The sequence below is a fragment of the Sphingomonas sp. Root710 genome (assembly GCF_001429065.1).
In the GTDB taxonomy this organism is placed as follows: Bacteria; Pseudomonadota; Alphaproteobacteria; order Sphingomonadales; family Sphingomonadaceae; genus Rhizorhabdus.
In genome coordinates, this window is the sequence record NZ_LMIB01000016.1 from 70,611 (window position 1) to 128,281 (window position 57,671).

The following is a 57,671-nucleotide window of genomic DNA, read 5'->3' on the forward strand; positions in this document are numbered from 1 at the left end:
CGGACGACTGGACGGTCGCGATCGCGTTGCCCGCATAGGTCGGGCGGGTGAAGCTGTCTTCGCTCTCGACCGACAGGATCTCGGAGATCTGCATCACGTCGAGCAGGGCTGCGACGCGCGGCGCGATATTCTTGCCGTTGGCGGTCGCAGGCGCGAGGAAGGCGTCGTGATGGCCCATCAGCTCGACGACCAGCGGTGCGACATTCTCCGGCAGCGCATTGGCATAGGCCGCGTCGTCGGCGACATGGACCTTGCCCACCCCCGCGATCTTGGCGGCCGCCTCGGCGACCCCGCCGACGCCCTGGCCGGCGACGAGCAGATGGACTTCGCCCAGCTTCGCGGCAGCGGTGACGGTGGAGAGGGTCGCGTCCTTGACCGCGCCGCCCTCATGTTCGACCCAGACCAGCGTCTTCATGCCGCGACTCCCATCGCCTTGAGTTTCGCCACCAGTTCGTCGACATCGGCGACCTTGATGCCCGCCGAGCGCTTCGGCGGCTCTTCGACCTTGAGGGTCTTGAGGCGCGGCGTGACGTCGACGCCGTAATCGGCAGGGGTCTTCTGCGCGAGCGGCTTCGACTTCGCGACCTTGAGGGTCTTGAGGCGCGGCGTGACGTCGACGCCGTAATCGGCAGGGGTCTTCTGCGCGAGCGGCTTCGACTTCGCCTTCATGATGTTCGGCAGCGACGCATAGCGCGGTTCGTTCAGCCGCAGGTCGGTGGTGACGATCGCCGGGGTCTTGAGGCTCACCGTCTCGAGCCCGCCATCGACCTCGCGGGTCACCTTGACGCTGTCACCCTCGACCTCGACCTTCGAAGCGAAGGTGCCCTGCGGACGGCCGGTCAGCGCCGCGAGCATCTGGCCGGTCTGGTTGCTGTCGTCGTCGATCGCCTGCTTGCCGAGGATGACGAGGCCGGGAGCCTCCTCCTCGACGATCTTCGCCAGCAGCTTGGCGACGCCCAGCGGCTCGACCTCACTCTCGCTGACGATCAGGATCGCGCGGTCCGCACCCATCGCCAGCGCCGTGCGCAGCGTCTCCTGCGCCTTCTGCTCGCCGATCGATACCGCGACGATCNTCTCGCTGACGATCAGGATCGCGCGGTCCGCACCCATCGCCAGCGCCGTGCGCAGCGTCTCCTGCGCCTTCTGCTCGCCGATCGATACCGCGACGATCTCGGTCGCCACGCCCTTCTCCTTCAGGCGGATAGCCTCCTCGACCGCGATCTCGTCGAACGGGTTCATCGACATCTTGACGTTCGCAAGGTCAACCCCGCTCCCGTCCATCTTCACCCGCGGCTTCACATTGTAATCGATCACCCGCTTCACGGGCACCAGGACTTTCATCGGCTGGTCGAGGAGCGTGCGGATACCTCGTCCTCAACCAGGCGGCCGAAGAATGGAAACGGGCGCCGCGCGAGTGGTTCGAGGCCCATCGACATCTTGACGTTCGCAAGGTCAACCCCGCTCCCGTCCATCTTCACCCGCGGCTTCACATTGTAATCGATCACCCGCTTCACGGGCACCAGGACTTTCATCTCTCTTCCCTTTCATGGCAGCCGCAAAGCGGCGCTCGAAGCCTATCCTCGGGGTGCGGCTTCACGTCTGCCATGACTTCGGCAAGACCCGCTATTCGAAGGAAACCGCATCGCGACCCTTGAGGCCCAGCATACTGCGGGTCTCGTCCGGCGTCGCCGGCTTGAGACCGAGTTCGTCCAGGATTGCGACGATCTTGCGGACTTGGTCGGCATTGCTTTCGGCGAGCTTGCCGGCCCCGATCCAGAGCGAATCTTCCAGTCCAACGCGAACATTTCCGCCCATCGTCGCGGCCATCGTCGCGATCGGCATCTGGCTGCGGCCCGCGCCGAGCACCGACCAGTAATAATCGTCCCCGAACAGGCGGTCCGCGGTCCGTTTCATATGGTGTACGTCCTCCGGGTGCGGACCAATGCCGCCGAGCAGGCCGAACACCGACTGGATGAGCAGTGGCCCCTTCAGGATGCCGCGATCCATGAAATGCGCTGCCGTGTACAGGTGCCCGATGTCGTAGCATTCGATCTCGAACCTGGTGTTGTTGTCGCTGCACGATTCTAGGATGTACTGGATATCCTTCAGCGTGTTGCGGAACACCCGATCGTCCGACCCGGCAAGATAGGGCTGCTCCCAATCATGTTTGAACTCCTTGAACCGCGCCAGCATCGGATACAGGCCGAAATTCATCGACCCCATGTTGAGCGATGCGATTTCCGGCTTGAGCTGCAGGGCGGGCTGCAGCCGCTCTTCGGCCAGCATCGTCGGCGCGCCGCCGGTCGTGATGTTCACGACCACGTCGGATTCGCGGTGGATGCGCGGCAGGAACTTCCGGAACAGATCGACGTCCTGGGTCGGGCGTCCGGTTTCCGGGTCACGGGCATGAAGATGCACCACCGATGCGCCCGCCGCCGCCGCCGCCAGCGCCTCGTTGGCGATCTCCTCGGGAGTTATCGGCAGATAGGGCGACATCGATGGGGTGTGGATCGACCCCGTTACCGCACAGGTGACGATGATGTTCTTTTGCTTGGCGGCCATAGCCTCTGATCCCTTACTTGATCGCGAGCGGGTTGATTGGGGAACCGACCGCGCCGGTGATCGGCAGCGCCGGGGCGCAGAACATGAACTCGTAGACGCCATCGTCCGCGCAATCGGCGGAGAGCTCGCGCAGGTTGAATATCTCGCCCATGCTGATGCCGATCATCGGAATGACGATCCAATGCCACGGCTGGTTGATTTGCGTAGGGTCGGCACTCTCGTTCGGACGCACCTCGCATCCCCAGGTGTCGAGGCAGATCGCCGCGATCTCCTTGCGATGAACCCATTCGGCGGTTTCGAAGCGGAGGCCCGGCGCAGCGCCACCGGCATAGCCGCCCCAATCGCCACGGTCGACGCAACGCTCCATGTGGCCGGTGCGGACGATGACATAGTCGCCACGCCGGATTTCGATCCCCTGGGCGGCGGCGCATTCATCGAGCTCGGCCGAACTGATCCCGTACCCATCGTCGAGATAACCGCCCTTGAAGCGGGCGACGTCGAGCAGGACGCCGCGACCGATCATCCGGTCCTTGGTCTTGTCGATGCTGTTCTTCTTCGCACCGGTGGAGTCCACGAGACGGGCGTCGTACCCATTCCACATCTGCTCGTCGAAGAAGACATGGCCCAGCGCGTCCCACTGCGTCCCGCACTGGAGCGGCATGGTCACCATGTCGTCGGCATAGCGTATGCCGTTCCAATCCTGGTTGCCGGAAACGGCGTCGGTCCCGGTCTGCAACATCGTGTGGATGGGATTGAAGCGGTTGCCCCAGCCTTTCTGCGGGCCCTGGAAATTGAAATCCATGCCCATCGAGATCACACGCCCCTTGCGGACAAGTGCAGCGGCGTTGCGGACCTCCTCCTCGCCGACGAAGTTGAGGGTGCCGACCTCGTCGTCGGGGCCCCATCGTCCCCAGTTGCGGACCTTCGCCGCCATCGCATCCAGATCGGCGCGGGTCAGGTTGCGCTCCAGGACAGGCGCGGGAATAATCGGCATCTCGGAGGGCATGCTCGCCATGTCCATTCTAGTTCCTCTTCTCGATCCATTTTCAACATCGTCAGCCAGCGGCACATCGCCGCAGCCAGGGGCGGCTTCAGGCCCCCAACACTTCGCAGCAAAATCAGCTGGTTACGGCGAATGCGCTGACAGGTCCGAAGACCGGATGCCGCGGGCCAGTGCGACCTGCGCCAAACTTGTCCCGGCTTATCGCTTGCCGCCGGGATGTCCGCCAATCTCAATCCGAGATCGGCAAAATCGCGATATCGGAACCGGATAAGGGGGATCGAGGACGCGCGGCGCCCGCCGGACATCGCGCCGCAGATTGCATGTGCGGCAGCGGCGATGCCCCATATGTCGGGGGCGCATCCGGCGTCACGAGCACGGCCAGCGGCATGTTCCAGACTGGCCGCGCTCGATGCGGAGATGTTCTAAGCGAAGCGAACAGGCGTCAGGCGTTCATGAGATACCACTGTCCACCGGCCGTGCGGTATAGCTTCGACCAATCCCGTCGGTCGCGCCTGATGATATACTCGTCGGTGTCAGCATTGTGCCCGGCCCATTCCAGCGCCCAGCCCTGAACCGCGAACTTCTCATCGCATGGCACCTCGACCACGGCCTGTCCGTCCCGGCCGACAATCTCGTAGGTCATCTTCATCCCTTTGCTGTTCGTTTGGCCATGGCCGGCATGGACAGCGGAACGGGGAGAGGGCCGAGCGTTGCAGTGCAACGCCTGCCTTCATCCGTCATTCGCGCCATCCAGCCGGCCGCGCCGGCGCAAAGCGCCGACAGGAACAGATTTGAAATATCATACGGGGATTCAAGACCGCCGGCTTGGGCGGCATCGGCAACACCGGCCGGCTTCTTCCGAATATCCCAGCTATTTCAGGGGTTGCAGCGCCTCATCTCGGAAACGGATTGGGAATATCGCAATATTCCGCCAGACGAACGCCCGAAATATTCGTAGATATGTTTCTTTGGCATGAGCGGCTGAGCAGGAGGCTTGCCTATTTCTTCAGGCCATCCATGATCAGATTGAACAAATGCCTGCGCCGCTCGACTGTCAGAGCCTCGCGATCAGTAAGCCACGCGATTGCCGACACAAGCGACATGAGGTCAGCGCCCTCCATATCGGGTCGGATGCGATCGGCGGACTGCGCCGCGCCGAGCAACCTGTCACCCGCTCTCCGCAACGAGGCACAGGCCTCATATAGCGAGGACGCCGGCTCCCGAAGCTTGTCGACCATCGATGCGGCCAGGCCCTGATGGGTCGAGGTGCTCGCCACAAGTTCGTCCACCCAGATTTCGAGCGCCTCCAGGGGGTCATGCATGCCCGCCAGAATATCGGCCCGCCGCGTCAGCTCGTCGAAACTGCTTTGCAGGATTTCCTGGAGCAGCGCGTCGCGGGTGGGAAAATGGCGATAGAGCGTGCCCAGCCCGATCCCGGCATCGCGGGCGATCTTGCGCAACGACGCCTCGGTTCCGTCCTGCGCGACAGCCGTCCGGGCGACCTGGAGTATGATCTCCCGGTTCCGCCTGGCATCCGCCCGAATCGCGGGCTGCGGCGCTAGAGCTTTCGATGCCATAGCCTTCTCTTCCGTATCGTTCCGGCAAGCCGCTCGAGCCGGAACTCCGAAAACGGAGCACCGATCGACATCAGCCGGCCGGACGATACAGAGCAAAGGACGGGGTGGCCACTTGAAAAGGACCATCCCTTCGGCGCAGGAGGTCCGTCGCCATCGGCGACCGCTCGAAACAGGTACGCCGGGGACGGTACGGCAAGACCACCCACGCCGTGAATGTCGCGGTCGAACCGTATCAGGGCAGTGTTCGCAACCCGGCGGCTTCGGCGCCTGCCACGGCGCAGATTTCGTCATTGTCGGAGAGATCGCCGGTGACGCCGATGGCGCCGAGCACGCGGCCATGGCCGTCCTCGACGATCACACCACCTGCTGCTGGCACCACCCCCGCCGCGGCGATCGCCGACAATGAAGCGACGAAGGTCGGGCGTTCGGCCGCCATTTCGCCGATCTTCCGGCTGGAAACGCCAAGATCGAGCGCCCCCGAAGCCTTTGCGATGGCGATAGCGGGCCGCAGATTCGAGCTACCGTCCTGGCGGGCAAGCGCGACGAGATGGCCGCCCGCGTCCAGGATCGCTACGGTCAGCGGCTTGAGCCGTAATTCCGCCGCACGCGCCAGCGCTCCCCCGATCACGGCCTCAGCTTGGTCGAGCGATATCATAGTCATGCCGTCTCCCTGACAGGTGGCGCCGGCACGATCGCACGGCAGCCGGCCCGACGCATCACGAGCGTCGCGCGACGGCATGCATCCACGCCGTCGCTGTGCCCATCCAAGGCTTGTCGGCCCGGGTGGCCATCAGCAACGCATCGACATGGTTGGCGCCGGCTATCTCCAGCATATCCACCGGAACGCCTTTGGCGCGCGCGACCATGACGAACTTCGCCGCCTGCGTCCGCAGATGGGCGAAATCCTCCTCCCCATAGGCGACGAGAAAGGGTGGCGCGCCCGAGCCGAGCTGAAATATCGGGCTCGCGGCCACTTCGTTGAAAACACCCTCCGGACCCAGGAAGCGGGGTCGCACGGAAGAGCCCGACCCTGGCGTAAAGTCGAACGTCGCCGAAATCGGCAGGCATCCCTTGACGCTCTGGCCGGGGATACCGCGCTGTGCCTGCCAATCCGAACGCACCGCCAACAATGCGGCCAGGTGGCCGCCCGCCGAATGCCCGCCGACAAAGAGGCGATCACGATCATAGCCATGCGTCGCCGCGAGGCGCCATGTCCTCGCGACGGCATCGGCGGCATCGTCGAAATTGGCCGGGAAGACATGGTTCGGGGCAAGCCTGTAACTGCTGCTGACCAGGGTGAAGCCCGCAGCGTTGAGCGGCGGCGCGAGAAACGCCATTTGCTCCTTATAGCCGTTGGTCCACCCTCCCCCGTGCATGAACAACAGCACGGGGCCTCCCGGCTTTTCGCAGGGAAAGACGATCAGCGACTGGCTCGGATCCGCGCCATAGGAATATTCGTCGCCTTCAATCCCTTCGGCGCGCGCCATCAGGGTTTCATGGAACCGTCGCGCGACCTCCGGCAAGGGTTCCTGCGGCGGATAGGCATCAATTCGCATGGGTCGGGCATCCTTTCGGGCCAGCGCAGCCCCCGAACATAACGCTACGATCAACGCGCCGCAGAGTGACCGCCGGCTGGTGGCTCGCGCCGCGAGGGACAACGGCCCGCTCCACCCGTCCGAAGGCCGCGCCCCCCAGCCGGCAATCAGCAGGTGCGGTCGACGATCGGATCGTGGATCGTATGGATCCATTCGCCGACATCGGCGATGTCGCCGTGGAAGATCGCTTCGCCGATGCTGATATAATGGTCGAACTGCTCCCGGAACCGGGGATCCGCAGTGTAGAGCAGGTTGAGTTCGCGCGCCGCCTTGACGGTGAGGTCGATCGTCACGTCGCCCATTTCGTCGGGGGCGACCCCAGGGCGATAGGACGGTTCGCCATTCTTGATTTCGAACCGGAAACCCTTGATCAGTCCGGGCGCCAGTTCCTCGCTATCGATATAGCGCTCGACGAACGACACGGTGTGGCCGGGGGGAAGATCGGCGTTGCGGACGGCATCGCACAGGATGGTCCCCAACATGTCAAACCACTCGGCGCTGCCCTGGGTAAATTTCGTGGTCGTATTCATAGCCGTTCCTTCCAAGATCATGGTTGCTTGCGCAGCGGTCACCGGCGCGAGAAGCTGCCCGCCTCCCGCTCCGGTGCACGCCCGGTTCAGTTGGTGATGGCCATGCCATCCATAGCCCCGGACGCCCGCCAGTCGCCGAGGATCACCTGGAACGCCTTCAGGCCCGGCGCATATTGGTCATAGGGGAAGGTCGCGACGGTCTCTTTGAACTTACCCTCGTTGTTGTAATAGCCGGGGGTGCAGCTTTCGAGAAAAGCGTCGTTGAACCCGGCGAAAGACCTGATGGTGCTGACCCAGGCATCTTCGCCTTCTTGCGTCGCCTCGATCACGGCATCGTCGCCGATCCTGCGCGTCGCGGCGACGATATGCGCGACGTGCTCCGTGATCGCGGCTGCGACGGCGCAGAAGTTCCACGAAGCGCCGACCTGCGTCCATCCGGCGATGAAGAAATTGGGGAAGTTGTGGACGGAATGGCCATGGAACGTCCGCATGCCCTGTTCCCAATAATCGAACAGATCGAGGCCGTCCTTGCCAAACACGCCGAAGCCATATTTGCGCCGGAACGTGCCGCTCACCTCGTAACCGGTCGCGTAGATGATGCAGTCGACTTCATATTCCTGGCCGTTGGCGACGATCCCCTTCTTCGTGATCCGCTCGACGCCACGCGTTCCGCTGACGTCGACCAGGGTTACGTTCGGACGAGCGAAGGTCGGCAGATAGTCGTCGTTGAAGCAAGGCCGCTTGCAGAATTGCGCGTACCAGGGTTTCAGCGCTTCGGCGGTATCAGGATCGGAAACGAACTGATCGACCCGGGCGCGGATCTCGCTCATTTTTTCGAAGTCAGCATATTCGAGCCGGGCCTTGCGCTCGGCCACGGCGTCCTTGTCCGCCTGGTCGACGGCGCCGATCACATGGACGATCGGCACCTTGCGGAAGATCTCGGTCCAGCCATCGCTGACCAGGTCGACCTCGAAAGGCTCACCGCGCACCACACTGTCGAAATTGTCGCTGCGCGCCTGTTTCCAACCGGGTGCGAGCGATTTGATCCAGTCCGGGTCGGTCGGCTTGTTGCCCCGCACGTCGATCGACGACGGCGTCCGCTGGAAGACATAGAGATGCTCGGCCCACTTGCCGACATGGGGAATCGCCTGGACCGCGGTCGCGCCCGTCCCGATCACAGCAACCTTCTTGTCGGAAAGCTTGGTGAGGTTTCCGCCGTGATCGCCGCCGGTATAGGCATAATCCCACCGGCCCGTGTGGAAGCTGTGCCCTTCGAACTCGTCGAAGCCCGGAATGTCGGGGAGCCGCAGCCGCGAAAATGGCCCGATGCAGCAGATGAAGAAACGAGCCTTGATCGTGTCGCCGCGATTGGTGCTGACGATCCACCGCTTGCTCGTCTCGTCCCAGTCGATCCTCTCGACCCGGGTCTGGAACACGGCTTTCTCGTAAAGTCCGTATTTTCTGGCGATCCGCTGGGCATGCTCGTGCATTTCCGGGGCGTAGGAGTATTTTTCCTTCGGGATGTAGCCTGTTTCCTCGAGCAGCGGGATATAGACATAGCTCTCGATGTCGCACTGCGCGCCGGGATAGCGGTTCCAGTACCATGTCCCGCCGAAGTCCGCGCCGTCGTCGATGATCCGGATGTCGTCGACGCCCTGCTCCGCCAACCGGACGGAGGCCAGCAAACCGGTCCACCCGCCGCCCAGGATCAGCACCTCGACTTCGTCGGTGAGGGGAGCACGGTCCTTGACCCCGTCGGCGAAGGGGTCATGGGTGATGAATCTTTCGTGGCTGCCGACCGGGGCCATATATTGGGCTTCGCCATCCGGACGAATACGCTTGTCGCGCTCATAGTCATATTTGGCGCGGAGGGCCTTGATATCCAGGGTCTTCACCTGATTGTCAGACATATCCTAATCTCCACATTCTAACCTGGGCGGCCCGCCCTGCCGGTTGACGCGGTGGCATCAGCCGCACTTTGGCGGCCTGGCCCGGCGTCCTCGCCTCGATCGCTTTTCGGTGCTCTCCCGCTTGGGAAAACACCTCCCCTTCGGTTGGCACGACCAATACGGAGCACTGCTCCGTTTGTCAAGATATTCGTCTTCGCGGGTTCGGTTACAAATGGTTTCTGGAAGGAGCGGCCATGACCGCCCATCGTTGCAAAACCGCTCCTTCCCGCCCTCTTCCTAGAATTTGTACCCGACGGTGAAATCGATGGTGCGCGGCGCCTCGAGATAACCCGAGATCAGGCCGCCCACGAACGGCGTTCCCGCGAAACCATTGGTCAGCAAGACCTTGTTACCAAGATTCTTCGCATTGATGCTGGCGGTGAGGTGGCCATCCTTATGCTCGTAATTGAGCGACGCGTTGAAGCGCGTATGCGCCCGGACCGCACCGACCGGGTCGGTGTTGAACTGGGTGATGTACATCTTGCTCTTGTACGCCGCTTCGCCGCGCAGGGTGAACTCGCCGATATCGGACGAGAAGGTATAGGCCGCGCCCAGCCGTCCCGAAATCCGGGGTGCCTGCGGCAGGCGGTTACCCTTGAGATCGAAGCCGTTCAGAAAACCGGTGCTGCCGAGGTTGGGGACCAGCGTCACGCCGTCGCCGCCGGGCCGTAGCTGATCATATGCCTTGTAATTGTCATAGGTGGCATGAAGCCATGAGCCGCTCAGGTCGAACTGCAGCTCCGGGACGGGACGCGCCACCAGCTCGGTCTCGACACCATAGATTTTCGCGGTCGCGGCGTTTTCCAGATAGGTCTGGGTGGGCAGGCCGTTATAAGCCTGCACATCCTTGTAGTTATAATAAAAGCCGGCGACGTTGGCACGCAGACGGCCGTCCATCAGCGTGCTCTTGACGCCCAGTTCGAAGTCATCGAGCTTTTCCGGCCGGACCGCATCCTGCACGACGCCCAGGTTGAACGTGCCGCTCTTGAAGCCCCGCGTGTAGGAAGCGTAGAGCAGCGTCTGCGGGGTCACCTGATAATCGACGCCCAGTTTGGGCGTGAAGGCCTTGAACGTCTCCTTCGGCCGGCACGTGACGCCAGTGCCGGCATAACCGATCGTCGGCAGCCCCTTCCCGCACTGAATTGCGAACGTCGCCGGCTTGTCGAACAGCTTCGAATAATCAAACGGGGTGGCGAGATCGAAATTGTTCTGGTTGATCAGACCCTTGGTTTCGATGCTGTAGCGCCCTCCGACGGTCACGCTCAATTCGTCGGTGAACTTTCGCGTATATTGGCCGAATATCGCATAGGCATCGGTCGTCACCCGCGATCCGGAATATAGGCCCCGCGCATTGGTGGCCGGCACTGCTCCGGCAAACACCGTGCTGAACGCGCTGACCTCCCGGCCATCGTCCTTTTCGTGGAAATAATAGCCGCCGATGATCCAGTTGGCATGATCATCCTGGCCAACAAGCTGCAGTTCCTGGCTGAACTGATTGGCATCGTCGGAGATGCCAAAGGGCGAGACAAGCGGCGCGCTCGTCAGATCGATGTCGCCCACCGATACCGATTGGGAACGGCGGTAGCCGCTGATCGACCGCAACGTGACCGATCCGAGTTCCAGACTGACCGTAGAACCGAAACCCCAGAAGCGCGTGCGCAAGGACGGATCCACGTCCTGTGAAACATTGCGCAGCTTGCTTGCCGCCAGCCCAGGCACGAAGGGCGTCCCGAAGATCGAGGACTGCGTGCCGAAGATCGGCCCGCCGGTCACCGAACCCTGCAGATGGATCGCCGCGTTGGAGCGGGCGCGGGAATAATCACCTTCGAGGAGGACCGTCAGGTTCTCAGTGGGCAGGATCTTGATTTTGCCGCGGATCGCCCGTTCGTTATTGTCATCGATATCGCGGCCAGTCGCCTCGTTGATGCCATAGCCGTCGCGATGATCCCAGCGCCCGGCGAGGCGGACCTGCACCTTTTCGGAGAGCGGACCGCTCACGGCGGATTCGAGATTCAGGTGATTATAATTTCCGTAGGTCGCCTGAGCGAAGCCCGAAAGATTCGCGGTGGGATCGGCAGTGATGATGTTGATCGAACCGCCGCTCGCGTTCCGGCCGTACAGCGTACCCTGTGCACCGCGCAGGACCTCGACGCGCTGGACATCGAAGAAGCTGCTGAGCACTGCGGCGGGGCGACCATAATAGACGCCGTCGACATGGAATGCGACCGGGCTTTCGGTGCCCGCATTGATCGCGCTCAGCGTGACGCCGCGCAGCGTCACATTGGCGACGCCATAGAATTGGCCAAGCTGGAGGCTCGGCACGCTCTGGACGACGGCCGAAATGGTCGAGATGCCCGCGGTCCGCAGCGTCTCCCCGCCAAGGGCGGTGATCGCCAACGGGGTCTTCTGCACCGATTCCGAACGCTTCTGGGCGGTGACGATGATGTCGCCGATACCCTGCTCGTCGGCCGCCGGCTGCGGAGCCGACGCCTGCGCATGAACCTGCGGGGAGGCGATCGCCCCCAACGCAATCCCGCACATCCAGGCGGTCACCTTCCGCGCGGCGCGACCTTGCAACGGCATGTTGTTAGAATAGCTCATCTACCACTCCTCCCCTTATTCCGCGGCTTGATGCCGGTTTGTCGCCCTATGTTTATCCGGGATGGCTCCGGCGCTCTAATCTCAGTCCAGCATCACCCCCATCTTGCGCGGGCGATCGATGACGGGAGCCGGGCATCGTCGGGCGGTCACCAGCGCCCGGCCGCGCCCCACAGAGACCGCGATAGTTTCCGGCAAACAAAATGCCCGTGCGACGCGCCGGGCGGAGCGGCGCAGAACGTGCAGGGGGCCGGGGCCGCACGGTGGGCGGCGGGGCCGCGAACGGCGCGTGGCCGCCATGCCCTGCAAGCTGCGGCGGCCGGCCCGCGCGCCACGCGCGCGGGCCGGATAGGATGGGGCGTTGCTACTCGGCGGTCCATCCGCCGTCGACGACGATGCTTGTGCCGGTCACCAGCGCGCTCGCATCGGACGCCAGGAAGAGCGCCGCGCCCATGATGTCCTCGACCCTTCCGATCCGGCCGAGCTTGATTTTGGCGAGCACGCTTTCGCGGAAGGCTTCGTTCTCGAAGAAGGGCTTCGTCATCGGCGTCTCGATGAAGGTCGGGGCAATCGTGTTGGACCGGATCCCGTGCGGCGCCAGATCAAGCGCGAAGCTTTTGTTCATACCCTCGATCGCCCATTTGGAAGCACAATAGAGCGAACGGTTCGGCCCGCCCACATGCCCCATCTGACTGCCGATGTGGATCAGGCTCCCCTCTTGACCTTCAGCGATCATCCGTTTCGCGCAGCCTTGCGCAACGAAGAAGGCAGACCTGATGTTGAGGTCGAGGACCGCGTCGAAATCGGCTGGGGTAACGTCCCACATCGCCTTCGGCCGGTTGGTGCCCGCATTATTGACCAATATGTGAAAGGCGGGCCGGCCGGCGAAGAAGGCATCGACCGCCGCCAGATCCGAAACGTCGAGGCAGACGGCTTCCGCCTGGCCCCCGGCATCGCGGATCGCGACCGCCCCCGCTTCGATCTCGGCGGCGGTGCGCGCCGCAAGCGTCACGGTCGCGCCCGCCTCCGCAAGCGCAGCGGCGAGCGCAAGGCCGATGCCGCGCCCCGCCCCGGTCACCAGTGCGCGACGGCCATCGAGGCGGAAGCTGGGTGTCGTGGGCAGGATCATATCATTCGGCCGCGACCAGAGGCTCGGCCCGGCCCGCATAGGGGACGTCGCGATGGCCGTACCGGCGGACACGGATATTGGCCTGCTCGCCGTGGCCGGCGAAGCCTTCGAGCGCGCAAAGGCGGCTGCAATATTCGCCGATCATCGCCGACGCCTCATCGGTCAGGATACGCTGATAGGTGCAGGTCTTCAGGAACTTACCCACCCAGAGACCGCCCGTGTAGCGCGCCGCCTTCTTCGTCGGCAGGGTGTGGTTGGTGCCGATCACCTTGTCGCCATAGCTGACGTTCGTCCGGCTACCGAGGAACAACGCGCCATAATTCGTCATATTCTCGAGGAAATAGCCGGGATCGCGGGTCATTACCTGGACATGCTCCGACGCGATCTCATCGGCGATCCGGAGCATTTCCTCGTCATTTTCCGCAACGATCACCTCTCCATAGCTGTGCCATGCCTTGCGGGCATGCTCGGCGGTGGGAAGGATTTCGAGCAGCCGCTCGATCTCCGCCATCGTATCCCGCGCCAGCTTTTCCGAGGTCGTCAGGAGCACGGCAGGACTGTCGGGGCCATGCTCGGCCTGGCCGAGCAGGTCCGTCGCGGCGAGTTCGCCGTCGCAGCCGATCTCGTCGGCGATCACCAGCGTCTCGGTCGGCCCTGCGAACAGGTCGATGCCGACCCGGCCGAAAAGCTGGCGCTTGGCCTCGGCGACGAACGCGTTGCCGGGCCCGACGAGGATGTCGACCGGCGCGATCGACGGCGTGCCGATGCCCATCGCCGCGACCGCCTGAATGCCACCCAGGCAATATATCTCGTCAGCGCCAGCCATGGCCTGAGCCGCGACGATCGCGGGTGCCGGCTTGCCGTTGAACGGCGGCGCGCACGTCGCCACCCGCGGCACGCCCGCCACCTTCGCGGTGATCACGCTCATATGCGCCGACGCGAGCAGCGGGTATTTGCCGCCGGGCACGTAGCAACCTGCCGCGTTCAGCGGAATGTTGCGATGACCCAGCACGACGCCGGGCAGCGTCTCGACCTCGACGTCCTTCATGCTGTCACGCTGGATTTGGGCGAAATTCCGCACCTGCGTCTGCGCGAACTCGATATCCTTGAGGTCCTGCCCGCTCAGCTGATCCATGCAATCCTGGATTTCGGATGGGGTCAGGCGGTAGGATTCCCGGTCCCATTTGTCGAACCTGATCGAAAGCTCGCGCACCGCGACATCGCCGCGGGCCTCGATGTCGGCAAGGATGCCCTCGACCGTATCCCGTACCGAGCGATCACGATCGGCCTTTGCCTCAGCCGTTGCGCCACGCTTTAGATAGACTGCCATATCTGACTCCTTGCATACGTATGCAAAACATAGCCCGATCGAAAGGAAGGTCAAGCCGAGTCGCGCAGAATCAGTTTTCCCGGGACGATCACACTGGCCCGCCCGCCATCTTCGCCGGTGATGAAGGCAACGGCGTGGGCGACCATTTTCTCGACAGGCTGGGAATAGGTCGTCAGCGAAAAGCTGGGCCAGCCGGCCATCGGAATATCGTCGAACCCGGCCACCGAGCAGCTTGTTCCCGGCTCGATTCCGAACTCGCTCCGCAGGGTTTCGATCGTCGCGATGGCCATCATGTCGTTGGCGCAGAAGACGGCGTCGGGCCGGTCGGACGGCGAAGCGAACAGCTCGCGCGTCGCGGCGATTGCGCCTTCCCTGCTGTAATTGCCCGCGACTCGGCGCGGCGCGGGGAGTCCGGCCCGTACGAGCGCCGCCAGAAAGGCGGCCTCGCGCTGACGGCTGGTCGAACTGTCCTCGTAACCGGCCATGAAAGCGATCCGCCGCCGCCCGGTCGCGGCGAAATGCGTGGCGATCGCAGCCGCACCGGCCCGATTGTCGCCCGTGACCGCAAAGGCGGCGTGATCCCCCTCGGTGGTGCGATTGAACATCACCACGGGGATATTGGACCGCGCGCATTCCGCGGCCAGCTTGGAGGAAAGATTGACGGCCATTAGGATCACCGCACTGACCTGATAGCTCAGCAGCTCGGCGACCTGTTCATCGACGGTCGCATTGGTCTGCGCCGTGAACAGCAACATGCGCAGGCCTCGTCTCGCGAAGCTGTCCGAGAAGCATTCCAGCGCTTGCGCGAAAAAGGGGTTTTCGAACTGCCCGAATACGACTCCGACGACTTTGGAGCTGCCCTTGATCAGCGATCGGGCGAGAATGTTGGGGCGGTAGCCGAGCTGGTCGGCGGCGGCGATGATCCGCCGGCGCTTCTCGGCGGAGATGCTGGCGCCCTCGGTAAAGGCGCGGGACACGGCAGACTGCGAAACGCCGGCAAGACGCGCGACGTCATGCGCGGTGGGGTTCCGAAAGGAGTTGTCAGTCATATGCTGACTTCTATCGGTATCGATCGGCGCGGCAACCCGCTCTGGACCCTCCGCCGACCGCTGCCGGGTCCTTCAGACCATATAGGCGATAGGCATAGGAAATTGCCTATAGATCGTATAAATTTTAACGCCCTAGTCCTGCGGTTCCCACAGGATTAATTCTCCGCCCCGCAACAGCGGCCGAACGCTCCAGTGCCTCGAGCAGTCGCCGCGAGCACGGCGCCGGCGCAGCGAAAGCTGCGACAGCGCCAGTATGGATCAGCTAGAAAAGCAGAATGGGAGGGGAAAGATGAACAACCGCGAACCTATAGCGAGACGCCTCACCGGTGGCGCGCCGATACGCCTGGCGCTGCTGCTGTGCTCAGGCCTCACACCGCTCCCCGCCCTGGCGCAGGGCGCGGCCGGCGGCGCCCCCGCGGCGGCCGAGGCCAGCGCCCCGGCCGACGAACAGTTGCAGGACATCGTTGTGACCGCGCAGCGCCGCGAGCAGAAGCTCCAGGACGTTCCCGTGTCGATCACGGCCTATGGCGGCCCCGCGCTGCAGGCGAGTGGCGTCTCCACCGTCAAGGAACTCACGATGGTCGATCCGTCGCTGAATATTCCGCAGGTGGTCGGCGTCTATCTCCCCTTCCTGCGCGGCATCGGCAACGCGGCCGGCGGCAATCTCGGCAACGAGTCGAGCGTGCCGGTCTATATCGACGATCTCTATTATACGCGTCTCTCGACCGCCTATCTCGCGATCAACAGCGTGGAGCGGGTGGAAGTCCTCAAGGGGCCGCAGGGCACGCTGTTCGGACGCAACTCGTCAGGCGGCGCGATCCAGATGTTCACCAAGGATCCCGGCCAGCGGACCGAAGTGAATGCGACGCTCGGCTATGCGAACTATCAACGGTGGAGCGGCCAGTTCTACGCTTCCACCCCGCTCACCGACACCCTGTCCTGGAATATCTCGGCAGCCGGCACCGATCAACGTGACGGCTGGGGCAAGAGCCTGGCGACGGGCCGCGACATCTTCACGGAGAAGTTCGCGACGATCCGCTCCAAGCTGCTCTGGGAACCCGGCGACGACACCCGGGTGAAGCTCGTCGGCTTCTATGCCTATAGCAAGGGCGATATCGGCATGGTCAACGACCGGCATAGCGGGACATATGCGTCGTCCGCCGCCATCGTCGCCCCTGGCTATCCGAACCCGCCGGTGCGCCTGCCATCGCTCGCCGACGTGCCGGGTGATCACTTCTACGACACGCGCAACGACCTGCCGCAATTCGCGCGCGCGGAAGGCTATGGCGGATCGCTCCGCATCGATCAGGGGCTCGGTTTCGCCGATCTGGTCTCGATCACCGGTTTCCGCAACTCGAAGGAGCTGATCCGTCTCGACGCGGACATCACCTCGCAGAATCTGCTCAACGGCGACCTGAAGAGCGCAGATAAGCAGCTTACCCAGGAATTCCAGCTCAAGTCGACGCGCGGCAGCCGCATCGAATGGATCCTGGGCGCCTATTATCTGCACAGCATGGTGAAATATAATCCGATCACCTTATATGGCGACGCCTTCGGCGCTGCCCGGATCGAGATCCGGTCGAAGCAGATCATCGACAGCTATTCGGCCTTCGGCCAGGCGACGGCGCCGATCCTCGAGAACACCAACCTGACGCTCGGATTGCGCTACAATATCGATGATCTGAAGGGGACGTCACCCACCTATCGCGACACCAAGCAGTTCAAGAAACTGACCTGGAAAGGCGCCATCGATCATCACTTCAGCGACGACGTGATGGGTTATGCGTCGATCAGCCGGGGCTACAAGTCGGGAGCCTTCAAAACCTTCCCGCTGGATGCGCCTCCCGCGCTTCCCGAGGTCATCGACTCCTATGAAGTGGGCCTGAAGACCGAGCTGTTCGATCGCCGCGTGCGCCTCAACGGTGCCCTGTTCTGGAACGACATCAAGAATCCGCAGGTGCTCGCCGTCGACGTCCAGGGCCTGATCCCCGGCATCATCCTGACCAATGCGCAAAAGGCACGGATCAAGGGCGGCGAGATCGGGATCGAAGCGGTTCCCACGCGCGGGCTCACCCTGCGGGGCGCGGCGACCTATCTCGATGGCAAATATGTCCGCTACATCAATGCGCCCTTCTATTGTCTCAACGGCACCTCGATCACGGGGCCGTCGACTGCGCAGAGCGGCGGCCCCTGCCCCGTGCCCGCCGATGGCGCGAGCGGGAACCGCCTGCCGAACGTCGCAAAGTGGAGCTTCAATGCCGGCGCCAATTACAAGATGGACAGCAGCATTGGCGAATGGGTGGGCGACGTCAGCCTGTCCTACACCGGCCGCTTCGCCTGGAACCCGGATAATTTCGTGTTCGAGAAGGCGGTGACGCTGGTGAACGCCTCGCTCAACTTCACCCCGGCCTCGCTCGAATGGCTGACGGTGGGCGTGTGGGGCAAGAACCTGGGCAATGTGAAATATTATTCGGTCACCCAGGAATCGGTCGGACCGGCCGGCACCGCAGGCTTCCAGTCGGGTGCTGCCGCGCCGCGCACCTATGGCGCTACGGTATCGTTCAAGTTCTGATCGACGAGCGGGCGCCAGGATGTTTTTCCGGCGCCCGCAAACCTTGTGCTCATGGCGCCATGCCGCACGATGGAGTCATCGATGAGCAAGCAAATCCTCGTAAACGCCTTTTACATGGCTTCCCCTGCCCAAGCCTGGACCGGGCTCTGGGCGCATCCCAAGGCCCAGGGCGAACGCTATAACCAGCTGGACTTCTGGATCGAACTGGCGCGGACCGCCGAGCGCGGCCTTATCGACGGCATCTTCCTTGCCGATACGCTTAGCGTCAACGACGTCTATCAGGGCAAGCCCGACGCGGTGATGCGCGCAGGTGGAATGTTCCCGTCGAACGATCCGATGATGCTCATCCCGGCGATGGCCGCCGCGACCCGCCATCTTTGCTTCGGCGTAACGGCCAACACGACGTACGAACCGCCCTATCTGCTCGCGCGCCGCCTCTCGACGCTCGATCAGCTTACCGGCGGACGGCTCAGTTGGAACGTCGTGACCGGCATCCTCGCGTCAGCTGCGCGCGCGATGGGTGTCGAGCCTGTGCCGCACGACAAGCGCTACGATCTGGCCGACGACTATATGGACCTCGTCTACAAGCTCTGGGAACAGAGCTGGGACGATGACGCCGCGGTGCGCGACAAGGCTGCGCGCATCTTCACTGATCCCGCCCGCGTCCGGAAGATCGTCCACGACGGCCAGTATCGCTGCGAAGGCTATCACGCCTGCGAGCCGTCACCGCAGCGGACTCCCTTCATCTATGCGGCGGGGTCGTCGGGACGAGGCACCGTCTTTGCCGGGCGGCACGCCGAGGCGGCCTTCACAGCGGCGAATGACAAGGCGAGCGCCAGACGGATCGTCGACAGCTACCGCAGGGCAGCCCAGGAAGCCGGCCGCACCGCCGACAGCATAAAGGTCTTCAACGCGGTGACCGTGATCGTCGCGCCGACCGAGGCGGAGGCGCTCGACCTGAAGCGCCAATATGCGGACTACAGCAGCGTGGAAGGCAATCTTGCCATGATGTCCTCCTTCCTGGGCATCGATCTGTCGCGCTATGATCCCGATGATCCGATCGAATATATCGAAAGCAATGCGATGCAGTCGGCGGTCGAGGCGATGACGCGCTACAATGGCGGCCGCAAGGTCCGGGTGCGGGATATCGCCGCCTTCGAAGACGTGCCGGGGCGCGAGCCGTTCATCGTCGGATCGCCCGGGCAGGTCTGCGACGCGATGATCTCGTGGATCGACGATACCGGCCTCGACGGCTTCAATCTTGTCCGCACCGCCGAACCCGCGGGGTTGCAATCCTTCATCGATCTCGTCGTGCCCGAGTTGCAGACGCGCGGCCGCTACAAGACCGGCTATGCGCCCGGCACGATGCGCGAGAAGATGTTTCCCGAAGGCGCCGCGCGCCTTCCCGCTGATCATCCCGGTGCAGCTTTTCGCCATCGGCGGGACGCGATGCCTCACGAGACTGCTTAGGATAGGACGATGCAGGAAAGTTCGACCATATTGGAGACGTTCCGGCGCTGGGCCTTCGGCAACGTCCGCGTGACCCGGGTGCTCGAACTGCCGCCGACGCCATTCGACCCGGCCATGTTCATTCAGGCGACGCGGCGCGAGATCCTCGAGCATCGCGATTGGCTATGCCCTTCCTTCGCCACGGAGGATGGCGACATCATCCTGCATTTCCAGGCCTTCATCATCGAAGCCGGCGGCAAGCGGATCATGGTCGACCCCTGCATCGGCAACGACAAGCCGCGCGGCCATCCGCTTCTCGACCGGCTCGACAATCCCTTTCTGGCGCGGCTGGAGCGAGCGGGCTTTCCGCGCGAGAGCATCGATTTCGTGCTGTGCACGCATCTGCACGTCGATCATTGCGGGTGGAACACGATGCTCGTCGACGGCCGCTGGGTGCCGACCTTCCCGAACGCGCGATATCTGTTCGCCCGCGAAGAAGTTGCCTATGCGGCCGCCGATATGGCGGAGGAGGCGAAGGCGATCTTCGAGGATTCGGTGCAGCCGATCCTCGACGCCGGCCTCGCCGAACTGGTCGAACCCGATCATATGATCGTCGAAGGCGTCCGGCTCAAGCCCACGCCGGGGCATACGCCCGGCCATTGCTCGATCTTCATATCATCCGAGGGCGCAGAGGCGATCATCAGCGGCGACGTGATCCATCATCCCCTGCAGGCCGCACTGCCACACGTCTGCAGCAATTTCTGCTGGGACGAGGAACGCGCCATCGCCACCCGCCGGGCCATGCTGGCCCATGCCTGCGACAATGATGCGATGATGCTGGTCGCGCATTTCGCCGGGTCGTCCGGCGTATATGTGCGGCGCCACGGCGATGCCTGGAAAGTCGAGGAAAGCTGATCGTCAGCTCCCGGCCGTTTGCCGGCATCACCGCCCAGCTTCAGGAGAGGGGAGCCCCATGAGCACCAATCCCGTGTTCAACGACAACAAGCTCAAGCTCGGAACATTTTGCACCAATGGCCGCGGGGCCACCCACTCGCTCGCGCCCGAAGCCAATCAGCTGACATGGCCCCTCGCGCTCGAGGTCGCGCGCGAAGTCGACCGCGCCGGATATGAAGCGGTCGTGCCCTATGCCCGCTGGAAGGGCTATATCAAGGCCAAGCCCAATCACGTCTCGGGCGAGGTGCTCGATCCCTTCACATGGGCGGCCGCCATTGCACAGGCGACTCGCCAGGTGGGCGTGTTCGTCACGTCGCACGCGCCGACCATCCATCCGATCGTGGTCGCCAAGCAGACCGCGACGATCGACATCATTTCCAACGGCCGGCTCGCGCTCAACGTCGTCGGAGGATGGAACCGCCCCGAGCTGGAGATGTTCGGCGCGCCGCTGCGCGAGCACGACCAGCGTTACGATTATCTCGCAGAATGGCTGGATATCCTGAAGCGGCTATGGCGATCGACCGAAGAGTTCGACCATCATGGCGACTTCTTCGATGTCGTGCAGGCGATCTCGAATCCGAAGCCGGTCCAGCGGCCGCACCCGCCGATCATGAACGCCGGGCATTCGGACCGCGGCCGGCGTTTCGCCTGCGAGCATGCCGATCTGTGCTTCATCGGTATTCATTCGGAGGCGCCCGAAAGCATCCGCGCCGAGATCGAGAAGTACAAGAACATGGCGCGCGAGCAGTTCGGCCGCGATGTCCAGGTCTGGGCGCATAGCTATGTCGTCCAGCGCGACACGCAGCGCGAAGCGGACGATTTCGTCGACTATTATGCGGTCCGGCACCAGGATCGCGAGAGTATCGATGGCCTGATCGCGCTGTCGGTTCCCGAGGTGAAGGACATGCCCCGCGAAAAATGGGAGGCGGTACGCACCCGCTACGCCGCGGGTTTCGGCGGCTTCCCGCTGGTTGGCACCGCCGGGCGCATCGCCGAACGGCTGACCATGTTGTCGGATGCGGGGCTGGACGGCGTGCTGCTGACCTGGATCGATTTTGTCGATGGCGCGCAGCGGTTCAACCGCGATGTGCTGCCGCTCCTCGAACAGGCCGGTCTTCGAAAGCCTTTCGCGGCAGCGTGACGGGCCCCGCCACCGCAGCCCGGCATCACAGCCTCAACTTGGCGACGCCGTCGGCGTCCCCGGCGGCGGCCTTGTTGTCGGAACGGACCTTCATCCGGGCGGTTCGCCAGCGGCCCGACGATACGACTTCGGCTACCTGCTCGGTCAGGAACCGCTCATAGGCGGAAACCGCCGCGGTCTTGGGCCGGTTCTTCGGTGTCGCGATCGACCAGGTCATCGAGGCGTCGGTTATCGGTATCGCCTCGAAAGCCCCGTCCGCTCCGGCCGGGGGCAAGGCGCAGGCGGACAGGATCGTATAGCCCAGGCCGCGCGCCACGAGCGGGAGGATGTTGGTCGACGGCGTTTCGATCACCGTATTCAGCGTCCCCCCTGCCGATACCAGTACCCGGTCTATGCGCCGCATGACCATCGTCAGGTTGAGCGGCAGGATCATGGGATAGCTGGCCACATCCCGCAGCGTGACGGGCCCGAGTGCCTGGAGCTGCGAACCGGCAGGCCCCAAGAAGAAGAGATCGTCCTCCACCAGTGGGTGCGACCAGAAGCTGTCCTGCTCGTCGGTCTCCACGAGTACGGCCAGCTGGAGTTCGTTCGCGTTCATGGCATCGGCCAGCGCTTCGCTGGCGTTGATCGCGAGCTTGACGTGAACGTCGGGAAATTCGCGGCGAAATCGTTCGATGACCGGATTCGTCACGAGTTCGGACCAGGAAATCGGCATGCCTACCGACAATGTCCCATGCGGCCGGGACTGGCTGGTCTCGAGCTGGCTCTTCAGGCCGTCGACTTCGTCGAGAAGAATCTCCGCCTTCAGGCGAAGCGTCTTGCCCGCTTCGGTCAGGATGACACCGCGTCCGTGGCGCATGAACAGCGGCAGGCCGAAATGCTCCTCCAGATGCCGCAGATGCTGCGTCAGCGACGGTTGGGTGATGTGAAGGCCCACGGCCGCGCGGGTGATGCTGCCATATTCGGCGACCTTCAGAAAATAGCGCAGGCTGCGGAGATTCATAGGCAGGCTCCCCTTGTTGTTACGGATTAATCCATAGGCCAAGGCCTATGGATAGTATAATTTTTATCGCGCTAGTCCGACTGGTTGCGTCGACCTAATCTCGGTGCCGACAATGCGGACCAAGGGTTCGCGATCGGTGAGCAGGACGATGTGCAGGCGGCCGCGCTGGGCGCTGCGCTCCCGGAAGATCGATCAACAGGAGAAGGCATGTCACGGTTCGATGGAAAAGCGGCACTGGTCACTGGGGCCGGAAGCGGGATCGGCCGGGCGACCAGCCTCGCCCTCGCGGCGCGCGGCGCACATGTGTGGGTCACCGATTTCGATCGTGCCGGGGCCGATCGTACGGTCGAACTGATCGCGCAGGCCGGCGGCCGAGCCAGCGCGGTCACCCTCGACGTCCGGATCGAAGCCGACTGGGAAGCCGCTTTCGGCCTGTGCGACGCGCACGAAGATGCGCTGACCATCGTGGTCAACTGCGCGGGCAAGTCGATCCTGGCGGACAGCTTTTCCATGCCGCTCGACGATCTCCGCTTTGTCATGGCGATCAATGTCGAAGGCGCCTTCCTGGGCATGAAACATGGTATTCCCAGGATCGCGGCTTCGGGCGGCGGCGCCGTGATCAACATCTCCTCGATCATGGGATTGAAGGGCAAGGCCCGCATGGCCGCCTATTGCGGGGCCAAGGGCGCCGTCCGCATGATGACCAAGGCGATCGCGCTCGAATGCGCCGATCTGCGCAACCAGGTTCGCGTCAATTCGGTTCACCCGGGCGTCGTCGACACGCCGGCCTGGCACAAGCACGACGCCAAGGAGGCGAGCATGCTGGCCGGTTCGGCCGGTGCTTCGGGGACGCTCGACGTGCACGAGGTCGCCGCGGCGATGGTTCCGATCGGCGTACCGGCCTCTGCCGAGGAAATTGCCGAGACCGTGTGCTTCCTCGCGTCGGACGCCGCGCGCCACATCACCGGCGCCGAAATCGTCATCGACGGCGGCATGACGGCCGACTGATGGCCTCCCGTTTCGAGCGAGATCCCGAGATGCGCATCCACATCGATCTGGACGGCGACACGTCAGCCCCGTGTTTCGACTTCGTCATACGGCATCCCGGCGGCGCGATACCCGCCAGCTTCTGGAACGCCCGTGCCCCACGCGGTGATCGCACGCCGCTCACGCTGCTTCAGCATGGGGGCCCGTTCCACAAGCGTCATGAGCGCACCGATGAACTGGCCAGGACGATCGTCGACCGGATCGACAGCGCGGTCCTGCTCATCGACGGCCCCATCCACGGCCAGCGCCGCGACGACGAACCCGAGCTGATGGAAATGCTCGGCATCTTCGAGCGTCACTGGCGGACCGCGCCCGGTATCGATGGATATGTATCGGACTGGCGGATCGCGCTGGATGCCGTGCTGCAGCATGGCTGGGCGGACGCGGATCGCATCGCATGGTTCGGCATGTCGATGGGCACGGCCTATGGCATTCCGCTCTGCGCCGCGGACGACCGCCTCAAGGCGGCGGCGCTCGGCATGTGGGGCACCGACTGGGGCCAGGAAAGCGACCTGCTCGATGGCGCGCGCCGGATGCGCACGCCGGTCCTGTTCCAGATCAAGCTGGACGACGAGATTTTCTCGACATCGGGCCAGCGCGCCCTGTTCGATGCCATCGGCTCTGCCGACAAATGCCTGCACAGCTTTGCGGGCGGCCATTCGCTGACCGCCCCGGGACAGCTCGACCAACTTCTCGATTTCATCGCGGCCGCGCTTGGCGGCGGCGGCGACGAGCGTCTCTAGGAGATAATGATGACCGACCCGGCCTGGCGCTCCAGAGCCACCGTCGAGGGCCCGATGCGTGTCGCAAATCGCATGCATCTGCGGGCGACCGGCCTTGATGACGAGGCTATCGCCAAACCCTTTGTCGGCGTCGTTCATACCCATGCGGAGGTCAGCCCCTGCGTGATGTCGCTTGCCCCGCAAGCCGCGGCGGCGAAGGTTGGCGTCGAGGTGGCGGGCGGAACGGCGCGCGAATTCTCGACCGTATCGATATCCGACGTCTGGACGATGGTGCACGAGCATGGGCCGCAATTCAGCCTGATCTCACGCGAACTGATCGCGGACTCGGTGGAACTCGTCCTGCAAGGTCAGCGCTACGACGCCGCGGTCACGCTGGGCGCATGCGACAAGACCGTCCCCGGCATGATGATGGCGATGACCCGGGTCAACATCCCCGGGGTCTATGTTCATGGCGGCGCCGCGCTTCGCGGCTGGCAAAACGGCGAACACGTCAACTTCTATCGCGTGTTCGGCGATATGGACCAGGTGCTCAACGGCGAGCTCAGCGAGGAAGAGCTCGAGCGGCTGAACGGAGACGCGATGGTGTCGGTCGGCACCTGCCCGGGCCTCAACACCGCGAGCACCGGCGCGACCTGCGCGGAGATCATGGGATTCTCGGCGCTGGGCACGGCCACGATCCCTGCGGTTTTTTCGGAGCGGCTGGCGCTGGCGCGCAAAGCCGGCGAACGCGCAGTGAAGCTGTTGCTCGACGGCGGTCCCCGCCCGCGCGACTGGGTGACGCGCGAGAGCCTCGAAAATGCGGTCACCGTCGTCGCGGCCACGCGCGGTTCTTCGAACATGCTGCTGCACCTGCCGGCGATCGCCAACGAGGCGGGCGTGAAGTTCGAATTGAAGGACATGGCGGAGATCCTGCGGCGCACGCCCCGCATCACCAGCCTGATACCCAACGGCCCGCACGCATTGATCGATCTGCATCGCGTCGGCGGACTGCCCGTGATCTTCAAGTCGCTGCTCGACGGCGGGTTGCTACATCCGCACACGCTCACCAACGACGGACGCCCGCTGGCCGAGGCCCTCGCCGGGGCCGCAGCGCCCGACGGGACTATCGTGCGGCCCTGCGACAATCCCTTCCAGCCCGACAGCGGCATCGTCGTCCTGCAAGGCAACCTCGCCCCCGGGGGCTGCATCGTGAAGACCGCCGACATTCCCAGCCTCGTCTTCGAAGGGCCCGCGCGCGTGTTCGATGGCGACGCGGCCGCGCGCCAGGGCATCGCGGCGGGGGATTTCAGCGCCGGTGAGGTCATCATCGTCCGCGGTGAGGGACCGCGCGGCAGCCCTGGCATGCGGGAAATGCTGGACGTGCCGATGCCGATCCGCCAGCGCGGCATGGGCAAGGAAGTCGCCCTCGTCACCGACGGGCGCTGGCCAGCAGGAACCGGCGGACTCTGCGTCGCCCACGTCTCGCCGGAGGCGCATGGCGGCGGTCCGCTCGCCCTCGTCCAGAACGGTGACACGATCCGGATCGACGCCGAGCGCGGGACGATCGACTTCAAGATATCGGACGAGGAAATCGCGCGCCGCCGCGCGGTTCTGCCGCCGTCCAGATTTTGGAATGGCGGCGTGGGCGAAAAATATGCCCGCACGGTCGGCCCCACCCATCTGGGCGCCCCCACCCATTCCTATGGCTGAGAGACATCCAGCCCGCGCGATGCCGCCGTTCGGCGGGGACGGCGCGGGCCAACCACGTGACTGGACGACATCATCATGACCGCACCTAGCCCGACGATACGCATCATGCCGACAAGTTTCGGCGTCGCCGCCGGACCGCGCCAAGCGCCACCCCATGCGGACTATCGCCCCGGTCCGATCAGGTTCAGCCGTTACGTCGTGCGCGTTCTCGGCCGCCACGACCAGTTGAGCGCGTTGCTTCCGAAGGGTCTCGTGCTGCGCGGCGACCCGATGGCGCAATTTCATTTCTTCTGCCTGCGGGACATCCCCTGGCTCGCGGGACGGGGTTACAACATCCTGTCGCTGATGATCCCGGTGCGCCATGCCGGTACGGGGGGCGAGGCCATCGATGGCGTCTTCACCGCCGTGATGTGGGAGAATATGGGCGATCCGATCATCACCGGACGTGAGCAGCTCGGCCACCCCAAGCTTTATGCGCAGTTGCCCGATCCTCGCCACCTCAACGGCGAGACGCACATCCGCGCCAGCTGGGAAGGATTCACCTTTGCGGAGATGAAGCTCGCCTGCGACGCGCCGGCCGCCCCCGCACTGGTCGCGGACATCGGTGCGAGCGTGGGGTCGGGGATCATCGCGCACAAATATATCCCGCGCAGCGGGCAGTGGGAGACCGCCGATGCCGATTATCTCACGCTGTCCCCGGTGCCCGGTGCGGCGAACCTGGCCGACCCGCAACCGGCGCCCGCCGTCCGGGTGGGCACCGGCCATATCAGCTTCAACGTTCCGACGTGGCAGGACATGCCGACGCAATATCACATCGTCGAAAAACTGGCTGCGCTGGAGCAATCAGCCCCGCTCGACGCCTTCGTCATGGAAGGCACCACATATCTCGACTTCCGCGACCAGACGATACTCAACTGAACGACAGGAGGACCAGGACATGTCTGCGCTTTCGCTTCCCGTTATCGGCGCCTTCCTTTTCACGATCGTCGGTCAGGCGATCGGCCTGTCGCTCATCCCGGCGACGCGCGGCTTCACCGCGGTCCTGCCGACGATCGGCTGCGTGGTGGCGTTCATATCCAGCTTCGCGGTGTTCGCCCGTCTGGTGAACAACGGGGTGGAGCTCAGCATGCTGACGCCGATCATCACCGTCACGCTTCAGCTGGTCGTGCTCGTCATCGGCATCACCGTGTACCACGAGTCCGCATCGGTGGCGAAGATCGGCCTGCTGCTCGGCGCAACCGCGCTGATCGCGACCGCGACCCAAGTCTAGCAAGACATCATAAACGCGCCTGCAGCGCATTCGAAGAGGATGACCCGGCCATGTTGGACAATCTCAAACTTCTTATCGGCGGTGAACTCGTGGATGGCGATTCCACGATGGAGGTGATCGACCCGGCAACCGGCGCCCCCTTCACCACCGTTCCGCGCGGCTCGGTGCGACAGGCCGAACGCGCGATAGCCGCCGCCAAGGCCGCGCAGCCGGCCTGGGCCGCGCTGCCGCTCGAAGACCGCCGGGCCCGCATGGCGGCGTTTGCCGACGCGATCGGCGCGAACGCCGACAAGCTGGCCCGCGCGCTGGTGCGCGAACAGGGCAAGCCGCTGCCGGAGGCAAGCTTCGAGATCGCCGCGACCGAGGCTTTCATCCGCCATTTCAACACCATCGACCTGCCGGTGGAGGTCGTTCAGGATGACGATGTCCGCCGCGTCGAAATCCACCGCAAGCCGCTCGGCGTCGTCTGCGCGATCATGCCCTGGAACTTCCCCGTTCTCCTCGCCGCGTTCAAATTCCCCGCGGCGCTGCTGGTCGGCAACAGCTTCATCCTGAAGCCGGCGCCGACCACGCCGGTCACCTCGCTGATGCTGGGGGAACTGGCGAAGGATATCTTCCCCGCCGGGGTGTTCAACGTCGTGACCGATCTCAACGATCTCGGACCGGCGCTGACCGATCATCCCGATGTCGCCAAGATCTCGTTCACCGGGTCGAGCGCGACCGGCAAGAAGGTGATGGCGGCGGCGGCATCGAGCCTCAAGCGCATCTCGCTCGAACTGGGCGGAAACGATGCCAGCATCGTGCTCGACGATGTCGACGTCGCCACCGTCGCGCCCAAGATCTTCTCCAAGGCGTTCATGAACGCAGGACAGGTGTGCATCGCCGTCAAGCGCGTCTATGCGCACAGCAGCATTTACGACGATCTTTGCGAAGAGCTGGCGCGGCTCGCCGACGAGGCGATCGTCGGAGACGGGCTGGAGCAGGGCACCCAGATCGGACCCGTCCAGAACGCCGCGCAATATGAAAAGGCCAAGACCTTCCTCGAAAGCGCGCGGCGCGAAGGCAATGTCATTGCCGGCGGCGACGTGGCGGATGGCGAAGGCTATTTCATCCGGCCCACCATCGTCCGCGACATTGCCGATGGCGCGATGCTGGTCGATCAGGAACAGTTCGCGCCGATCCTTCCCGTCATCAAGTTCGATGATGTCGACGATGCTGTGCGCCGGACCAACAGCTCCGATTACGGCCTTGGCGGGTCGGTATGGTCTGCCGATCGCGAGCGGGCCTATGCGATCGCGCGCCAGATCGACAGCGGCATGGTCTGGGTGAACGAGCATCTCGATTTCGGTCCCCATATCCCCTTCGGCGGCGCCAAGCAGTCGGGGCTGGGAATGGAGCTGTCGACGGACGGCATGCTCGAATTCTCGCAGACGTCGGTCATCAACATCTCGAAGGAGCCGGTCGGCTGACGCTGCCGCGGGCGATCGGTTTGGCTTCACACCGATCGCCCCGGCCCGCGCGCTCCGCGGCGGCGCGATGATGCGCCGCGATGCTATACAGCGTTTACTGCTCTGGCCCGGTCGCGTGCCCCGCCTTCGCTGCGCCCATCGGACCGCTGGCCTTCTGCGCCTCTGAATCGAGGTAGATCCTGATATTCTCCGCCTGGTCAGCGGAGAGATATTTTCTCCAGCCGATCATGCCATTGCCTTTCAACAAGCCGTCCATCACCACCGCTTTCCATGTTTCGCGATCGTGCAATATCGCCGAACGGCGAAGATCGGGGATGACGTTCGGGGACATTCCGGTGGGCAAATGGCAGCGGCCGCAATGCCGCAGGTAGAGCGCGCCGCCGTCGGCGATCCGCGCGGCGGGCCATTTCGTCGCCGACGGGTTGAGCGGCGGCGCGGGATCGGGATCGGCCGGGAGCCTTGCCTTGCCGCCCAGCTTGAAGGCGACGACGCCGCCCGGATGCGGCGCATAAGCGGTGCTGCTGAACTGCTGGGCGCGCGATCCGCCGACGACCGCGATATATTGCTCGCCATTCACGCTGTAGCTGATCGGGGCCGCCATGACGCCGTTCGGCAGATGGTAGCGCCACAATTCGGCGCCATCCGCCGCACGAAGCGCGCGCAGATAGCCGACGCCGACGCCGCCGCCCGCAAAGATCAGCCCGCCATCGGTTCCCAGCACGCCGGCCGGGTCGCTGGTCGGGATGCGCCAGGCCGCCTTCTGCGTCAGCGGATTCCACGCCAGCAACTCGTACGGCGGATTGGGCTGTTTCGGCATGACGATCTTCTCGCCAGGCCGGGCAAGATAGTCGACGCCCGTGTTCGTCGGCCCGCCGTCCAGATGCTTGAAGTCGTTTTGGCGACGGAACATCATCGCATTATGGTTTACGGTGAGGTAGACGATGCCGGCCTGCCTGCTGAACGCCATCGGGTGCCAGGTGTGCGCGCCGAATGCGGCGGGCTTGACGACATAGGCGCCGTTCAAATAGCGCGCCGCGGGATTTTCGACCGGCCTGCCCGTCGCGATATCGATGCGCTTTGCCCAGTTGATGCCGCCGATCAGCGGTCCCGCCGAGATCAGCTTCCCGGTCTTTCGGTCGATCACGTAGAAAAAGCCGTTCTTGTGCGCCTGCATCAGCACCTTGCGGATCCGCCCCTCGATCGAAAGGTCGGCAAGGATCATCGGCTGTGTCGAGTTATAATCCCAACTTTCCCCGGGATTGGCCTGATAATGCCAGATATAGCGGCCGGTATCGGGGTCGACCGCCAGGACCGACGCCAGGAACAGATTATCCCCGCGCCCTTGCGATCGGGCGACATGATCCCATGGCTGGCCGTTTCCGGTGCCGATATAGAGCTGGTTGAGTTCGGCATCGTAGGAAATCGCGTTCCACGCCGTGCCGCCGCCGCCATAGCGCCAATATTTTTCGCCTGACCAGGTGGGCCGGGCCAGCTTTTCGATGACCGGGTCCGAGGCCGCATTGTCGGGCCGGCCGGGTTTTCCGGGCACCGTGTAGAAGCGCCAGACGAGCTTCCCGCTCATGGCGTCATAGGCGGTGACATAGCCCCGCGCGCTGAACTCGGCGCCGCCATTGCCGATCACGACCTTGCCCCGCATCACCCGCGGCGCCCCTGTGATCGAATAGCTGGTCCCAGGTTCCGCAGTCCGCACTGTCCAGACCGGCTTGCCGGTTTTCGCGTCGAGGGCGATGAGCCGGGCGTCGATCGTGCCGACATAGATCTTGCCGGCAAAATAGGCCGCGCCGCGATTGACGACATCGCAGCACGTATAGACCGCTGCTTCACCAGGCACTTCGGGGTCGTAGGACCAGAGCTTCCTGCCCGTCGCGGCATCGAGCGCGAACACCTTGCTCCATGCCGTCGTCACATACATCACGCCGTCCACCACCAGCGGCTCGGACTCCTGCCCCCGTGTCGTGTCGAAATCGAACGACCAGGCGGGCTTCAAATCCTTGACCGTGGTCGTGTTGACGCTGTTAAGCTTGGACCAGTAGCGCCCGTCATAATCGCCGCCGCTCACCAGCCAGTTCTGCGGATCCTTCCCGGCGTCCAGCAAGCGCTGCTCATCCGGATCGGGCTGGGCGGTGCAAGCTGCCACCAGCGCGAGACAGGCCGAAAGGGACAACGCCAAAACGCCCGCCCGCAGGGGGGTTATATTTCCGATCTTCCGATGAAGATCACGGCTTGCAATGAACACCCAACGCCTCCGGAGGTCGAAAATTATCTGTCGGTTGGGCTGGCCGCTATTTCAGGCGCGTGCCGAATACGGGAACGGTCTTGTAGTTCTGGTCGATGCTGACCATCAGCGGGCGCATATTGACCAGCGCCTTGGTGAAGACCTCGCCTTTCGCAGCTTCCTCGTGGAGCTGCTTCGATGCCCAGATCTCGGTCAGCCAGATCCCGTCCTCATTCTGGCTATCCTTGGCGATGACCAGATCTATGCAGCCCTTCATCGCCACGAGCGGCCGCATGGCGTCTATCAGCGCATCGCGCTTGCCGGGCTTCGCCAGGATGTGCGCGACCACGCCATCATATTCCGCTGCCGCGGCGGGGGCCGCCATCGCCAGCGCGGCGGCCATGCCCAGAGCCATTTTCATATTGACCATCATTGCCTCTCCTATCGAGGGCGCTTCAAAGCGCCGTGTATCCGCCGTCGATCGCGATCGCCGCCCCGGCGACGAAGGACGCCGCGTCGGACAGCAGCCACGCAACCGTTTCCGCTGTTTCGCCCGGTTGGCTTATCCTGCCGATCGGATGCCCCGCGGCGACAGCCTGGCGCACCTCCGGCGACCGCAGCGCTTCCTGGAGCAGCGGCGTTTCGACCGCGCCGGGCATGATCGCGTTGACGCGCACGCCCTGGCCGCTCACCTCGGCGGCGGCGGCGCGGGTGATCCCGATGACACCATGTTTGGTGGCGACATAGTTGATCGCCAGGGGGATGCCGACCACGCCGGAGGCCGATGCGTTATTGACGATCGCGCCGCCGCCATTCGCCCGCATATGGGCAAGCTGATGTTTGACGCACAGGAACACGCCGGTGAGATTGATGGCGAGGCCCTTGTGCCACTGCTCCAGGGAGAGCTCATGAATCGGCGTTCCGCTGATCATGATCCCGGCATTGTTGAACGCGCCGTCGAGCCTGCCGAAGGAAGCCGTGGCGGCGGCGACCGCGGCCCGCACATCCTCCTCGTCGGCGACGTCGGTATGTTTGAACACGGCCTTGCCGCCCTGTCGCTCTATCTCCGCGACGACATCGGCCCCGCTGCCTTCGTCGAGATCGGCAACCAGAACGCTGGCGCCCCGCGCGGCGCACAACAGAGCGGTCGCCTTGCCGATGCCGGCCGCCCCGCCCGTTATCATTATGGCCCGGCCGTCGAGCCTCACCTTGTCAAATGCCGGCGTCGTCATCGTCATGCGCTCCCACCAAGATTATGTAGTCTCGGGACAGGTTGGAAACGGCGCGGGCCTGCGATCGAGTGGCCCGCGCCGCGCCGTCAGTCTCAGAAGCTGTACCGGCCCTCGATCACGATCTCGCGAGGCCGTTCGGGGGCACCCGCATGGTTTCCGGGCGCACCGCCAGCGATGTCGTTTGCGTAGCGGGCGACATATTCGTTGGTGAGGTTGCGGCCGATCAACGCGAGCTTCCACGGGCCGTTTTCGGGACCGACCGAAACGCCGGCGTTGAGCTTCCAATAGGACTTCTGCACCGAGAAGGGATCGAGATTGTCGTTCAGGAAATAGCCCGACGAGTAGAAGGCGTCCCCGGTGAACTCGGTCTCGAAGCCGCCGCCGACCGGCACCGTATAGGTGAACCCGGCGTTGCCCTGCCATTTGGGTGCGCGGGTCAGCCGGTGGCCGCCCAGGTCCACGGATTTGCCGGGCCCCGGGCATTGCACCACGGTGAAGCCGGCGGGACAGGGCCCGGCCGGATAGGAAACATAGCGGGCGTCGTTATAGCCGATAGAGCCGCGCAGCTGCATCCCTTGGAACGCCGCCATGGTGGCCTGGACCTCGACGCCCTTCACGCGCGCCTTGGCTGCGTTGCCGACAAGATAGCTGAGTGTCGCCTGATCGAAGGCGCTGACCTGCTGGTCGTCAAAATCGGTCGTATAGGCTGCAGCCTGGAGCACCAGCCGCCGGTCGAGCAGCTGCGCCTTGTATCCGACCTCGAAACCCTTCGATTTTTCCGGTTTGAAAGCGGTGTTGGTCGCAGTGTAGACGTTGGTCAGGAACAGCGGATAGGAAAAGCCGCCCGACTTATATCCCGTCTTGAACGCGCCGTAGAGCGTCTGGTTAGATGTCGGGTGCCATGTCAGCGTCGCCTCCGGCGACCAGTTCGAATTGGACAGAGAGCGGTCGAACAGCACGCCCGGTGCCTTGAGCGTCGCAGGGCCGTTGGGATTGACGTAGGTATTACCGTCCAGCGACGTCCTCGTCTCATGCGTGTAGCGGACACCGCCCGCCAGCTCGAGGTCGCTGGACAGGCCGACACGCAATTGCCCGAAGCCGGACCAGGACTTCGCGATGAACCGGGCGAAGCGGTCGAAGGTGTAGAAGCGCCCGTTGGCCGGGTCCGCCGCGTGGCGGCCGAAGGTCACCGCATTGTCGTTGAACTGCCGGATCCGGTCGACGAAGCCGCCGACCACGAAGTTGATCGGCCCTTCGAACTTGCTCGACACGCGGACTTCCTGGGAGAGCCCCTTCGAGTTTTCGAACGCTACCAGATAGAATGCCGGGATCGCGCCGACGTTCAGAACGAAGGAATTGGCGCTGTCCAGTTTGTAGTAGCCGCTGATCGACGACAGCGAGAGATAGTCGGTGATGTCCCAGTCGATGTTCAGCGACGCGACATGGGTCTTCACGTCGGTGTAGGGCACGCCGCCATTGGCGCCCCGCATGTCGGCGGTCAGCAGCGCCGGGAAAGCGCTCGACGCCATCTTGCTGTCGAGCTTGCAGTCGCTTTGCAGATCGACGAAGCCGAGCGCGCTCGGGTGGGCGAGTCCCCGGCTGCAGAAGGGGTCGTAATAGGAGGCGACCTGATTGTCGCCATAGGCATATTTGAACTTCGCGGTCAGCCGGCTCGTGGGCGACCAGATTGCGGTGATGCGGGCGCCCCAATCGGTACCGTGCGGAAGCCGCTTGTAATCCGCCCCCGGGATTGTCGCGCCGGCGTCAATCCAGGGTGCGAAGGCCCCGCAGGCACCGGGGGCGACGCAGGGGAAGGCTCCGGGCTGGGCGCTATTGTGGAGATAGCCCTCCATATTGGAGTAGCGCGCCGCCACGCGGACGCCGAAATTATCCGTGACCGGACCGCCGATGGCGCCCTCGATGTAGCGCTCGTCGGCGACGAACTCATAGCCGCCCCGGACAAAGCCCGCCAGTTCGGGCCCCGGATCGGCGGTCGTCACGGAAATCACGCCAGCAGGTGCGTTCTTGCCGAAGAACAGTGCCTGCGGACCCTTGAGAACCTCGATCTGGGCGAGATCGAACAGACCCGCCTGCGCCGCGCGGCCGCGGCCGATCATCACATTGTCGATATTGACGAGCACGCTCTGCTGGATGCCGGGGTCCGCGGGGGGAGAACCGATGCCGCGGATCGCGAACAGGCCGCCCGCCCCGGCGGGCACCGGCTGCAGCGTCACGAAAGGCACGATCTCCGCGACGCGGGCGAGGCTCGTGATGTTGTTTCGGATCAGCGTATCCCTCGACAGCGCGGAGACCGCGACCGGCACGTCGATCAGGCGCTCGGCGCTCCGCCGCGCGGTAACGAGGATTTCCCCATCGGCATCATTCGCGCCCCCTGAAACGGGGAGCGGCTCGTCGATCGCCGCCATGCCCCCTTCGCCGGGTTCGAGGCGTTGCGACACCCGCTTCATGAGCGGCTGCGGCTCCACCGCGAGCGTGCTGGTTCCGATCCAGGTATAGTGGAGCTGGGATGCCCTAAGCAGCGCGACCAGCGCTTGCGACGGCGTGAAGCGCCCGACCACCGCAGGCGCCGTCATGCCGCGCAGCTTGGCAGCGTTGACCGCCAGCTGCACGTTCGCGACTTTCGCGAAGGCCAGCAAGGCGCCCTCCATATCCTGCGCCGGGATATTGAAAGCTATCGGATCACGGCTCTGCTGGGCGGCCGCTGCGAAACCGGGGCTGGCGACGCCCGACAACAATGCGCCGAGCACGAAAAGCCGGAACCCGGAACGCCGCCCTGAATATGCGCGGCGCGACCCTGCCGAACGCGGTGCCATATCAACCATCGTCAACCCCTCCTCTTGGCGATCCTCTCGTGGGATCACTCCATAGAACGGATGGCGTCTGTCGATTGGGAACCCGCGGCCAATCTCAAAGCGAGATCGTGGGGATCACCAAAGCGCATTCACGGATCACCCGCTCAGGTCCGGCTGACCGTTCGCCGGATGTTCGGCAGGATGCGGATAGCCCGGGACGTCTCGACGATCTGCACATCCATTATCGCCGGTAGGGCGGCCAGCCACTCGGCGATGCTGCCTGCGGTGACGATGCCGGATATCTTGACGTGCTTGAGCGCCTCGCCCTCGATGACGATCGGTCTTGCCGAATAGCGATTGAGATCATCGATGACCGCGGCGAGCGGCGTATCGACAAAGCTGAATTCGCCGCGCCGCCACGATGCCGCCATGTCCGGATCGACGCGCTTTATCGTGCTCATCTCGCCACCGCGGCTATATTGGACTTGCCGGTATTTTTCGAGGGTGGCGCGGCTGACATAGCCAGCGCCCTTGGCGAGAACCTCGACCTTGCCGTGCAACACCGTCACCGTCGCCGTATCAGGTCCGCGGTGCACGTTGAAAGCGGTGCCAAGAGCGGTCGCCGAACCATTCTGGGTCAAAACGGTGAAGGGCCGCTGCTTGTCGGGCGCGACGGCGAACAATGCCTCGCCCCGCAACAGGTTCACCGTGCGCGCATTGCGGCGATAGGAGACCGAAACCGCGGTCCCGCCTGCGAGGGTGATGTTCGAGCCATCGACGAGCTGAACTTCTCGGAGCGTTCCCCGCGGCGTCTCGAAGCGGGCTTCCTGCACCATGACGGCTCGCTGTTCGCGCACGATGCCTGCCCCCACGATCAGCAGGAAAAGGACGCTGGCGGCCAGCGCCCACATGCGCCTGCTGAGATGCGGCAGGGCCAGAACCGGTTTGCCGGGCACGCCTTTGAGACGCGCGATATCTTCGGCGGGGACGCCATCGCAGGCGTGCAGGAACCGCTCGACCCGGTCGAACGCGGCACGATGCTGCTGCTCCTGATCGATCCATTCGAACGCCGCCTGGATCGCCTCGCCAGAAGCGTCCGGATCGCGAAGGATCAGGAAATGCTGAGCGGCGAGCCTGTCATGATGCATCACTCCCAGCCCTCCAATTCGTCGAACCGCGCCGCACAATGCGACACCGCCTTCAGCACATATTTCCGCACCATGCTCTGACTGACGCCCATTTCCTCGGCGATCTCGTCATAGTCGCGATCGTCAAATCGATAGCGGATGAAAGCGAACCGGCATTTTTGCGGCAGTTCCTCGAGTATGCGCACGACCAGGGCGAGATCGCTCTTTGCCGCCAGTATCCTGTCGGGCCCGGCCTGGTCGTCGTGGACGGCATCGCCGTCCTCGTCGTTTCCCGAATTCTCGAAGCCGGCTCGCCTCGCGGATCGAACTTTCCTGAGGCGGTCGTTGGCGACGTTCCGTGCGGTCACGAAAAGCAGAGCCGGGATGTTATCTGCGCTCAGCCTCGCGCCATGCGCCCAAAGCCTGACAAATGTTTCCTGCGCCGCGTCCTGTGCTTCGCTGTCCGAGCCGAGACGTAGCCGCAGGAACCGCAGCAGGCGCGTCTCATGGTCCCGGAAGATGGTCTCTATCTTCGTTCTTCGGACCGTGGACAGGTCGATTATCGAACCGCTTGTTCCGCCTGCTTCAGCCAACTTTCGAACCTCATCTGTAGCGAGAACGATCGAAAGCCCGATTTTGGGAATATGCCCGTGGCGTCTTCAGGCGCCGTCAAACATCTGCAATCCCTCGCGCTGGTCGGCAAGATCGAGCACCATCGAGCGGAATCGCCGGCCGGCGGCGGACAGCGGCCGCTCGCGCGAATTGCTGATCGTCCAACTATACGACATCTGCTTAAGCGGGGCGCAGACGAACTTGCCGCTTTTCTCCAACCCCTGGATCGCGCTGAACGGCAAGGCCGTATATCCCAGTCCGTCGCCGACCAGATCGATCAGCAAGGGAATCGAGTTCACGTTCATGATGACGTTGAGCGATAGATTCAGCCGTTGTGCGGCGTGATCGACCAGCAACCGCATGCTGTTGGGGGGGCTGGTGAGAATGAGCGGCAGGCTCGAGAAGCTCTTCATGTCGAGTTGTTGGCTGGTAAGGGCCGAGCCCGCAGCACCCATTCCATAAACCTGATCACGCTGGAACGGATAGGATTCCAGGACGGTCTCCGGCTCCAGAATTCCGAACACGGCTATGTCGACATGGCCGCTCAGCAACCACTCGCGCAATTCTATGCTCGTGCTCACCCGCACCGTTATCGAAACGTCCGGATGGGCGTTGCGATATTCGGCGAGCAACCGCTTGCCGACCGTCTGCATCGACGGCGGCAAACCGATCGCCAGCTCGCCACGGGGGATATCCGCCTTGGCGACCAGCTCGTCGCGCGTCTGCCTGAACTGCCGCAGCAACGAGTCGACGCGCTGGGACAGGATTTCGCCGGCCGGCGTGAGCTGAACGCCTCGTCCGCTGCGCTCGAACAGCGTTACCCCAAGATCGGATTCAAGTTGCTGGACGTGGCGGCTGAGCGCCGACTGGGCGATGTGAAGATGGGCGGCGGCACGATTGAAGCCGCCATGATGCGTAACCTGCTGGAAAATCTCCAGATGCCGCATGCTCAGTCCGACTCTCATCCTAAAACCTGTCTATTTTTGAAAACCGATCCGTTTTTAGCATCGTCGGTGATGTCTGTCATGCCGCATGATGATTGCATCGATCCCGCTTTTTGAATTGTACGCGCCGATAATCTCGGCAAGATCAGGCGGCATTTCGGCGCAATCGAGATGAGAGATCCTCCGAGGCGGGCGACAGGAAGACCGCTCCCGGCGGCGGGCATTCGAGAGGTCTCCGGCAAAAAATATTCGCGGGGGAGAGGCGGCGATGGCCGAGGCTGGTTCGAAGGACGCGCGCTGGGCGACGTTGGCGGGTTGCTTCCTGTGCTATGGTTTCGACGCCGTCGATTTCATGGTCCTCGCCCTGGCGCTTCCGGCGATCGTCGGGGATTTCGGTCTGAGCCTGGGCGAAGCGGGATTGATCGGTACCGCCGGCATGATCGGGGTCGGCCTCAGCAGCATCATTCTGGGGGCCTATGCCGACAGCCATGGCCGCCGTCCTGCTCTGATCGCCAGCGTGCTGATCTTCGCGATCTTCACCATGGCCATAGCCTTCGCCCGCGACTGGTGGGACATGATGGCCCTGCGTTTGCTGGCGGGGCTTGGCCTTGGCGGTGTGTGGGGTGTGGTTTCGGCCTTGATCAACGAAAGCTGGCCGCCGCTTTCGCGCGGCCGCGCCAGCGCTTTCGTGCTCAGCGCCTGGCCGGTCGGGTTCATCCTGGCCGCACTGCTGGCGCACCTCCTGCTGCCCGGCTACGGCTGGCGCGGCCTGTTTCTTTCGGGCGGTCTCGCGCTCGTCGCCGTCATCTACGTGTTTTTATTCGTGCCCGAGTCCGCCGAATGGACGCAGGCGCGCGCCACGCGAAAAACCGTCGGCCGCGATGCGCCGGTTCCGCTCGCCGAAATATTCACCGAAGGCCGCTGGCGCAGGACATGGCTGGCGACCGCCATCGCCGCCTTCGCCTTGACAGGCTATTGGGGGACCAACACCTGGCTACCCACATATCTGGTCCGCGAGCGCGGGCTGGATCCCGCGGCCATGACCACATTCCTCATCGTGATGAACGCCGGCATGTTCGTCGGCTATCAGCTTTTCGGGAGCGTCGCCGATCGGATCGGCGCCAAGAAGACCATCCTGATCTGCTTCGCTGCGACGACGCTGCTGTTGCCCGCCTATGCGATGATCCGGGATTTGACGCTGCTGTTGTGGTTCGGTCCGGTGGTCGCGATCTTCTTCGCCTATTTCGGCATTTTCGGGACCTATTTCTCGGCCCTCTTCCCGGCGCACATACGCTCCACCGGTGCAGGCTTCTGCTTCAATGTCGGCCGGGGCGTCTCGGCGTTCGCGCCCTTCTTTCTCGGAGAGATCGCCACCTCCTTCAGCCTGTCGTTCAGTATCGCGCTGTGCGGCGCCTTCTTCCTGCTGGCCGGGCTGCTCATGACGCAGATGCCGGACATTTCGGGGCAGACGGCGCCGCCGCGGGCCGAGGCCGAGGCGCGGACGGAGCTGCTCGAAACTACCGGTTGAAGGCCAGGCATGCGGGCGGCGAACCAGGATCGGATGCGCCGGGGAGCCGCCACGATGCAGATCAGGCACGCCGCCTTTCGCCGGCTCGGAAGGTCAGCCGATCCTGAGCATGGCCGCACGGTTGAAAATGGCGCGGACCAGCGGGTCGCGCTCCTGCGTGCGGACCGCGACATGGAAGTCCATCGTCCTGTCAGGCAGCTTCTTGAGCAGAACGAGCCGGCCGCATGCCAGATGTTCGCGCACCATCGGCTCCGGCAGAAAACCGATCCCGCCGTCCGCGACCAGCACGTCGGCAAGCGCGCGGACATTGTTGCAGCTGTTATAGGCGCTTTCGGCGAGCACGCCCGCGCATCCGGCCTCGGCCAGGCTGGCAAGCGCGAGACCATGGACTGGCGAGTGACGATGCAGCAGCCAGACCAGTTGCTGCGCGGCGCCGTCGGCAATGCGCGTGGCGATCACGGGGCTGGTGACCCAGATCAGTTTGACTTCGCCGATGCGCGCGGTCTCCACATTGGGATTGGCGAGCGGCCCCGCGATAAGGACCAGGTCGAAGTCCGCGCTGAGCAGCTTCTGCAACATGCTGTGCGAGAGATCGATCTCCACATCGAGCATCGCCCGCGGAAAATCCTGCTTCAACTCCGCGAGGAAGGGCGGCAGGCAGTTGGCGGAGGCGATCTCACCCGCGCCGATGCGGACGGTTCCCGACGCGCCGCTGAAATCGCTGTTCTGAAGCAGCGTCTGCTCGATCGAGGCCCAGAGCGGCTCGCATTCCTTGACCAGCTGCCGCGCGCGCACGGTCAGCGCCATATTGCGGCCCGCTCGCTGGAAAAGCGGGAAGCCCATTTGGTTTTCCAGCTCGCGCACACGCGCGGAGATAGCAGGCTGGGTCGTGTTCAGCCGCTCAGCCGCCGCGGCAAAGGTGCCGAGGCGGCTGATCCAGAGAAGAGTCTCGAGATGGTATAGCGCAAATCGTTTCATAAATGATGGTTATGAATAAACGACAAAAAGAACAATTGGAACTTATCATTTCAAGACCATATCCCAGATACCGGGAGAGCGGCCTCGCCAACAACATAATTCCATAACGAAGGCAATTTATGATGACCAAGATGCACTAAGTCAAGGTAGCCAATCAGCGCCACAAATCTTGGATTCCGAATGATATATTCATTCCGGACGCGCCGCTTCTCGTTTCGATAACATCATCATTACATATCGGGAGAGATATGAATGAATATTTCGGATATCCACGCGATAGAGGAAATCAAAAAGCTCAAGGCGCGCTATTGCCGCTATTTCGACACGAGGCGCTGGGATGAGTTTTTCGCGTTGTTCACCGATGACGCGATTTTCGACATGCGGTCCGCCGGCTCGGTCGACGCGACGGACGGATCGGAAGGAGCGGAGCTTCAAGGCTACCAAACCGGCCGCGAAAACATCGCGTCCCATCTCGCCGGCATAGTCGCGGACATATCGAGTTCGGTTCATCATTGCCATGCGCCCGAGATCGAACTGACGGCGCCGGACATGGCCACCGGCGTGTGGGCGCTTGATGACTGGCACCAGTTCCACGCCGGGCCGCTGAAATCCTTTCACGGCTTCGGGCATTATCAGGATGTCTACGCGCGTCAGGACGGCAAGTGGCGCATCGCGTCGACGCGATTGACGCGCCTGCGGGTCGATATCGAGCTCGCTGACGCCAGCTGAGGCGCATCGCGACGCCGGCGATCACCGGCGATCAGGAGATCCTCACAGATAGTCCGCGGAGCGGCCGGCACGGCGCGTCTCCGGGCGGAAGCGATCGTCATTTCAACAAGGAGCATGAAATGCAGAAATCAGAAGCTTTTGACCGCGTTTCGATGGCCGGGAAGGTCGTGACGGTTACCGGAGGAGGCCGTGGCATCGGCGCGGCGACGGCGCGCCTATGCGCAGCGCGCGGCGCCAGCGTCGTGATCGCCGACCTCGACGAGGAGCCCGGCAACGAAACGGTGACCGAAATTCAGCGGGATGGCGGCACCGCAGCCTTCATCCGGACCGACGTGACCCAGGAAGACGATGTGCGCGCGATGGTCGATTTCGCGGTGTCGACCTTCGGAGGCCTGCACGCATCGTTCAACAACGCCGGGACGAATCTCGCCAACCTGATCGTCACCGAAGTCCCGCTTGAGCAATGGCAGCGGAACCTGTCGATCAACCTGACGAGCGTATTCCTGTGCGTGAAGTACCAGATCACGCATATGCTCGCCAACGGCGGCGGCTCGATCGTCAACAATTCCTCCGCCGCGGGCGTCGTGGGAATGCCCAAGCTGATCGACTACACCGCGGCGAAACATGGGGTGATCGGCGTGACCCGCGCCATGGCGGCGGAGATGAGCGGCCAGGGGATCCGGGTCAACGCCATCGTCACCGGAGCGACCGAAACCCGCCTGTCCGCCGACTATATGAAGCAGCCCGACCTGCGCGCCATGCTGGAAGGCGCGCATCCGATCGGCCGTATCGGAAAGCCTCACGAACTTGCCGAAACCGTCTCATGGCTGCTGTCCGACGCGGCCTCGTTCGTCACCGGGTCCTGTGTCGCCGTCGATGGCGGTTACACGGCGATGTGAAGCCGCAGGGGGAAGCCCGGCAATATTCGGCAAGACCAGATCGATGTTCAGAACGGCCTCGGAAAAAGGGCCGGCGCATAAATCCATAACGGAGGGGTATCATGGCTTTATCTAATGTTCGGATCGTGCCGCAACATGCGCGGCGCATACGCAAGTTGTCGCATAATCTTCTTCTCTGCACGGCGCTGATGGCTGCGCCCTCCTTCGGGCAGCAACTCGACACGGCGGCTTCGGAAAGCGCCGGTGAGACGAGCGACCGGCTTCAGGAGATCGTCGTCACCGCGCAACGCCGTGCGGAAAATGTCCAGAACGTCCCCGTGGCGATCAGCGCCTTCGGAGGCGATTCCCTCAAGGCGACGGGGGTGACGAGCATCCTGCAGCTCAAGCAGGTCGATCCATCGCTCAACACCTCCTTCAACCAGGGCGTCGCATTTCCGTCGCTGCGCGGCATTGGCAACATCGCCGCTGGCCTGGTCGGCAACGAGGCGAGCGTCGCCATGTATGTGGACGATGTCTACTACACGCGCCTCTATTCATCGCTGCTGAACCTTGGCGATATCGACCGCGTCGAAGTGCTCAAGGGACCGCAGGGAACGCTGTTCGGCCGCAATGCGACGGGTGGCGCGATCCAGGTCTTCACCAGGGACCCGGGACCGGCGACCGAAGTGCACATGACGCTCGGCTATGCCAATTACGACACGATCAGCGGACAAGCCTATATCTCGACGCCGATCAGCGACACGCTGTCCTGGAACATCTCGGCGGGCGGAACCGACCAGCGGGACGGCTGGGGCCACAGCGTCGTCAATGGCCAGAAGGAATATCTCGGAAAGAACTGGACCGTCCGGTCGAAGCTCGTCTGGGAGCCCGGCGATCGAACCCGCGTGAAGATCGTCGGCTTCTATGCCTTTTCGAAAGAGGATTTCGGACTTCCACACGACGTCGTCCGCGGAAGCTATGTAGGGACACCTTCGGGAAACCCGCCGCCCGCGGGCTATCCCGATCCGCGCGTGATCGTTCCGTCGCTGGGCGATCTCGGCAATTTTTACGGCTCGCGCTTCCTCTACCGCAACTTCGTGCGCCAGAAGACCTATGGCGGGTCGCTGCGCATCGACCAGGAACTCGATTTCGCCGATCTGGTCTCGATCTCTGGCTTCAAGAAATCGAAGGTCCTCTCGTTCAATCAGATGTCGCAGACATCGCCGAACTTCTTCCTGCTCCCGCAATATATCGACAATGACGACATCTCCCAGGAGATCCAGATAAAGTCGCACAAGGACAGCAGGATAAGCTGGATCGTCGGCGCCTATTATCTCCGCTATCGCGCGGGATATAACCCCGCGCAGATCTATGGCGACATTCTGGGCCCCGGCGCGATCATCAATCTGACCGGGCTGCAGACCGTCAACAGCTACTCCGCCTTCGGACAAGCGACGGCACCCCTTGGCGGTGCCACCAATCTGACGCTGGGCGTGCGCGGCTCGATGGACCGGCTGCGCGGCTTCGGCCAGCAGTTCATCACGATCCCCGGCGTGGGTACCTTTTCGAGCGCCGGTGCCGGCGTGCCCAATCCCTATCGGGGGAACAAGACCTTCCGGTCGTTGACCTGGAAGGCGGCTCTCGATCATCATTTCTCCGGGGACGTCATGGGATATCTGTCGATCAGCCGGGGCTTCAAGGCGGGAACCTACAACACCTTTCCGCTGGCAACCTCCCCTGCCAAACCAGAGGTCGTCGACGCCTATGAAGCCGGCTTCAAATCCGAACTTTGGGACCGCCGCGTCCGCGTGAACGGCGCCCTGTTCTGGAACGAGATCAAGGACCCTCAGGTCATCACGGTCCTCCCCTCGTCCAGCGCCGTCAGTGTCGGGCTCGTCAATGCTCAGAAGGCGCGGTCCCGCGGTTTCGAGGTCGGGGTGAATGCGGTCGTCGTCAGGGGCGCGGAGCTCCGGGCCGACGCGACCTATCTCGACGCGAAATACACCAAGTTCACGAACGGGCCTTTCTTCACCGGTGGTTTGACGGCTGGAACGACGATAGCGGGCCCCTTCCTCGGAGACGCGTCGGGCTACGCGCTGCCAAACTCCTCGAGATGGCGGTTCGACGTCGGCGCCAGCTACACGTTCGAGAGCTCCATCGGCAAATGGACGGGCGACATCAACGCATCCTACACCGGCCGCGTGAGCTGGTCGGCCGACAACGCCTATTTCCAGCGCGCGATAACGCTTGTGAACGCCTCGCTCAATTTCACCCCGGCGTCGTTCGACAATGTCACGTTCGGCCTGTGGGGCAAGAATTTGGGGAACGTCAAATATTACGCCTATGCCGAGCAGAACGCGCTGGGCGGCGATGTCGGCGGCTATCGCGCCGAAGCCGCGGCGCCGCGCACCTGGGGCGGCACCATTTCAGTCAAATATTGACGACAACCGGGCGCCGGGCTGTCCCGGCGCCCGCATCGGGGAATGCTCCATGACAGACGGCAATGGCGGAGCCTCCGCCGATCTCAGCGGGCGCGTCGCCCTCGTGACCGGCGCATCACGTGGCATCGGCGCGGTGACGGCGCGGGCTCTGGCGGCGGCGGGGGCCCGCGTGATCGTCACCGATATCGCGGATGTCGACGGCATGGCCGCCGAGATCGGCGGCCTCGGTCTGCGGCAGGACGTCACCAGCGAAGCGGACTGGATCGAGACCATGGCCTTCGCGAGGGCCGAAGCCGGCGGCCTCGACATCCTCGTGAACAACGCCGGCATCTTCGCGCTCAAGCCGCTGGTCGACACTTCGCTGGAAGAATGGCGCCACATGCAATCGATCAATGTCGAAGGCGTCTTCCTGGGGTGCAAACATGCCATTCCGCTGCTCGCGGAAAGAGCCTCGCGCTGGGCTGGCGGCGGGGCGATCGTCAACATGTCCTCGATCGCCGGCATGGTGGGCGGCGCGAACACGGTGTGTTACGGCACGTCGAAAGGCGCGGTGCGGCTGTTGACCAAATCGCTCGCGATCGAGGTCGCATCACTCCGGATAAGGGTCAATTCGGTGCACCCCGGCTTCATCGAGACCGCCATGGGGGACCAGGCGATAGCCGCCTTCTCGCGTTCGGCCGATATGAGCGAGCAGGACATGCGCGACCAGTTCGCCAGGGCGCACGCCCTCGGCCATAATGGCCAGCCCGGTCATGTCGCCGACGGCATCGTCTTCCTCGCCTCGGACAGGGCGGCCTTCATCACCGGCACCGAACTGGTCATCGACGGCGGGATGATCGCGCAATAGGCCGCGCGCCGGGCGCCGCCGGGCCCGTTCAGTCGCCGCTGATCGTCACGGCTTTCTCGTAGAGGAAGCCCTCGACATGGTCGGCGCCGCCCTTCCAGCCATAACCGCTCAGCTTGCAGCCGCCGAAGCCGACTGCGGGATCGACGACCCCGTAGCAATTGACCCAGACCTGGCCCGCCTTGATGCCGTGCATCATCTTCGTCGCGGTTCCGACATTTCCGGTCCAGACCGCACCGCCCAGCCCATAGTCGATGCTATTGGCGAGACGCAGCGCCTCTTCCCCGTCGTCGAAGGGGATGACCGACACCACCGGCCCGAAAATCTCCTCCTGCGCGATCCGCATCGTGTTCGAGACATTGTCGAAGACCGTCGGCTCGACGAAATAGCCCTTGCCCAGCGCGCCGGACAGCCGGTTTCCGCCGGTGGCGATATCGGCGCCTTCGGACGATCCGATCCCGACATATTCGAGCACGCGGGAAAGCTGCCGTTCGGAGATCAGGGGCCCGAGTTTGGTGTCGGCGTCGAGCGGGTCGCCGACCTTGAGGCCCTTGGCGAAAGCCGACATCCGTTCGACGAACTCTTCCTGAATCGAACGCTGTACCAGGATGCGCGTTCCCGCGTAGCAGATCTGGCCGCTATTGTTGAAAACGCCCATCGATGCGCCCGGAACCGCCTTGGCGAGATCGGCATCGGCAAAGATGATGTCCGGCGACTTTCCGCCCAGTTCGAGGCTGAGGCGTTTGATATTCCCCGCCGACGCCTTGATCACCTCGCGCCCGGTGATGGTGGATCCGGTGAAGGCGATCCGGTCGACGTCGAGATGGGCCGCGAGCGCCGCGCCGGCCTCGGCTCCCCGGCCGGTGACGACGTTGACGACGCCGCGGGGCAATCCCGCTTCCATGAGCAGCTCGGCGACGCGAAGCACCGACAAGGAAGCCTCCTCGGCGGGTTTCAGCACGACGGTGCAGCCGGTCGCGAGCGCGCCGCCGATCGTCCACCACGCGCCGACCATCGGGCTGTTCCAGGGGATGATGCCGCCGATGACGCCGAGCGGCGCCTTGATGGTCATCATCGTATAGTTGCCGGGCAACGAGTTCGGAATGGTCTGGCCGCTCCAGTTCATCGTCTGGGCAGCGAAATATTCGATCATCCGCAAGACGAAATTCTTCACGCCCGCCGAGCGCGAGACGGGTGCCCCCATGTCGTAGGTTTCGAGCAGGGTCAGCTCATCGCCATGCCGCTCGATGATCTCGTACACGCGCATTATCAGCTTGTGCCGTTCGCTCGGCGTGAACCGGCTCCACGGGCCTTCGAAGGCGCGCCGTGCGGCGGCGACCGCGCGATCGATTTCCGCCGCCCCGCCCCTGTCGAGACTCGCGATCACCGCGCCGGTGGCCGGGTTGAGCGTTTCGATCGCGTCACCGGCGGCCGACGCCACCCATTCGCCATCGATGAAGTGCTTCTTTCGCTTATCCGCGAGAAAGGGAAGAGACGCTTCCAAGCTCGTGCTCACGATCAAATTCCTGCTTCTTTTCGCTGGTGGCCGGGCGGCGCAGATATATGGCCGGGCCGGCGGGTCAGGCCGCTACGTTCTGGCCGCTCGCCGCCGTGGCAATGCCGCATGCGTCGAACCGCGCCTTGACATAGGCCTTGTCGTCATCGGTCAGTTCTTCCTGCGGATAGACGACATGGCCGCCCACCAGCCCCTGCAGCTCGAACCAATATTTGGACACTGAACTGAACTTGTAGCCGGTCAGATGATGCACGCAGTCGTGGAACGCTGCGCGCACGGGGGCGAGCGAGTCGTTCACCTGCCTCGCTTCTTCCAGCCGGCCCTCGTCGGCCAGCCGGACATAGTCGTTCATCGGTTGCCATGTCCGGGTCTGCAGCAGCATGGGCGCGCCCGACGAGATGAAGGCGCGCTGGCCAAACTGGGTATAGTTGCGGAAGAACACTTCTTCATTGGGATCGGACACCACGATCCGGTCGCTGCACAGGCGCACGGTTTCGCCATAATGGCCCTTGTCGTTGCTGCCATACATGCCGTCGACGACATTTTTTAGCGCGACCACATTGGGGAGGCTGGCGATGCGCGACAGGGTCGCCGGGGTCATCGAATAACCCTGCATCGCCATCTGGTTGAGGACGATGACCGGAATGTCGACGCGGTCGCAGATATATTCGAAGAAGCTGAACACCGTGTCTTCGGACGGCGCCGCGCCCAGCATGCCGGTGAACAGCCGGGGAGCGGACAGGCCGATGCAGTCGGCACCCATCTCGTCGGCGAACACCGCCAGTTCGAGCGCGTCCTGGATGACGTCGTCCATGACCGCGCAGATCGCGATATGGTTCGCGTTGCTCTCCGACTGGGTGATTTCATAGAGCTGCTTGCGCTGAGCGGTCGACAGGCCGAGCTGTTCGCTCTGGAAGCCCGCTACCCATTGCCCTTTGATACCCAGAACATCGCGCCAGTAGCGGAGATTGGACAGGAAGCCGGCTTCATCGACCTGCCCGGCCGCGGTATAGGGTACCGGCGCCGCACCGAAGATGCCGCGCAGACGCTCGGCAGCCCAATCCTTTGCATCAAGCTTCGATCGCTTCATAAAGTCCTCCTTCGGCGCCGGACGGATAGCGGCGGGTCACAGGCCGCCTTCCCGTCGGGCGCTTGAATCGTCGTCCGTCTCAGAGCGGCATGAGCGGCGATACCGACCGCCGGAACCCCAGCAGGCTTTCCGCGATCCGCAGCCGGTTCGTCGTCGGGAATGAGACATGGAACTGGACCCAGGCATCGCGGGCATATTTTTCGATCGGCATTCCGGAGATCACGCCCGCGCCGCCGAACAGCTCCATCGCGCGGACCATCACTTTCTGCACCGTCTCACCGACGTTCATCGCCGCCTGAAGTTCGATCAGACGCGGATCGACGCCGTTCTCGACGGCTTCGGGATGATCCTTGGCCCATGCCGCCTTCCAGATCAGCAGGCGCGCCGCTTCGATCGCCGTCGACATGTCGGCGAGCGCCATGCCGGTGGCCTGGTGCTTCACGAGCAGTTTCCCGCCGGTCGACCGCTCCTGGACGAATTTGAGCGTTTCGTCATAGGCCGCGCGCGCCAGCCCCAGCGACATGGCCGCGATCGTGCCGACGGTGCCGACGTCGTGGCGGCCCGGTTCGCCCGGCGGCAGGATCCGTCCCTTCGGCACGCGGACATTGTCGAAGAATATTTCCGCATTGTCGCCGACGCGGCGGCCGATCTTCGACATGGGATGGCGCACCAACCCTTCGGAATCGCCTTCGACCAGGAACGCCTGCGGCCCGGCATCGGTGTGCGCGAGCACCATCAGCAGCTTGGCGGTATAGCCGATGGTCTGGTAGTTTTTCGCGCCGTTGATGATCCAAGACCCATCGGACTGCTCCACGGCCGTGGTACGGAACCTGGCGTTGGACGGCGTATCCAGCAGATAGTCGTAGGACAGGTCCGTGTCCGGCTCGTGCGCCGCGACCGTCGCGTGATAAAGGTCGTCCTCAAGGAATTTGGGCAGAAAATAGGCCTTCTGCTCAGGAGTCATCCGCAAGTCGATCCAGTCGCGCGCGCGTCTCGCCGTGAGCATGAAATAATAGGCGGTGCCGATGTCTCCGGCGCCAAGTTCTTCCGCGATCAGGCAGGACGTCAGATGGTCCGAGATGCCGGCGCCGCCATTTTCCTCGGACAGCACGAAGGTACGGAAGCCCAGCTGCGACCCCATCCGCAGGAGCTCGGTCGGAACGCGCTCTTCCCAGGTCGCTTTCTGATCGAGAAGGAGGGCGGCAGGTGCGATTTCGTTCTGAGCGAAATCGCGCGCGAGCTGCTGGAACGCCTTCTGTTCATCGGTAAGTCGAAAATCGAGCATTAAAGGACTCCCACGGCTATCTTCTGGGGCGCGATCGCATCACGGTCTGCCAAAGGAGCGGCGCTCACAGTGCGGCGTAGCCGCCATCGACGTTGATCGACGCGCCCGTCACGAACGAGGACGAATCGGACAAGAGCCATGCGGCGGCCTCGGCCATCTCAGACGGCTTGGCGACGCGGCCGATCGGATGCTTCGCCGCCACGAAATCGCGGACCTCGTCATTGCCTTCGATTAGCTTCAGGAACATCGGCGTCTCGGTGGCGCCGGGGACCAGCACATTCACCCGGATGTTCTTGCCGCTCACTTCAGCAGCGGCCGCCCGGGTGATTCCGACGACGCCGTGTTTCGAGGCAACATATTCGACCATGTCGGGGAAACCGGTGACCCCCGAGACCGAAGAGGTGTTGACGATCGAACCGCCGCCATGCGCCAGCATGTGGGCCAGCTCATGCTTCACACACAGGAAGACGCCGGTCATATTGACGGCGACGCCCTTTTGCCATTTCTCGAGCGGATATTCATGAAGCGGCCCGATGCCGGTTTCGAGGCCGGCGTTGTTGAACGCGCCATGCAGGCCACCGAAGGTGGACACGGTAAAATCGACCATCGCCTTGACGTCGCTCTCGCTCGTCACGTCGACACGGAAGAACGCGGCCGTGCCCCCATTGCGCGATATTTCCGCGACCAGGTCGCCGCCCGATCGTTCGTCGAGGTCGGCTATGACCACTTTTGCACCGCGCTGCGCGCATAAGACGGCCGTCGCCTTGCCCATGCCGCCGGTGCCGCCGGTGATCAGGATCACCCGATCCGCCAGCACGACCTTTTCGAAGCCCGTTCTGTCCATCATCCCGCTCCCTATTCTTCATATGCCGGGCGGTTTGACCGCCTGCCGGTCTGCGCCGGTTCGGCCATCGCCCGCTTTGGCCGCCGCCCCTCAAGGGGCGCGGCAGCCTTTTTTGTTCGTGTCAGTCCACGGTCAGCACGATCTTACCCTGGATATGCCCTTCGGCGGCGCGCGCGTGCGCCTTCGCGGCATCGGCAAGCGGATAGGTGCTGTCGATGACGACCTGGATCTTGCCTTCGCTCAACAGCGGAGCCAGCTCCGCCAGTTGCGCGCCGCTCGACCGAACTTGCGCCGCCGATACCGCAATCCCGCGCTTCTCCGCCTGTTCGGCGTCAGCGAAGCCCATTGGATAGACGGGGAATAATGCACCGCCGTCCTTGATGATCTTGAGGAAGCGGCCGGTGGCGGCCCCCCCCACGCAATCGACGACCAGGTCGACATCGCGGACGACGCTTTCCGGCGGCGTTTTGGTATAGTCGAAGAACTCGTCCACACCCAGTTCACGCAGCAGGGCTTCATGCTTGCCGGATGCTGCCGCAAGGACGCGCGCACCCTTTAGCTTGGCGACTTGCACCACGAAATGCCCGACGCCGCCGGCGGCACCGTTGACGAGCACCGTCTTGCCCTGAAGCGGAACGGGTTCATGCGCGTGCGGCTGCAGCGGATTGGGTTCATTGTGGCCTAGCTCGACCAGGAACTGCCATGCCGTGAGCAGTGACATCGGCGCGCCTGCCGCGTGCACATGATCGATACCAGCCGGCTTTCGCGCAAGATGCGTGACCGGAACATTCACATACTGGGCAGAAGCGCGGCTCTCGCCGAAGACGCCCTCAGGAAAACGCACCATCGAATAGACTTCATCGCCGACCGAAAAATCCGTGACGTCGGGGGCAACCGCCTCGATGACGCCCGACAGGTCCGTACCGAGGATCAGAGGGAAATTGCCCTGAGGCTGCCATTCGGGCGGAAGCGATTTAAAGCCATCGCGCAGATACCAATCCGGCGGATTGATACCGACCGCGTGAACCCGCACCAGCACCTCGCCCGCCCCCAGTTCGGGAACCGGCACTTCGCCGTAGACCAGCACCTCTGGACCGCCGAATTCGTTTTGCAATGCGGCTTTCATCGTTTTGGCAGGCATGTCGCTTTCCTAATTGGCAAAATTGGGTCCGTTTCGCGGAAGCTCAAGATATACGGAGCAGTGCTCCGTTTGTCAATCAACGCCACCTCGCCTGTCGTGACATCGGGAACCAGGCATGCTCTTGAACTTTATCAGCGACCACGGCCGTAGCTTCCGGCGGCCATCTCTCATGATCGCATCAGGCTCCGGACACCCTCGATATGTATTGGCGGCTCCCCGCCACGGTCAATCGCTTAGCCAAGATGGGTGCTATGCTATAGGGAGATTGGTCGGTGCTCCGCATGTGCGCCGGAGATCGATCCCGCCGAGATTGGGTCGACCGTCGGCCGTCTTCAAAACTTTGACCGCGCAGAAGGCGGCGATCCAATTCAGTGCCGGCAAAGGCACCTCGGGCGACCCGCTATGCCCCCTTATGTCATGGCCGAGGAGGCGCTGCGCATTTCCCCTGCGCGATTAAGTTGCTATCGGCGATGAATGACCAGGAACACCTTGCGGAGTGCCTCTCCGGCTTATCACTGGCCGCGTCGGCAGCTCATGCCCCATGTCTGACCCGGGCGCGCCGCAGATCGGCCCTCAAATCCAGGCGCTGCGCAAGGGACGGTCCCTCACTTTGGATGATCTCGCCAAAGCCTCCGGCGTCTCCCGGTCGATGCTCTCGCAGATCGAACGCGGGCAGGCCAACCCCTCGCTCGCTACCGTATGGGCGCTTTGTACCGCGCTCAAGATCGACATCGGCGAGCTGATCGTCGGCACGGTGACCGAGCGCAAGCCGCATATCGAAGTCGCCTCGGCATCTTTCACGCCGGAAATAAAGACCGAGGACGGGTCCTGCACGTTACGCATTCTCAGCCCGGCAAATCATGCCGAGGAATATGAATGGTATGAACTGATATTCCAGCCGGGGGGTTCGCTGGTCTCCTCACCTCATGCCAAGGGAACCCGTGAACATCTGACCGTATTGGAGGGCGAGCTGCAGGTCCGGCTCGGTGGAGAGGCCGTCGATGTCGCCCCAGGGGCGACGGCGCGCTATCCGGCGGACGTGTTTCATAGCATTCACGCCCGGGGAGAAAACGGCGCCCGCGCGCTGCTCGTGATGACGACATAATTTCCCCTATCCGGGATACTAGACTAACATTCCATTATATCGTATCTCCCCCTTTCGAGGAGGCGAAGGATGGATTCGCATTTTTACGATCGGCTATCCGCCGAGCTGAAAGATATGGAAAGCGCAGGCCTTCTGAAGCCGGAGCGAATTATCTCTTCGGCTCAAGGGGGAGTCGTCGACATTGGCGGCCGCAAGGTCCTGAATCTTTGCGCCAACAATTATCTCGGGCTGGCAAGCGATCCGCGCGTCATCGACGGCGCGCTCAGCGCGACGCGGGAATGGGGCGCGGGCCTGGCGTCCGTCCGCTTCATTTGCGGAACCCAGGATATCCACAAGCATCTCGAAGCCAGCATCGCCGAATATCTGGGCTATCACGACGCTATCCTTTTCGCTGCGGCCTTCGACGCCAATGGCGGGGTGTTCGAGCCGCTGCTGTCGGAACAGGACGCGATCGTTTCCGACTCGCTGAACCACGCATCGATCATAGATGGCGTTCGCCTGTCCAAGGCGAAACGATATCGCTTCGCCACCAACGATATGAACGACCTCGAGCGCGTGCTGCAACAGGCGCGTGCCGAGGGTGTTCGCTCCATCCTGATCGTCACCGACGGCGTCTTCTCGATGGACGGCACCATCGCCCAGCTGGATAGGATCGTCGAGCTTGCAGAGCGCTACGGCGCGCTGACGATGGTCGATGATTGTCACGCGACCGGATTTGTCGGTCCTGATGGCCGCGGCACGCCGGCCCTTAAAGGCGTTGCCGGGCGTATCGACATCATATCGGGAACCTTCGGCAAGGCGCTGGGCGGCGCCATGGGCGGCTTCATCGTTGCGGCGCAGCCGATTGTCGACCTATTGCGTCAGCGGGCGAGGCCATATCTATTTTCCAACGCGCTCACCCCTGCAGTGTGCGGCGCAAGCCTGGCCGCGATCCGGATCGCATGTTCGCCCGACGGGGACGAACGCCGCGCCCGCATCCAGAACAATGCAGCCGCCTTCCGATCCCGCATGCGCGCCGTCGGCTTCGACCTGATTCCCGGCGAGCATGCAATCATCCCCGTGATGCTCGGCGAGGCGCAGCTGGCGCAGCAGATGGCGGCTGAACTGTTGGAAGCCGGCGTTCTGGCGACCGGTTTCTATTTCCCGGTGGTGCCGAACGGAAAGGCGCGCATCCGCACCCAGATGTCCGCGGCGCTGACCACCGCACAGGTCCATCAGGCAGCCGACATCTTCGAACATGTCGGGCGCAAGCTGAGGATCATCTGATGCAGACGCTGATCTTGGAGAAGTCCGCCAACATTGGTGCGACCGGCACAATGAAAGGCCTGGCCAAACTGGAGCCGCGGGAAGGCATCTGGTCAACGACGGCCGCCATTCCAACCTGCGGTCCCGACGACGTTCTCATTCGCATACGGCGAACCGCGATATGCGGCACGGACGTGCACATATATAATTGGGACGACTGGGCGCGGAAGACGATCCCCGTCCCGATGATCGTCGGCCACGAATTTTCGGGCGAAATCGTCGAGATCGGCGGAGCGGTCTCCAGAGACCTGCGGCTCGGGCAACGCGTATCCGGCGAAGGGCATGTCATCGACATCAATAGCGCCGCCGCGCGTGCCGGACGCTTTCATCTCGACCCGAACACGGTCGGGGTGGGCGTCAACCGCCAGGGCGCCTTCGCGGAATTCCTCGCGATCCCCGCGTTCAATGTCGTGCCGCTGCCAGACGATGTGAGCGATGACATCGGCGCGCTGCTGGATCCTTTCGGCAACGCGGTCCACACCGCCCAGCAATTTGATCTGATGGGTGAGGATGTCCTCGTCACGGGTGCGGGCCCGATCGGGATCATGGCTGCCGCCGTTGCACGACGCGCCGGCGCGCGGTCGGTAGTCCTGACCGACATCAACCGCTTCAGGCTCGATCTCGCCGCGAAGATCGCGGACGTGCGGACCGTCGATGTTTCCCGCGAAGATCTGCGCGACGTCATGGCGCAGGAGGGTATCGAGCAGGGCTTCAGCGTTGCTCTCGAAATGTCGGGCTCGGCCCCGGCGATACGCCAGGCCGTCGACGCGCTCGTCATGGGTGGAAATCTCGCCATGCTCGGCATTCCGGCGGGCGCGATGGAGGTCGCCTGGGCGGACATCATCCTCAAGGCGCTGACCATCCGCGGCGTGTACGGCCGGGAAATGTTCGGCACATGGCGCAAAATGCTCGGGCTGATCCGCAACGGTCTGGATATGACACAGCTGATCACCCATCGGTTCGACGCGTCCGACTTCCAGGCAGGGTTTGACGCGATGCGATCAGGCCAATCCGGGAAAGTCATCCTGAACTGGTAGTCGGCCCGCGGCAGCACTGCACCGAGCCTCCGAAACCGGCGATCGAAACCGCACGGCGACCCGTACCATAGCCCAATGCTCAACGGAGCAGCCATGAACGCCTTTGTCGACAAGACGCTTACCCGCATCGACCCCAAGATCGCCCAGGCCATCGCCGCCGAACGGGCGCGACAGAATGATCAGATCGAACTGATAGCCAGCGAGAACATCGTGTCGCCCGCCGTGCTGGAGGCGCAAGGGTCCTGCCTGACCAACAAATATGCCGAGGGATATCCGGGACGGCGCTACTATGGCGGATGCGAGCATGTCGACATCGTCGAGAGCCTGGCGATCGAACGCGCCCGGCAGCTTTTCGGCTGCTCCTTCGCCAACGTCCAGCCTCATTCCGGCGCACAGGCCAATGGCGCCGTGCTTCTGGCTCTCGCTTCGCCCGGCGACGTCATCATGGGCATGTCGCTTGCCGCGGGCGGCCACCTCACCCATGGCGCAAAACCGACGCTCTCGGGAAAATGGTTCACGCCGGTGCAATATGGCGTCCGTCCGGACGACGGCCGCATCGATTATGACGAGGTCGAACGGCTCGCGCTCGAACGGCGGCCCCGCATCATCATCGCGGGCGGCTCGGCCATTCCGCGGCAGATCGACTTTGCCCGTTTCCGATCGATCGCCGATAGGATCGACGCATTGCTGATGGTGGACATGGCGCACTTCGCCGGGCTCGTCGCAGGTGGGGCGCATCCCAGTCCCTTTCCGCATGCCCATGTCGTCACGACGACGACCCACAAGACGTTGCGAGGTCCCAGAGGCGGCATGATCCTGACCAATGACGAGGGGATCGCGAAGAAGATCAATTCTGCGATTTTCCCCGGTCTCCAGGGCGGACCGCTCATGCACGTCATCGCCGCGAAGGCGGTGGCTTTCGCGGAAGCCCTGTCAGCCGATTTCAAGACCTATGCCCGGCAAGTCATCGACAACGCGAGAACGCTCGGTGACCGGTTGCTGTCGCGCGGCTATGAGCTGGTCACGGGCGGCACCGACACCCATCTCATATTGGTCGACCTCCGGCGCCAGGGGTTGAGCGGCAAGGATGCCGAGGAAAGCCTGGAGCGTGCAGGTCTCACCTGCAACAAGAACGGCATACCCTTCGACCCTCGCCCTGCCAGCATAACCTCGGGCATAAGGCTCGGTAGCCCCGCAGCCACCACCCGCGGGTTCGGTGTGGCGGAGTTCAGCGAGATAGGCGAGCTCGTCGCCGACGTGCTGGACGGTGTCGCCGCAAACGATGATATCCGGCACGAGGCCGAGCGCCGAACACGCATCGCCGTTGCGAAACTTTGCGATCGGTACCCGGTCCATCGATGAACGAAGCCGGCGCCTCCCGGGAGGGAAGCGCCGGTAGGCAGGGCCTCATTTAAGATATCGATCCCAGCGTTGGCGGCGGACCGTCAGGCAACCCGCACGGAGCGGGCAGCGGCTCTCGCATCTTTCACCATCTTGGCGGTGAAGGCGCGCACGTCGGCGACCGCTTCGGGCAGAGCCTTGTCGGGAGAGCCGGCGAAAGGCGGATCGGGATCATATTCGCCCGTCAGCTGGATCGCGCGCGCGCTCCGCTCGCCGCGAAACTGGGCGACCAAGCGAAGCCCGAAATCAATGCCTGCGGTCACCCCGCCCGCCGTGATGCGGTTGCGATCGGTCACCACGCGTTGCGCGACCGGCGTAGCGCCCAGCATCGGCAGAATATCGCGGAACGCCCAATGGCAGGTCGCCTGATATCCCTTCAGAAGGCCGGCCGCGGCGAGCACCAGTGAGCCGGTGCAAACGCTGGTCACGAACCGGGCGCGCTTGCCGCGATCCGCCAGGAAAGCGAGAAAGGCCGGGTCCTGCATGGCGGCGATAGTGCCGGGCGCGCCGCCCGGCAGGAACAGCATGTCCAGATCGGCCGGAACGTCGGCCAGGCTGCTCTCCGCGAACAGGCTCATCCCGCGATCGCACACGATCTTGCCCGGTTTGGCAGCCGCGAGCTGGACGTTGGCGCCCGGCATGCTTGCCAGCGCATAATGCGGCCCGACCAGATCGAGCGCGGTCATGCCCGGGTAGAGGATCATCGCGATCTTCTCGCCGCCGCCCGGCGCTGGGGCGGCTTTCGCTTGCGTGGCGGACATCGCTGCCAGGGCCATAGCGCCGGCGGCCACTTCCCTGCGGGTCATCGTCATGACGGCTCCTCACATTGCGTCGACTTCACCCGTCATGGCTGTGCCGACGGGCGCTCGCGTCCGCCTGATATGAACGCACATCGGCAGAAGGGCGATCAGCATTATTGCAGGGACGCATCCCATTTTCGTCCCCCCGCAGCTGCGTCAGCCAAGTGCGGCACAGCAACTGCTCCTTGCAATAATGCAGGTCGCGACCGCGGGCTTGTCATGTGACACATTGAAGGCGTCGCCAGGGGAGCGCACGCAACGGGAGGGATATTCGTGACGATGACGTCATCCTGGGGCAAGTCGCCCGCTCGATTGCCGCTTTGGGCCTGGGGCCGCCCAGGCGCGCGCGCCAGCGCCTGATGTCGCCCCAGACGCCATGACCCGCATATATTCCGCGCGCCGCGAAGAAGGATTCGAAGCGGCCACCTACCGCCTCGTCACCTGGCGGCTGCTTCCGCTCCTGATGCTATGCTATACGCTGGCCTATCTCGATCGGGTCAATGTCGGCTTTGCCAAGTTGCAGATGATCGGCGACCTCGGCCTATCGGAAACCGCCTACGGCATCGGCGCCGGCATCTTCTTCATCGGCTATATCCTGTTCGGATTGCCCAGCAATCTTCTGCTGCACCGGATCGGCGCGCGCCGCTGGATCGCCGGGACGCTCGTCGTCTGGGGTGTTCTCTCCGGCCTCACTGCGTTCGTAACGACTCCGGTTGAGTTCTGGGTGCTCCGCTTTCTTCTGGGTGTCGCCGAGGCCGGCTTCTATCCGGGCGTCATCCTGTATCTCACCCAGTGGTTTCCCAACCAACGCCGCGCGCGCATGACGTCGCTGTTCCAGTCGGCGATTCCGATCGCGGGGATTTTTGGCGGTCCCTTATCGGGCTGGATCATAGACCGCTTCCATAACGTCGGGCAGTTCGATGGCTGGCAATGGCTGTTCGTGATCGAGGCGCTTCCCGCCGTTTTGGTCGGTTTCGTTGTGATGCGGCTATTGACCAGCGACATCGCCTCGGCCCGCTGGCTGAGCCCGGAGCAAAAGAACCTCCTTTCTCGAAATCTCGAAAGCGCCCACGCTGCAACCGTGGTCTCGCCTCTCGCCGCGTTGCGCGACGGGCGCGCATGGCAA

48 protein-coding genes and 3 pseudogenes (1 of these 51 only partly in view) are annotated in these 57,671 nt (G+C 63.7%); 20 read left to right on the forward strand and 31 right to left on the reverse strand.

Features of this window, described 5'->3' with window-relative positions; genetic code table 11:
* The 16 genes and pseudogenes from ASE00_RS24110 to ASE00_RS17750 form a co-directional block, all read right to left on the reverse strand.
* Positions 1–415: pseudogene (locus ASE00_RS24110) on the reverse strand (electron transfer flavoprotein subunit alpha/FixB family protein); the annotation flags it as partial.
* The coding region (locus ASE00_RS17685) for an electron transfer flavoprotein subunit beta/FixA family protein (RefSeq protein ID WP_235538727.1) at positions 412–1,072 on the reverse strand (661 nt) is incomplete at its 5' end. The pseudogene ASE00_RS24110 and the gene ASE00_RS17685, both read right to left, overlap by 4 nt.
* Before the next feature lies 1 nt (position 1,073).
* Positions 1,074–1,341, reverse strand: a pseudogene (locus tag ASE00_RS24115) (electron transfer flavoprotein subunit beta/FixA family protein); the annotation flags it as partial.
* Between the two features lie 86 nt (positions 1,342–1,427).
* Positions 1,428–1,532, reverse strand: a pseudogene (locus ASE00_RS23615) (electron transfer flavoprotein subunit beta/FixA family protein); the annotation flags it as partial.
* Between the two features lie 91 nt (positions 1,533–1,623).
* Positions 1,624–2,562, reverse strand: a complete 939-nt coding sequence (locus tag ASE00_RS17695; protein WP_056382797.1) for a 3-keto-5-aminohexanoate cleavage protein — start codon at positions 2,560–2,562, stop codon at positions 1,624–1,626.
* Positions 2,563–2,575: 13 nt separating this feature from the next.
* On the reverse strand, positions 2,576–3,577 hold the full coding sequence (locus ASE00_RS17700) for a cyclase family protein (protein ID WP_200957961.1): 1,002 nt from the start codon (positions 3,575–3,577) through the stop codon (positions 2,576–2,578).
* 430 nt (positions 3,578–4,007) lie between these two features.
* Positions 4,008–4,208, reverse strand: coding sequence for a hypothetical protein (locus ASE00_RS17705; protein ID WP_156405502.1), 201 nt, complete (start codon positions 4,206–4,208; stop codon positions 4,008–4,010).
* A gap of 355 nt (positions 4,209–4,563) precedes the next feature.
* Complete coding sequence (locus tag ASE00_RS17710) at positions 4,564–5,142, reverse strand: TetR/AcrR family transcriptional regulator (RefSeq protein WP_200957962.1); 579 nt, start codon at positions 5,140–5,142, stop codon at positions 4,564–4,566.
* Positions 5,143–5,374: 232 nt separating this feature from the next.
* Positions 5,375–5,803, reverse strand: a complete 429-nt coding sequence (locus ASE00_RS17715) for a GlcG/HbpS family heme-binding protein (protein ID WP_056382801.1) — start codon at positions 5,801–5,803, stop codon at positions 5,375–5,377.
* 55 nt (positions 5,804–5,858) lie between these two features.
* Entirely contained in the window at positions 5,859–6,698 is an 840-nt protein-coding gene (locus tag ASE00_RS17720) for an alpha/beta hydrolase (protein ID WP_056382803.1), read from the reverse strand.
* A gap of 146 nt (positions 6,699–6,844) precedes the next feature.
* Positions 6,845–7,267, reverse strand: a complete 423-nt coding sequence (locus ASE00_RS17725; RefSeq protein WP_200957963.1) for a hypothetical protein — start codon at positions 7,265–7,267, stop codon at positions 6,845–6,847.
* A gap of 86 nt (positions 7,268–7,353) precedes the next feature.
* Entirely contained in the window at positions 7,354–9,177 is a 1,824-nt protein-coding gene (locus ASE00_RS17730; protein ID WP_056382806.1) for a flavin-containing monooxygenase, read from the reverse strand.
* Between the two features lie 276 nt (positions 9,178–9,453).
* Positions 9,454–11,817, reverse strand: coding sequence for a TonB-dependent receptor (locus ASE00_RS17735; protein ID WP_056382808.1), 2,364 nt, complete (start codon positions 11,815–11,817; stop codon positions 9,454–9,456).
* A gap of 361 nt (positions 11,818–12,178) precedes the next feature.
* A complete protein-coding gene (locus ASE00_RS17740) occupies positions 12,179–12,943 on the reverse strand; it encodes an SDR family NAD(P)-dependent oxidoreductase (protein ID WP_056383359.1) in 765 nt (254 codons plus the stop codon).
* A gap of 1 nt (position 12,944) precedes the next feature.
* Positions 12,945–14,273, reverse strand: coding sequence for a histidinol dehydrogenase (gene hisD / locus ASE00_RS17745; protein WP_056382811.1), 1,329 nt, complete (start codon positions 14,271–14,273; stop codon positions 12,945–12,947).
* A 50-nt stretch (positions 14,274–14,323) separates the two neighbouring features.
* On the reverse strand, positions 14,324–15,322 hold the full coding sequence (locus ASE00_RS17750) for a LacI family DNA-binding transcriptional regulator (protein ID WP_056382813.1): 999 nt from the start codon (positions 15,320–15,322) through the stop codon (positions 14,324–14,326).
* Positions 15,323–15,611: 289 nt separating this feature from the next.
* Between ASE00_RS17750 and ASE00_RS17755 the strand changes: the two genes are divergently transcribed.
* The 4 genes from ASE00_RS17755 to ASE00_RS17770 all read left to right on the forward strand — a co-directional run bounded on the left by ASE00_RS17755 (position 15,612) and on the right by ASE00_RS17770 (position 21,438).
* Positions 15,612–17,894, forward strand: coding sequence for a TonB-dependent receptor (locus ASE00_RS17755; RefSeq protein WP_056382814.1), 2,283 nt, complete (start codon positions 15,612–15,614; stop codon positions 17,892–17,894).
* 81 nt (positions 17,895–17,975) lie between these two features.
* Positions 17,976–19,364 carry an LLM class flavin-dependent oxidoreductase gene (locus ASE00_RS17760; protein ID WP_056383360.1) on the forward strand — a complete coding sequence of 463 codons (1,389 nt, stop codon included), beginning with the start codon at positions 17,976–17,978 and terminating at the stop codon, positions 19,362–19,364.
* A 9-nt stretch (positions 19,365–19,373) separates the two neighbouring features.
* Entirely contained in the window at positions 19,374–20,258 is an 885-nt protein-coding gene (locus ASE00_RS17765; RefSeq protein WP_056382816.1) for an MBL fold metallo-hydrolase, read from the forward strand.
* Positions 20,259–20,316: 58 nt separating this feature from the next.
* The gene (locus ASE00_RS17770; protein WP_056382817.1) at positions 20,317–21,438 is read left to right on the forward strand and encodes an LLM class flavin-dependent oxidoreductase; all 1,122 of its coding nucleotides are present in this window, start codon (positions 20,317–20,319) and stop codon (positions 21,436–21,438) included.
* Between the two features lie 25 nt (positions 21,439–21,463).
* Here the strand turns inward: ASE00_RS17770 and ASE00_RS17775 are convergent, their stop codons facing one another.
* Positions 21,464–22,441 (reverse strand): LysR family transcriptional regulator, encoded by a 978-nt coding sequence (locus tag ASE00_RS17775; protein ID WP_056382819.1) that lies wholly within the window; start codon positions 22,439–22,441, stop codon positions 21,464–21,466.
* A gap of 207 nt (positions 22,442–22,648) precedes the next feature.
* Between ASE00_RS17775 and ASE00_RS17780 the strand changes: the two genes are divergently transcribed.
* The 6 genes from ASE00_RS17780 (at position 22,649) to ASE00_RS17805 (ending at position 28,659) form a co-directional block, all read left to right on the forward strand.
* Positions 22,649–23,449 carry an SDR family NAD(P)-dependent oxidoreductase gene (locus ASE00_RS17780; RefSeq protein ID WP_056382821.1) on the forward strand — a complete coding sequence of 267 codons (801 nt, stop codon included), beginning with the start codon at positions 22,649–22,651 and terminating at the stop codon, positions 23,447–23,449.
* The gene (locus ASE00_RS17785) at positions 23,449–24,231 is read left to right on the forward strand and encodes an alpha/beta hydrolase family protein (protein ID WP_056382824.1); all 783 of its coding nucleotides are present in this window, start codon (positions 23,449–23,451) and stop codon (positions 24,229–24,231) included. Before ASE00_RS17780 ends, ASE00_RS17785 begins: the two co-directional genes overlap by 1 nt.
* 9 nt (positions 24,232–24,240) lie before the next feature.
* Positions 24,241–25,920, forward strand: a complete 1,680-nt coding sequence (locus ASE00_RS17790) for a dihydroxy-acid dehydratase (RefSeq protein ID WP_082594851.1) — start codon at positions 24,241–24,243, stop codon at positions 25,918–25,920.
* Between the two features lie 75 nt (positions 25,921–25,995).
* Positions 25,996–26,838: an acetoacetate decarboxylase family protein gene (locus ASE00_RS17795; protein ID WP_082594823.1), complete on the forward strand. Its 843-nt coding sequence runs from the start codon at positions 25,996–25,998 to the stop codon at positions 26,836–26,838.
* Between the two features lie 19 nt (positions 26,839–26,857).
* Positions 26,858–27,190 carry a hypothetical protein gene (locus ASE00_RS17800; RefSeq protein ID WP_056382832.1) on the forward strand — a complete coding sequence of 111 codons (333 nt, stop codon included), beginning with the start codon at positions 26,858–26,860 and terminating at the stop codon, positions 27,188–27,190.
* A 50-nt stretch (positions 27,191–27,240) separates the two neighbouring features.
* Complete coding sequence (locus ASE00_RS17805) at positions 27,241–28,659, forward strand: aldehyde dehydrogenase family protein (protein ID WP_056382834.1); 1,419 nt, start codon at positions 27,241–27,243, stop codon at positions 28,657–28,659.
* Between the two features lie 94 nt (positions 28,660–28,753).
* Here ASE00_RS17805 and ASE00_RS17810 read toward each other — a convergent pair whose 3' ends face one another.
* The 7 genes from ASE00_RS17810 to ASE00_RS17840 form a co-directional block, all read right to left on the reverse strand.
* Complete coding sequence (locus tag ASE00_RS17810; RefSeq protein ID WP_235538728.1) at positions 28,754–30,850, reverse strand: PQQ-dependent dehydrogenase, methanol/ethanol family; 2,097 nt, start codon at positions 30,848–30,850, stop codon at positions 28,754–28,756.
* A 112-nt stretch (positions 30,851–30,962) separates the two neighbouring features.
* Entirely contained in the window at positions 30,963–31,316 is a 354-nt protein-coding gene (locus ASE00_RS17815; protein WP_162256493.1) for a putative quinol monooxygenase, read from the reverse strand.
* A gap of 34 nt (positions 31,317–31,350) precedes the next feature.
* The gene (locus ASE00_RS17820; RefSeq protein ID WP_235538729.1) at positions 31,351–32,133 is read right to left on the reverse strand and encodes an SDR family NAD(P)-dependent oxidoreductase; all 783 of its coding nucleotides are present in this window, start codon (positions 32,131–32,133) and stop codon (positions 31,351–31,353) included.
* Between the two features lie 86 nt (positions 32,134–32,219).
* The gene (locus ASE00_RS17825) at positions 32,220–34,970 is read right to left on the reverse strand and encodes a TonB-dependent receptor domain-containing protein (RefSeq protein WP_056382838.1); all 2,751 of its coding nucleotides are present in this window, start codon (positions 34,968–34,970) and stop codon (positions 32,220–32,222) included.
* A gap of 134 nt (positions 34,971–35,104) precedes the next feature.
* A complete protein-coding gene (locus ASE00_RS17830; RefSeq protein ID WP_056382839.1) occupies positions 35,105–36,088 on the reverse strand; it encodes a FecR family protein in 984 nt (327 codons plus the stop codon).
* Positions 36,088–36,660 (reverse strand): RNA polymerase sigma factor, encoded by a 573-nt coding sequence (locus tag ASE00_RS17835; RefSeq protein WP_056382841.1) that lies wholly within the window; start codon positions 36,658–36,660, stop codon positions 36,088–36,090. Before ASE00_RS17835 ends, ASE00_RS17830 begins: the two co-directional genes overlap by 1 nt.
* Before the next feature lie 66 nt (positions 36,661–36,726).
* Entirely contained in the window at positions 36,727–37,644 is a 918-nt protein-coding gene (locus tag ASE00_RS17840; protein ID WP_082594825.1) for a LysR family transcriptional regulator, read from the reverse strand.
* A gap of 247 nt (positions 37,645–37,891) precedes the next feature.
* On the opposite strand from ASE00_RS17840, the gene ASE00_RS17845 reads away from it, so the two are divergent.
* A complete protein-coding gene (locus ASE00_RS17845; RefSeq protein WP_056382845.1) occupies positions 37,892–39,151 on the forward strand; it encodes an MFS transporter in 1,260 nt (419 codons plus the stop codon).
* A 93-nt stretch (positions 39,152–39,244) separates the two neighbouring features.
* On the opposite strand, the gene ASE00_RS17850 is transcribed toward ASE00_RS17845, so the two are convergent.
* A complete protein-coding gene (locus tag ASE00_RS17850; RefSeq protein WP_056382847.1) occupies positions 39,245–40,129 on the reverse strand; it encodes a LysR family transcriptional regulator in 885 nt (294 codons plus the stop codon).
* A gap of 252 nt (positions 40,130–40,381) precedes the next feature.
* Here ASE00_RS17850 and ASE00_RS17855 point away from each other — a divergent pair, with 252 nt between their 5' ends.
* From ASE00_RS17855 to ASE00_RS17870, 4 genes are all read left to right on the forward strand, one after another.
* Positions 40,382–40,858 carry a nuclear transport factor 2 family protein gene (locus ASE00_RS17855; protein WP_056382849.1) on the forward strand — a complete coding sequence of 159 codons (477 nt, stop codon included), beginning with the start codon at positions 40,382–40,384 and terminating at the stop codon, positions 40,856–40,858.
* 119 nt (positions 40,859–40,977) lie between these two features.
* Complete coding sequence (locus tag ASE00_RS17860) at positions 40,978–41,757, forward strand: SDR family NAD(P)-dependent oxidoreductase (RefSeq protein ID WP_235538730.1); 780 nt, start codon at positions 40,978–40,980, stop codon at positions 41,755–41,757.
* A gap of 101 nt (positions 41,758–41,858) precedes the next feature.
* Positions 41,859–44,177: a TonB-dependent receptor gene (locus tag ASE00_RS17865; RefSeq protein ID WP_082594826.1), complete on the forward strand. Its 2,319-nt coding sequence runs from the start codon at positions 41,859–41,861 to the stop codon at positions 44,175–44,177.
* Between the two features lie 49 nt (positions 44,178–44,226).
* Positions 44,227–45,024, forward strand: a complete 798-nt coding sequence (locus ASE00_RS17870) for an SDR family NAD(P)-dependent oxidoreductase (protein ID WP_056382853.1) — start codon at positions 44,227–44,229, stop codon at positions 45,022–45,024.
* 28 nt (positions 45,025–45,052) lie between these two features.
* On the opposite strand, the gene ASE00_RS17875 is transcribed toward ASE00_RS17870, so the two are convergent.
* The 5 genes from ASE00_RS17875 to ASE00_RS17895 all read right to left on the reverse strand — a co-directional run bounded on the left by ASE00_RS17875 (position 45,053) and on the right by ASE00_RS17895 (position 50,897).
* The gene (locus ASE00_RS17875) at positions 45,053–46,537 is read right to left on the reverse strand and encodes an aldehyde dehydrogenase family protein (RefSeq protein ID WP_156405504.1); all 1,485 of its coding nucleotides are present in this window, start codon (positions 46,535–46,537) and stop codon (positions 45,053–45,055) included.
* Positions 46,538–46,601: 64 nt separating this feature from the next.
* Entirely contained in the window at positions 46,602–47,627 is a 1,026-nt protein-coding gene (locus tag ASE00_RS17880; RefSeq protein ID WP_056382857.1) for a dihydrodipicolinate synthase family protein, read from the reverse strand.
* 79 nt (positions 47,628–47,706) lie between these two features.
* Positions 47,707–48,912, reverse strand: a complete 1,206-nt coding sequence (locus ASE00_RS17885) for an acyl-CoA dehydrogenase family protein (protein WP_056382859.1) — start codon at positions 48,910–48,912, stop codon at positions 47,707–47,709.
* Positions 48,913–48,976: 64 nt separating this feature from the next.
* Positions 48,977–49,756 carry an SDR family NAD(P)-dependent oxidoreductase gene (locus ASE00_RS17890; RefSeq protein ID WP_056382862.1) on the reverse strand — a complete coding sequence of 260 codons (780 nt, stop codon included), beginning with the start codon at positions 49,754–49,756 and terminating at the stop codon, positions 48,977–48,979.
* A 121-nt stretch (positions 49,757–49,877) separates the two neighbouring features.
* Positions 49,878–50,897 (reverse strand): NADP-dependent oxidoreductase, encoded by a 1,020-nt coding sequence (locus ASE00_RS17895; protein ID WP_056382864.1) that lies wholly within the window; start codon positions 50,895–50,897, stop codon positions 49,878–49,880.
* A 541-nt stretch (positions 50,898–51,438) separates the two neighbouring features.
* On the opposite strand from ASE00_RS17895, the gene ASE00_RS17900 reads away from it, so the two are divergent.
* The 4 genes from ASE00_RS17900 to glyA all read left to right on the forward strand — a co-directional run bounded on the left by ASE00_RS17900 (position 51,439) and on the right by glyA (position 55,706).
* Positions 51,439–52,002: a helix-turn-helix domain-containing protein gene (locus ASE00_RS17900; RefSeq protein WP_056382866.1), complete on the forward strand. Its 564-nt coding sequence runs from the start codon at positions 51,439–51,441 to the stop codon at positions 52,000–52,002.
* A 69-nt stretch (positions 52,003–52,071) separates the two neighbouring features.
* Positions 52,072–53,268: a glycine C-acetyltransferase gene (locus ASE00_RS17905; RefSeq protein WP_056382868.1), complete on the forward strand. Its 1,197-nt coding sequence runs from the start codon at positions 52,072–52,074 to the stop codon at positions 53,266–53,268.
* Between the two features lie 50 nt (positions 53,269–53,318).
* Positions 53,319–54,344: an L-threonine 3-dehydrogenase gene (gene tdh / locus ASE00_RS17910; RefSeq protein ID WP_082594852.1), complete on the forward strand. Its 1,026-nt coding sequence runs from the start codon at positions 53,319–53,321 to the stop codon at positions 54,342–54,344.
* 93 nt (positions 54,345–54,437) lie between these two features.
* Positions 54,438–55,706 (forward strand): serine hydroxymethyltransferase, encoded by a 1,269-nt coding sequence (gene glyA, locus ASE00_RS17915; protein WP_056383364.1) that lies wholly within the window; start codon positions 54,438–54,440, stop codon positions 55,704–55,706.
* Between the two features lie 83 nt (positions 55,707–55,789).
* On the opposite strand, the gene ASE00_RS17920 is transcribed toward glyA, so the two are convergent.
* Positions 55,790–56,557, reverse strand: coding sequence for a DJ-1/PfpI family protein (locus ASE00_RS17920; protein WP_056382872.1), 768 nt, complete (start codon positions 56,555–56,557; stop codon positions 55,790–55,792).
* A 364-nt stretch (positions 56,558–56,921) separates the two neighbouring features.
* Between ASE00_RS17920 and ASE00_RS17925 the strand changes: the two genes are divergently transcribed.
* A protein-coding gene (locus ASE00_RS17925; RefSeq protein WP_056382874.1) for an MFS transporter crosses the window boundary here: on the forward strand, positions 56,922–57,671 show its 5' portion. Its footprint extends 588 nt past the window's final position; only the first 750 of its 1,338 coding nucleotides appear in the window; it begins with the start codon at positions 56,922–56,924; its stop codon lies off the right edge, out of view.

Coding starts and splice junctions, on each gene's coding strand:
- ASE00_RS17805 (WP_056382834.1), top strand. CDS start 27,241: ATGTTGGACAATCTCAAACTTCTTATCGGCGGTGAACTCGTGGATGGC.
- ASE00_RS17795 (WP_082594823.1), top strand. CDS start 25,996: ATGACCGCACCTAGCCCGACGATACGCATCATGCCGACAAGTTTCGGC.
- ASE00_RS17755 (WP_056382814.1), top strand. CDS start 15,612: ATGAACAACCGCGAACCTATAGCGAGACGCCTCACCGGTGGCGCGCCG.
- hisD (WP_056382811.1), bottom strand. CDS start 14,273: ATGGCAGTCTATCTAAAGCGTGGCGCAACGGCTGAGGCAAAGGCCGAT.
- ASE00_RS17785 (WP_056382824.1), top strand. CDS start 23,449: ATGGCCTCCCGTTTCGAGCGAGATCCCGAGATGCGCATCCACATCGAT.
- ASE00_RS17905 (WP_056382868.1), top strand. CDS start 52,072: ATGGATTCGCATTTTTACGATCGGCTATCCGCCGAGCTGAAAGATATG.
- ASE00_RS17825 (WP_056382838.1), bottom strand. CDS start 34,970: ATGGTTGATATGGCACCGCGTTCGGCAGGGTCGCGCCGCGCATATTCA.
- ASE00_RS17720 (WP_056382803.1), bottom strand. CDS start 6,698: ATGCGAATTGATGCCTATCCGCCGCAGGAACCCTTGCCGGAGGTCGCG.
- ASE00_RS17730 (WP_056382806.1), bottom strand. CDS start 9,177: ATGTCTGACAATCAGGTGAAGACCCTGGATATCAAGGCCCTCCGCGCC.
- ASE00_RS17890 (WP_056382862.1), bottom strand. CDS start 49,756: ATGGACAGAACGGGCTTCGAAAAGGTCGTGCTGGCGGATCGGGTGATC.
- ASE00_RS17895 (WP_056382864.1), bottom strand. CDS start 50,897: ATGCCTGCCAAAACGATGAAAGCCGCATTGCAAAACGAATTCGGCGGT.
- ASE00_RS17775 (WP_056382819.1), bottom strand. CDS start 22,441: ATGAATCTCCGCAGCCTGCGCTATTTTCTGAAGGTCGCCGAATATGGC.
- ASE00_RS17815 (WP_162256493.1), bottom strand. CDS start 31,316: ATGAAAATGGCTCTGGGCATGGCCGCCGCGCTGGCGATGGCGGCCCCC.
- ASE00_RS17860 (WP_235538730.1), top strand. CDS start 40,978: ATGCAGAAATCAGAAGCTTTTGACCGCGTTTCGATGGCCGGGAAGGTC.
- glyA (WP_056383364.1), top strand. CDS start 54,438: ATGAACGCCTTTGTCGACAAGACGCTTACCCGCATCGACCCCAAGATC.
- ASE00_RS17710 (WP_200957962.1), bottom strand. CDS start 5,142: ATGGCATCGAAAGCTCTAGCGCCGCAGCCCGCGATTCGGGCGGATGCC.
- ASE00_RS17920 (WP_056382872.1), bottom strand. CDS start 56,557: ATGACGATGACCCGCAGGGAAGTGGCCGCCGGCGCTATGGCCCTGGCA.
- ASE00_RS17735 (WP_056382808.1), bottom strand. CDS start 11,817: ATGAGCTATTCTAACAACATGCCGTTGCAAGGTCGCGCCGCGCGGAAG.
- ASE00_RS17880 (WP_056382857.1), bottom strand. CDS start 47,627: ATGAAGCGATCGAAGCTTGATGCAAAGGATTGGGCTGCCGAGCGTCTG.
- ASE00_RS17700 (WP_200957961.1), bottom strand. CDS start 3,577: ATGGCGAGCATGCCCTCCGAGATGCCGATTATTCCCGCGCCTGTCCTG.
- ASE00_RS17780 (WP_056382821.1), top strand. CDS start 22,649: ATGTCACGGTTCGATGGAAAAGCGGCACTGGTCACTGGGGCCGGAAGC.
- tdh (WP_082594852.1), top strand. CDS start 53,319: ATGAAAGGCCTGGCCAAACTGGAGCCGCGGGAAGGCATCTGGTCAACG.
- ASE00_RS17705 (WP_156405502.1), bottom strand. CDS start 4,208: ATGACCTACGAGATTGTCGGCCGGGACGGACAGGCCGTGGTCGAGGTG.
- ASE00_RS17695 (WP_056382797.1), bottom strand. CDS start 2,562: ATGGCCGCCAAGCAAAAGAACATCATCGTCACCTGTGCGGTAACGGGG.
- ASE00_RS17740 (WP_056383359.1), bottom strand. CDS start 12,943: ATGATCCTGCCCACGACACCCAGCTTCCGCCTCGATGGCCGTCGCGCA.
- ASE00_RS17760 (WP_056383360.1), top strand. CDS start 17,976: ATGAGCAAGCAAATCCTCGTAAACGCCTTTTACATGGCTTCCCCTGCC.
- ASE00_RS17750 (WP_056382813.1), bottom strand. CDS start 15,322: ATGACTGACAACTCCTTTCGGAACCCCACCGCGCATGACGTCGCGCGT.
- ASE00_RS17830 (WP_056382839.1), bottom strand. CDS start 36,088: ATGCATCATGACAGGCTCGCCGCTCAGCATTTCCTGATCCTTCGCGAT.
- ASE00_RS17840 (WP_082594825.1), bottom strand. CDS start 37,644: ATGAGAGTCGGACTGAGCATGCGGCATCTGGAGATTTTCCAGCAGGTT.
- ASE00_RS17765 (WP_056382816.1), top strand. CDS start 19,374: ATGCAGGAAAGTTCGACCATATTGGAGACGTTCCGGCGCTGGGCCTTC.
- ASE00_RS17725 (WP_200957963.1), bottom strand. CDS start 7,267: ATGAATACGACCACGAAATTTACCCAGGGCAGCGCCGAGTGGTTTGAC.
- ASE00_RS17865 (WP_082594826.1), top strand. CDS start 41,859: ATGGCTTTATCTAATGTTCGGATCGTGCCGCAACATGCGCGGCGCATA.
- ASE00_RS17885 (WP_056382859.1), bottom strand. CDS start 48,912: ATGCTCGATTTTCGACTTACCGATGAACAGAAGGCGTTCCAGCAGCTC.
- ASE00_RS17850 (WP_056382847.1), bottom strand. CDS start 40,129: ATGAAACGATTTGCGCTATACCATCTCGAGACTCTTCTCTGGATCAGC.
- ASE00_RS17770 (WP_056382817.1), top strand. CDS start 20,317: ATGAGCACCAATCCCGTGTTCAACGACAACAAGCTCAAGCTCGGAACA.
- ASE00_RS17845 (WP_056382845.1), top strand. CDS start 37,892: ATGGCCGAGGCTGGTTCGAAGGACGCGCGCTGGGCGACGTTGGCGGGT.
- ASE00_RS17715 (WP_056382801.1), bottom strand. CDS start 5,803: ATGACTATGATATCGCTCGACCAAGCTGAGGCCGTGATCGGGGGAGCG.
- ASE00_RS17800 (WP_056382832.1), top strand. CDS start 26,858: ATGTCTGCGCTTTCGCTTCCCGTTATCGGCGCCTTCCTTTTCACGATC.
- ASE00_RS17855 (WP_056382849.1), top strand. CDS start 40,382: ATGAATATTTCGGATATCCACGCGATAGAGGAAATCAAAAAGCTCAAG.
- ASE00_RS17870 (WP_056382853.1), top strand. CDS start 44,227: ATGACAGACGGCAATGGCGGAGCCTCCGCCGATCTCAGCGGGCGCGTC.
- ASE00_RS17790 (WP_082594851.1), top strand. CDS start 24,241: ATGACCGACCCGGCCTGGCGCTCCAGAGCCACCGTCGAGGGCCCGATG.
- ASE00_RS17900 (WP_056382866.1), top strand. CDS start 51,439: ATGTCTGACCCGGGCGCGCCGCAGATCGGCCCTCAAATCCAGGCGCTG.
- ASE00_RS17820 (WP_235538729.1), bottom strand. CDS start 32,133: ATGACGATGACGACGCCGGCATTTGACAAGGTGAGGCTCGACGGCCGG.